The organism is Vibrio rubrogenes, from assembly GCF_059641415.1.
Window position 1 is genome coordinate 1 of the sequence record NZ_JCARSY010000004.1, and the last position, 57,671, is coordinate 57,671.

The 57,671-nt window shown below is 45.5% G+C and carries 45 protein-coding genes and 6 tRNA genes (1 of these 51 running past the window's edge); 30 read left to right on the forward strand and 21 right to left on the reverse strand.

The genetic code is table 11. From position 1 onward, the window contains the following. Window positions 1-51: 51 nt before the first annotated feature. Window positions 52-142: transfer RNA gene (locus AC55NX_RS04490), tRNA-Ser, on the forward strand. Window positions 143-426: 284 nt separating this feature from the next. Further along, window positions 427-1,965, forward strand: coding sequence for a phospholipase D family protein (locus AC55NX_RS04495; RefSeq protein WP_496994656.1), 1,539 nt, complete (start codon window positions 427-429; stop codon window positions 1,963-1,965). Window positions 1,966-2,298: 333 nt separating this feature from the next. Here AC55NX_RS04495 and ilvY read toward each other — a convergent pair whose 3' ends face one another. After that, entirely contained in the window at window positions 2,299-3,195 is an 897-nt protein-coding gene (ilvY, locus tag AC55NX_RS04500; protein ID WP_496994657.1) for an HTH-type transcriptional activator IlvY, read from the reverse strand. 138 nt (window positions 3,196-3,333) lie between these two features. Here ilvY and ilvC point away from each other — a divergent pair, with 138 nt between their 5' ends. Continuing rightward, window positions 3,334-4,818: a ketol-acid reductoisomerase gene (ilvC, locus tag AC55NX_RS04505; RefSeq protein WP_059119529.1), complete on the forward strand. Its 1,485-nt coding sequence runs from the start codon at window positions 3,334-3,336 to the stop codon at window positions 4,816-4,818. A 151-nt stretch (window positions 4,819-4,969) separates the two neighbouring features. On the opposite strand, the gene ubiK is transcribed toward ilvC, so the two are convergent. From ubiK to AC55NX_RS04520, 3 genes are all read right to left on the reverse strand, one after another. Continuing rightward, a complete protein-coding gene (gene ubiK / locus AC55NX_RS04510) occupies window positions 4,970-5,227 on the reverse strand; it encodes a ubiquinone biosynthesis accessory factor UbiK (protein ID WP_072962903.1) in 258 nt (85 codons plus the stop codon). A 130-nt stretch (window positions 5,228-5,357) separates the two neighbouring features. Then, window positions 5,358-8,471 carry a multidrug efflux RND transporter permease subunit gene (locus tag AC55NX_RS04515; protein ID WP_496994658.1) on the reverse strand — a complete coding sequence of 1,038 codons (3,114 nt, stop codon included), beginning with the start codon at window positions 8,469-8,471 and terminating at the stop codon, window positions 5,358-5,360. Window positions 8,472-8,482: 11 nt separating this feature from the next. Next, on the reverse strand, window positions 8,483-9,601 hold the full coding sequence (locus AC55NX_RS04520; RefSeq protein WP_496994659.1) for an efflux RND transporter periplasmic adaptor subunit: 1,119 nt from the start codon (window positions 9,599-9,601) through the stop codon (window positions 8,483-8,485). Window positions 9,602-9,926: 325 nt separating this feature from the next. Between AC55NX_RS04520 and rep the strand changes: the two genes are divergently transcribed. The 12 genes from rep (at window position 9,927) to AC55NX_RS04580 (ending at window position 21,416) form a co-directional block, all read left to right on the forward strand. Further along, window positions 9,927-11,948, forward strand: coding sequence for a DNA helicase Rep (gene rep, locus AC55NX_RS04525; RefSeq protein WP_496994660.1), 2,022 nt, complete (start codon window positions 9,927-9,929; stop codon window positions 11,946-11,948). Between the two features lie 200 nt (window positions 11,949-12,148). Further along, window positions 12,149-12,225: transfer RNA gene (locus tag AC55NX_RS04530), tRNA-Arg, on the forward strand. Between the two features lie 32 nt (window positions 12,226-12,257). After that, window positions 12,258-12,333, forward strand: a tRNA-His gene (locus tag AC55NX_RS04535). Between the two features lie 117 nt (window positions 12,334-12,450). Then, window positions 12,451-12,527, forward strand: a tRNA-Pro gene (locus AC55NX_RS04540). Between the two features lie 11 nt (window positions 12,528-12,538). Next, a tRNA-His gene (locus AC55NX_RS04545) sits at window positions 12,539-12,614 on the forward strand. 8 nt (window positions 12,615-12,622) lie between these two features. Next, window positions 12,623-12,699: transfer RNA gene (locus AC55NX_RS04550), tRNA-Pro, on the forward strand. Between the two features lie 888 nt (window positions 12,700-13,587). After that, entirely contained in the window at window positions 13,588-15,306 is a 1,719-nt protein-coding gene (locus AC55NX_RS04555; RefSeq protein WP_496994661.1) for a dipeptide ABC transporter ATP-binding protein, read from the forward strand. 65 nt (window positions 15,307-15,371) lie between these two features. Then, window positions 15,372-16,928, forward strand: a complete 1,557-nt coding sequence (locus AC55NX_RS04560; RefSeq protein ID WP_496994662.1) for an ABC transporter substrate-binding protein — start codon at window positions 15,372-15,374, stop codon at window positions 16,926-16,928. Window positions 16,929-17,099: 171 nt separating this feature from the next. Further along, the gene (locus AC55NX_RS04565) at window positions 17,100-18,077 is read left to right on the forward strand and encodes an ABC transporter permease (RefSeq protein ID WP_496994663.1); all 978 of its coding nucleotides are present in this window, start codon (window positions 17,100-17,102) and stop codon (window positions 18,075-18,077) included. A gap of 2 nt (window positions 18,078-18,079) precedes the next feature. Next, on the forward strand, window positions 18,080-19,018 hold the full coding sequence (locus AC55NX_RS04570; protein WP_496994793.1) for an ABC transporter permease: 939 nt from the start codon (window positions 18,080-18,082) through the stop codon (window positions 19,016-19,018). Window positions 19,019-19,183: 165 nt separating this feature from the next. Beyond that, complete coding sequence (locus AC55NX_RS04575) at window positions 19,184-20,170, forward strand: SPOR domain-containing protein (RefSeq protein ID WP_496994794.1); 987 nt, start codon at window positions 19,184-19,186, stop codon at window positions 20,168-20,170. A 160-nt stretch (window positions 20,171-20,330) separates the two neighbouring features. Beyond that, the gene (locus AC55NX_RS04580) at window positions 20,331-21,416 is read left to right on the forward strand and encodes an ABC transporter substrate-binding protein (RefSeq protein ID WP_496994664.1); all 1,086 of its coding nucleotides are present in this window, start codon (window positions 20,331-20,333) and stop codon (window positions 21,414-21,416) included. A 96-nt stretch (window positions 21,417-21,512) separates the two neighbouring features. Here AC55NX_RS04580 and yjfF read toward each other — a convergent pair whose 3' ends face one another. The 4 genes from yjfF to ytfQ form a co-directional block, all read right to left on the reverse strand. Then, window positions 21,513-22,511, reverse strand: coding sequence for a galactofuranose ABC transporter, permease protein YjfF (gene yjfF / locus AC55NX_RS04585; protein WP_496994665.1), 999 nt, complete (start codon window positions 22,509-22,511; stop codon window positions 21,513-21,515). Continuing rightward, a complete protein-coding gene (ytfT, locus tag AC55NX_RS04590) occupies window positions 22,498-23,523 on the reverse strand; it encodes a galactofuranose ABC transporter, ATP-binding protein YtfT (RefSeq protein WP_496994666.1) in 1,026 nt (341 codons plus the stop codon). Before ytfT ends, yjfF begins: the two co-directional genes overlap by 14 nt. 8 nt (window positions 23,524-23,531) lie before the next feature. Then, window positions 23,532-25,037 carry a galactofuranose ABC transporter, ATP-binding protein YtfR gene (ytfR, locus tag AC55NX_RS04595; protein WP_496994667.1) on the reverse strand — a complete coding sequence of 502 codons (1,506 nt, stop codon included), beginning with the start codon at window positions 25,035-25,037 and terminating at the stop codon, window positions 23,532-23,534. Window positions 25,038-25,133: 96 nt separating this feature from the next. Next, on the reverse strand, window positions 25,134-26,093 hold the full coding sequence (gene ytfQ / locus AC55NX_RS04600) for a galactofuranose ABC transporter, galactofuranose-binding protein YtfQ (RefSeq protein WP_496994668.1): 960 nt from the start codon (window positions 26,091-26,093) through the stop codon (window positions 25,134-25,136). A gap of 564 nt (window positions 26,094-26,657) precedes the next feature. On the opposite strand from ytfQ, the gene AC55NX_RS04605 reads away from it, so the two are divergent. Beyond that, window positions 26,658-28,667: a methyl-accepting chemotaxis protein gene (locus AC55NX_RS04605; protein ID WP_496994669.1), complete on the forward strand. Its 2,010-nt coding sequence runs from the start codon at window positions 26,658-26,660 to the stop codon at window positions 28,665-28,667. A gap of 72 nt (window positions 28,668-28,739) precedes the next feature. Here the strand turns inward: AC55NX_RS04605 and AC55NX_RS04610 are convergent, their stop codons facing one another. From AC55NX_RS04610 to AC55NX_RS04620, 3 genes are all read right to left on the reverse strand, one after another. Then, window positions 28,740-29,480, reverse strand: coding sequence for a 5'-nucleotidase, lipoprotein e(P4) family (locus AC55NX_RS04610; RefSeq protein ID WP_496994670.1), 741 nt, complete (start codon window positions 29,478-29,480; stop codon window positions 28,740-28,742). A 312-nt stretch (window positions 29,481-29,792) separates the two neighbouring features. Then, window positions 29,793-31,145: a glutathione-disulfide reductase gene (gene gorA / locus AC55NX_RS04615; protein ID WP_496994671.1), complete on the reverse strand. Its 1,353-nt coding sequence runs from the start codon at window positions 31,143-31,145 to the stop codon at window positions 29,793-29,795. Between the two features lie 49 nt (window positions 31,146-31,194). After that, a complete protein-coding gene (locus AC55NX_RS04620) occupies window positions 31,195-32,034 on the reverse strand; it encodes a 23S rRNA (adenine(2030)-N(6))-methyltransferase RlmJ (RefSeq protein WP_077336137.1) in 840 nt (279 codons plus the stop codon). 206 nt (window positions 32,035-32,240) lie between these two features. Here AC55NX_RS04620 and prlC point away from each other — a divergent pair, with 206 nt between their 5' ends. The 5 genes from prlC (at window position 32,241) to AC55NX_RS04645 (ending at window position 37,896) form a co-directional block, all read left to right on the forward strand. Further along, window positions 32,241-34,283 (forward strand): oligopeptidase A, encoded by a 2,043-nt coding sequence (gene prlC, locus AC55NX_RS04625; protein ID WP_496994672.1) that lies wholly within the window; start codon window positions 32,241-32,243, stop codon window positions 34,281-34,283. Between the two features lie 246 nt (window positions 34,284-34,529). Beyond that, window positions 34,530-36,704 carry a DNA helicase II gene (uvrD, locus tag AC55NX_RS04630; RefSeq protein ID WP_496994673.1) on the forward strand — a complete coding sequence of 725 codons (2,175 nt, stop codon included), beginning with the start codon at window positions 34,530-34,532 and terminating at the stop codon, window positions 36,702-36,704. Between the two features lie 24 nt (window positions 36,705-36,728). Further along, window positions 36,729-37,031, forward strand: a complete 303-nt coding sequence (locus AC55NX_RS04635) for a TfoX/Sxy family protein (RefSeq protein WP_496994674.1) — start codon at window positions 36,729-36,731, stop codon at window positions 37,029-37,031. A gap of 89 nt (window positions 37,032-37,120) precedes the next feature. Next, window positions 37,121-37,438 carry a N(4)-acetylcytidine aminohydrolase gene (yqfB, locus tag AC55NX_RS04640; RefSeq protein WP_496994675.1) on the forward strand — a complete coding sequence of 106 codons (318 nt, stop codon included), beginning with the start codon at window positions 37,121-37,123 and terminating at the stop codon, window positions 37,436-37,438. Between the two features lie 245 nt (window positions 37,439-37,683). Beyond that, entirely contained in the window at window positions 37,684-37,896 is a 213-nt protein-coding gene (locus AC55NX_RS04645; protein WP_496994676.1) for a hypothetical protein, read from the forward strand. 562 nt (window positions 37,897-38,458) lie between these two features. Here the strand turns inward: AC55NX_RS04645 and ggt are convergent. Further along, window positions 38,459-40,225, reverse strand: coding sequence for a gamma-glutamyltransferase (gene ggt / locus AC55NX_RS04650; RefSeq protein WP_496994795.1), 1,767 nt, complete (start codon window positions 40,223-40,225; stop codon window positions 38,459-38,461). Window positions 40,226-40,447: 222 nt separating this feature from the next. Further along, the gene (rarD, locus tag AC55NX_RS04655) at window positions 40,448-41,356 is read right to left on the reverse strand and encodes an EamA family transporter RarD (protein WP_496994677.1); all 909 of its coding nucleotides are present in this window, start codon (window positions 41,354-41,356) and stop codon (window positions 40,448-40,450) included. 219 nt (window positions 41,357-41,575) lie between these two features. Between rarD and recQ the strand changes: the two genes are divergently transcribed. Both recQ and AC55NX_RS04665 read left to right on the forward strand, forming a co-directional pair. After that, a complete protein-coding gene (gene recQ / locus AC55NX_RS04660) occupies window positions 41,576-43,414 on the forward strand; it encodes an ATP-dependent DNA helicase RecQ (RefSeq protein WP_496994678.1) in 1,839 nt (612 codons plus the stop codon). Further along, window positions 43,407-43,709 carry a DUF3630 family protein gene (locus AC55NX_RS04665; protein WP_496994679.1) on the forward strand — a complete coding sequence of 101 codons (303 nt, stop codon included), beginning with the start codon at window positions 43,407-43,409 and terminating at the stop codon, window positions 43,707-43,709. The genes recQ and AC55NX_RS04665 overlap by 8 nt, the downstream gene beginning before the upstream one ends. Window positions 43,710-43,765: 56 nt before the next feature. Here the strand turns inward: AC55NX_RS04665 and AC55NX_RS04670 are convergent, their stop codons facing one another. Continuing rightward, window positions 43,766-44,854 (reverse strand): hypothetical protein, encoded by a 1,089-nt coding sequence (locus tag AC55NX_RS04670; protein WP_496994680.1) that lies wholly within the window; start codon window positions 44,852-44,854, stop codon window positions 43,766-43,768. A 577-nt stretch (window positions 44,855-45,431) separates the two neighbouring features. On the opposite strand from AC55NX_RS04670, the gene AC55NX_RS04675 reads away from it, so the two are divergent. Beyond that, complete coding sequence (locus AC55NX_RS04675) at window positions 45,432-46,571, forward strand: hypothetical protein (protein WP_496994681.1); 1,140 nt, start codon at window positions 45,432-45,434, stop codon at window positions 46,569-46,571. 184 nt (window positions 46,572-46,755) lie between these two features. Here AC55NX_RS04675 and AC55NX_RS04680 read toward each other — a convergent pair whose 3' ends face one another. Continuing rightward, entirely contained in the window at window positions 46,756-48,072 is a 1,317-nt protein-coding gene (locus AC55NX_RS04680) for a PTS sugar transporter subunit IIC (protein ID WP_496994682.1), read from the reverse strand. 406 nt (window positions 48,073-48,478) lie between these two features. Between AC55NX_RS04680 and AC55NX_RS04685 the strand changes: the two genes are divergently transcribed. The 6 genes from AC55NX_RS04685 to AC55NX_RS04710 all read left to right on the forward strand — a co-directional run bounded on the left by AC55NX_RS04685 (window position 48,479) and on the right by AC55NX_RS04710 (window position 54,018). Further along, window positions 48,479-48,793 (forward strand): PTS sugar transporter subunit IIB, encoded by a 315-nt coding sequence (locus AC55NX_RS04685; protein ID WP_077336160.1) that lies wholly within the window; start codon window positions 48,479-48,481, stop codon window positions 48,791-48,793. Window positions 48,794-48,818: 25 nt separating this feature from the next. After that, window positions 48,819-50,147 (forward strand): PTS sugar transporter subunit IIC, encoded by a 1,329-nt coding sequence (locus AC55NX_RS04690; protein WP_496994683.1) that lies wholly within the window; start codon window positions 48,819-48,821, stop codon window positions 50,145-50,147. Between the two features lie 72 nt (window positions 50,148-50,219). Then, window positions 50,220-51,605: a glycoside hydrolase family 1 protein gene (locus tag AC55NX_RS04695; protein ID WP_496994684.1), complete on the forward strand. Its 1,386-nt coding sequence runs from the start codon at window positions 50,220-50,222 to the stop codon at window positions 51,603-51,605. Window positions 51,606-51,642: 37 nt separating this feature from the next. After that, window positions 51,643-51,951, forward strand: a complete 309-nt coding sequence (locus tag AC55NX_RS04700; RefSeq protein WP_496994685.1) for a PTS lactose/cellobiose transporter subunit IIA — start codon at window positions 51,643-51,645, stop codon at window positions 51,949-51,951. Between the two features lie 178 nt (window positions 51,952-52,129). Further along, on the forward strand, window positions 52,130-53,089 hold the full coding sequence (locus AC55NX_RS04705) for a LacI family DNA-binding transcriptional regulator (protein ID WP_496994686.1): 960 nt from the start codon (window positions 52,130-52,132) through the stop codon (window positions 53,087-53,089). A 440-nt stretch (window positions 53,090-53,529) separates the two neighbouring features. Continuing rightward, a complete protein-coding gene (locus AC55NX_RS04710) occupies window positions 53,530-54,018 on the forward strand; it encodes a hypothetical protein (protein ID WP_496994687.1) in 489 nt (162 codons plus the stop codon). 61 nt (window positions 54,019-54,079) lie between these two features. Here the strand turns inward: AC55NX_RS04710 and AC55NX_RS04715 are convergent, their stop codons facing one another. From AC55NX_RS04715 to AC55NX_RS04740, 6 genes are all read right to left on the reverse strand, one after another. After that, a complete protein-coding gene (locus AC55NX_RS04715; RefSeq protein ID WP_496994688.1) occupies window positions 54,080-54,469 on the reverse strand; it encodes an NUDIX hydrolase in 390 nt (129 codons plus the stop codon). A 139-nt stretch (window positions 54,470-54,608) separates the two neighbouring features. Further along, window positions 54,609-55,196, reverse strand: coding sequence for an LOG family protein (locus AC55NX_RS04720; RefSeq protein WP_496994689.1), 588 nt, complete (start codon window positions 55,194-55,196; stop codon window positions 54,609-54,611). A gap of 111 nt (window positions 55,197-55,307) precedes the next feature. After that, window positions 55,308-55,760, reverse strand: coding sequence for a DMT family transporter (locus AC55NX_RS04725; RefSeq protein WP_496994690.1), 453 nt, complete (start codon window positions 55,758-55,760; stop codon window positions 55,308-55,310). Window positions 55,761-55,912: 152 nt separating this feature from the next. Continuing rightward, on the reverse strand, window positions 55,913-56,560 hold the full coding sequence (pyrE, locus tag AC55NX_RS04730; RefSeq protein WP_496994691.1) for an orotate phosphoribosyltransferase: 648 nt from the start codon (window positions 56,558-56,560) through the stop codon (window positions 55,913-55,915). After that, complete coding sequence (locus AC55NX_RS04735; protein WP_496994692.1) at window positions 56,541-57,596, reverse strand: quinone-dependent dihydroorotate dehydrogenase; 1,056 nt, start codon at window positions 57,594-57,596, stop codon at window positions 56,541-56,543. Before AC55NX_RS04735 ends, pyrE begins: the two co-directional genes overlap by 20 nt. Next, window positions 57,586-57,671 carry the 3' end of a pyridoxal-phosphate dependent enzyme gene (locus AC55NX_RS04740; RefSeq protein WP_496994693.1) on the reverse strand. 946 nt of this gene lie beyond the right edge of the window, so only the last 86 of its 1,032 coding nucleotides appear in the window; the start codon falls outside the window, past its right edge; it ends in the stop codon at window positions 57,586-57,588. Before AC55NX_RS04740 ends, AC55NX_RS04735 begins: the two co-directional genes overlap by 11 nt.

Genomic DNA, 57,671 nt, shown 5'->3' on the forward strand with positions numbered 1-57,671 from the left:
AATTTAGCTAAAAATAGAATAATTAGATCTGTTTTTAGTCACAAAATTTGTGGAGAGATGGCTGAGTGGTTGAAAGCACCGGTCTTGAAAACCGGCGTACGTTAATAGCGTACCTAGGGTTCAAATCCCTATCTCTCCGCCACTTTTTAAAAAGAGCTGTTGTTATCAACAGCTCTTTTTTTATGTCCAAAAATCACTGATTCATATCAGTTAAACTTTTCCACCTATTCAACCCTCTCTTCGCATATCAGATTATTCAAAGTTTTGTGCGGCTATATCTTCGATATATTCATCTTAATAAAAAATCTATTATGAGATCGATTTGGCGGTATTATGCTTCACGCTAAGCGTAGCAGTGACATTGTGTGACCAATCGAGTATGTTATTCAACTCCGTTGCCAGCATATTTTCTTATCGTACTTATTTATGTTAAAAAGAATCAGCATCAATACTGTTTTATATTCTATCTTTCTCTTTATTGTTGGTTGCTCGTCTGCACCAGACAGTGTGCCATTATCCGATCATGACTATTGTGCTGTACCGCTGAATCGTCCAACTCAAACCTTATCTCAGTTTACTGCACCTTTTGCATCAGAAATGCAGCATAAGACCGGAGTCTATGTGTTGGAACAAGGGACGGAAGCGATGATGTCCCGCGCATGGCTGTCTGAACGTGCGGAAAAATCTATTGATGTACAATATTTTATATTTTCAATCGATAATGTTGGTCTGATTGCTACCGATTATTTGGTGCGTGCTGCTGAGCGCGGTGTCAAAGTTCGAGTGTTGGTTGATGATATTATGCTGGAAGCTCGGGGAGATGAGCTTTTAATGCTGGCTGCCCACAAGAATATCGAGATTAAAATTTATAATCCGAATGCGAATGTCGGCAAGAATATTCTCCAAAAGCTTACATCGCTTGTGACTGATTTCCATGGTCTTAATCAGAGAATGCATAACAAGGTATTTCTGGTTGATCAACAAATCGCAATTACCGGTGGACGCAATATTGCCGATGAATATTTTGGGTTCGATCATGACTATAATTTCAGGGACAGAGATGTTTTTCTCGCAGGTAAAGCCGTCCATTCAGTACAGGCATCTTTTGAACAGTATTGGCAAAGTAAGCTCAGTGTTTCCGTCGAAGATCTGATGGGGAGTCAACCATATCCGGAGAACCCAAATTTTTCTCGGTTACATTCTTATGCGTGTAATCCTGAGAATTTTAACCCAGAGATTAGAAAAGAGATCGAAGAAGTACCAGAGACCTTTAATCACCTTATGGATAAAGGTAAATTTTTATTTATCGATCATGTTGAATATATTGCTGATATTCCCGGCAAGAATGATCGGAAGCACTTTCTCGGTGGTGGGAGTATTACCAAAGATAAGTTGGTTGAACTTGCGGAAAAAGCGAGGGATAGCATCGTGATTCAAACACCATATTTGATCACGACCAAAAGAGACAGGGCTTTTCTACGTCAATTGATTAATAAAGGGGTCAAAATAAAAATTCTCACCAATAGTCTGGCATCCAATGATAATCTGGAGGCTTTTAGTGGTTATCAAAGAAATAGAGAGGCACTACTGGATACTGGTATAGAAGTTTATGAGTTCAGACCTGATGCTAAAATTAGGCAAAGGGTGATGTCGGAGCATATGTATAAACGATTACCATCTATACCGATATTTGGCCTCCATGCTAAGACAATGACAATTGATGATAATATTACCGTGATTGGGACTTATAATTTTGATCCTCGCAGTGCAAATTTGAATACTGAAAGTATGACGATTATTTACTCTCCTGATATTACAAGAGATGTGCAAGCTTCTATGTTAAAAGAAATGGAAGCAGAGAATGCATGGCAAGTGACTAAAGATTTTAACCCTGATGGAAAGGTTCGTTTATCGAAGCAGATTGGGGTGAAACTACGGAGAATTGTGCCGAAAAATATACTTTAGCACTTTGAGACTGAAATCATCAGAGCAATGTTTAAGCTATTTATTAAATGAATGGTGTTGTATATTTATTATCTTAATGATCAATATTTTCTTAAGGACGTCATGTAATAAAATATTAACTTGAATTCATATGGATTTTTATGCTCTGAAATTCATTAAATCGATGGTGTTTTAACGAGATATATATAAGAAGGTGAATTGAATATTTACTATGAAGAATATTTTGTAAATATATAGGTATAAAAACACGGTGTCAGTATCTTTTGCGGATTCACAATATCCTACCCTATGTCTTGGCCTCGACTATTTTACAGCCTAACCAACGGTTCTGAATTAAGTCACAATACTTCTTTTGGCTGTGACAACCTGCCATAAGGCTTTTACCAGCGGTTGCTCTAATTGGGACTGACGGCAGCAGACCCCCAATTGGAACGGTGGTATCAACTGACTCTCCGGCAAGCGCTGCACCTTTTCTCGGGCTGGGCTGTTATTGATGACAACATCAGGTGCAATCCCGATTCCGTATCCGAGCGCAACCATACTCACTATTGCTTCGTGACCGGCACTTTGAGCATAGATATTGGGTTTGATTCCCATTTCCTTAAACCAAGTATTGGCCCTTTCTCTTGCCGTCCCTGATTCCGGGACGATGAATGGAATCGTTGACCAGTCAATCGGGTCGGCACGAAGAGCCTGCTCGAAGCTGCTGACACCGACAGGGGCAATGACTGACAGCGGTATCTCACTGATCGATTCAAATACAATGCGGTTAGGCAGTTGTTCAGGCAAAGCTGAGATGGCTAGATCGGCTTCGTTGTTCAGGACCTTGTCGATTGCCTGAGCAGGATCACCCGTTAATAGTTTGAATTCAATAAACGGGTGTTGAGAGCGAAAATCAGCCAGTAGTTCCGGAAGGTGGCTATAGCTAGCCGTTACCGAACAAAACAGGCGGATTTCACCTTTCAGCGTTTGGTTACTCTCATGCAGTTCCGCCTGAAACTGCTGCCACTCACTGATGATTTTCAAGGCGATCGGCAGAAGTCGAAGGCCTGTTGACGTCACTTCTACTCGGCGGTTATCGCGGATAAAGAGGTGTTGTCCGATTTCATCTTCAAACTTTTGAATTTGACGGCTTAATGCGGATGGACTCATGTGCATTGCCGCTGCAGTTTTACTAAAGTTTTTACTGTCACAGAGATGGACAAAAAGTTCTAATATTCTGATATTCATATTGTTGTCTAATGTGTTGCATTTTTTGCAATACTTAGTTGTGAATATATCACTTTCGGCAACAGAATGTCTGATTTAATATGTGGATATTCGGTGCCTGCTACCGACATGATGGATCAATAACGAAGGAGCCCCTACATGGCTAACTATTTCAATACACTGAACTTACGTCAGCAACTGGATCAACTTGGCCGTTGCCGTTTTATGGACCGTGAAGAATTTGCCAATGAAGCAGATTACCTCAAAGGTAAGAAAGTTGTGATCGTTGGCTGTGGTGCACAAGGTTTAAACCAAGGCCTGAACATGCGTGATTCTGGTCTGGATGTTGCCTATGCATTACGTCAGGCGGCGATCGATGAGCAACGTCAATCCTATAAGAATGCGAAAGACAATGGTTTTGAAGTGGGTAGCTACGAGCAACTGATTCCTCAAGCGGATCTGGTGGTTAACTTGACGCCTGATAAACAGCATACCAATGTTGTTGAAACCATTATGCCTCTCATGAAAGAAGGTGCAGCGTTGGGCTATTCACATGGTTTCAATATCGTTGAGGAAGGGATGCAAATCCGTAAAGATTTGACGGTTGTTATGGTTGCACCGAAGTGCCCGGGAACTGAAGTTCGTGAAGAGTATAAGCGTGGTTTCGGTGTACCGACACTTATTGCTGTACACCCAGAAAATGATCCACAAGGAGATGGTCTGGAAATCGCGAAAGCATGGGCCGCTGCAACTGGTGGACATCGTGCGGGCTGTCTGGAGTCTTCTTTTGTTGCTGAAGTCAAATCAGACCTGATGGGTGAACAAACGATTCTGTGCGGCATGTTGCAAGCCGGCTCTATCGTGTGCTATGAAAAAATGGTTGCCGAAGGTATCGATGCCGGCTACGCAGGAAAACTGCTGCAATACGGTTGGGAAACTATTACGGAAGCCCTGAAGTTCGGTGGCATCACGCATATGATGGATCGTCTATCGAATCCTGCGAAAATCAAAGCATTTGAGTTGTCTGAAGATCTTAAAGACTTACTGCGTCCTCTGTATAACAAACATATGGACGACATCATTGTCGGTGAATTTTCTAGCACGATGATGGCTGACTGGGCAAATGATGACGCAAATCTGCTGAACTGGCGTAAAGAAACAGGTGAAACGGCATTTGAGAACTACCCTGAATCAGATGTGAAAATCACTGAGCAAGAATATTTTGACCACGGCATCCTGATGATCGCGATGGTTCGTGCTGGGGTTGAGCTGGCATTTGAAGCGATGACTGCTTCCGGGATCATTGATGAGTCAGCTTATTACGAGTCTCTACATGAGCTACCACTGATTGCCAATACCATTGCTCGCAAGCGTCTGTATGAAATGAATGTTGTTATCTCTGATACAGCAGAATACGGAAACTACCTGTTTGCCAATGTTGCGACTCCGCTACTCCGTGAAAAATTCATGCCTTCAGTGAGTACGGATGTGATTGGTAAAGGCTTAGGCGAAACGTCTAATCAGGTTGATAACGCTTATCTGATTGAGGTGAACAGCGTAATTCGTAATCATCCGGTCGAGTATATCGGTGAAGAGTTGCGTGGTTATATGAAAGACATGAAGCGTATTGCCGTTGGTGGTTAATCGGATGCTGTTGTCACTACTTTAGGTGACGATCACTGAACTGGTTATGTTATAAAAAGGCCTGAATCATTCGATTCAGGCCTTTTGCTTTTGAATGACATGAGATGTCGTCATCAAGCTTGCAGGACATGACAAGCGGCTCTCACTTCAGTTATTGATCTTGCTTGGACAATTTATCTTCCAACTCAGTAACCTTTGCTTCCAGTTGCGTCAACTTTTCACGGGTACGAAGTAACACTTGTGTCTGAACATCAAATTCTTCACGACTGACAACATCCAGCTTATTCAATTGACCCTGAATGACCTGACGAACTTTTTGTTCAACATCAGCACCAAGGTCTTTGACTGGTTGCGGCATGGCATCATGAATCTGTTTTGCGACTTGCTCTAGCTTTTTGGGATCAAACATATAGGGTAAAACTCCTCTTCTGTTACCTGTTATTCTATGTAATTCAGGCAAGAAAGTCGTTATGAAAGTCGACAAAAAAGGCCACAAACTGTGGCCTTTCACTTATCCGAATATCAAACACACCTTACGTCTATGAAGCCGTATGGGTTGGTGCTTCATTGGTTGATTGCTTTTCTTCATCGTCTTCCACAAAAACCGGTAGTGGTTTGTGTTTCTCTGCCAAGTAACTGTAGATGACAGGAAGTACAAACAGCGTAAACAATGTTCCGATCGCAAGACCAGCAACAATCACAATACCGATACTGAATCGCTGTTTGGCACCGGCACCGGTGGCATACATTAATGGAATCAGACCGGCAATCATTGCGGCTGTTGTCATCAGGATTGGACGCAGACGAATCTTAGCTGCTTCCATGACGGCTTCAATCCGATCTTTATTGAATTTCAATTGTACCTCTTTGGCAACCTCACAAATCAAGATGCCATGCTTGGTTATCAAACCAATCAACGTAATCAACCCGACCTGAGAATAAATATTGAGAGAAGTGAAACCAAAGAATCCACCCCATGCCAATGCGACCAAAGCCCCACAAATCGCGAGTGGTACAGATACCATGATGACGATTGGATCTCTGACGGATTCAAACTGAATAGCCAGAACCAAGAAGATAATCGCCAAAGCGAGAGCAAAGGTCGTATAGAGTGTGCTCCCTTCGGTAATAAACTGACGAGATTCACCCATGTAGTCGCGGGTGTATCCGGTCGGTAGCGTCTTATCGACTTCATGATTCAACCACTCAAGTGCGCTTCCCATGGTCACTCCGGGGGTTGGTACGGCACTGATGGTTGCTGAGTTCAGCTGGTCAAAGTGAGGTAATGCCCGAGGTTCTGAAACCACATCAATCTTAATCAGACTACGTAAGGGAATTGCATCTCCATTTGCGGCCAGTACATAGTAATTGTTCATCGACTCAGGGTTGAGTCGATACTTACGCTCGACTTGCGGAATGACTTCATAGGAACGTCCATAGAGATCAACGCGATTGACATACCCGTCAGCCATCATCGTTGCCAGTGTCGTCCCAATATCCTGCATTGTCACTCCATAAGCACCCGCTTTGTCTTTATCAATGCTGATCTTCATCGTTGCAGAATCGAAGTTCAGATCCAGTGTTGAGTAGACAAACAAGGGGCTCTGTTGAACTTTGCTCAGAATGTCTGAAGCCAGAGTAAACAGGTTTTCGAAGCTGTTTGGTGTTTTCAGAACTAACTGAATCGGTAGACCTGAACCGGCACCCGGCAGTTCTGGCATCTCGAAAGCCGAAACAGACATGCTCGGAACTTCTTTAAGAAGTCCTTGTAGTCGTTTTTGTATTTCAGACTGACTCGCTTCCCGCTGACTCCAAGGCACCATGACCGAGAAACCCAGAGACTGGTTTGATTTCGGCACACCAGTAAATTCCAGATTTAAGTTAACTTCAGGTTGCTTCATCAAAATATCATTGACGTGCTCCATGGTTCTCTGTATGTAGTCAAGGTTAGCGTTTGACTGGCCATTGGCAATAAACATCACCACCCCTTTATCTTCAGCCGGAGCCAGTTCGGTCGGAATAAATTTGAACAGCACCGGAAGGCTGGCAAGAATGATTAAGGCAAAAGCAATCACAACGGGGCGGTGCATCATGACAGCAGATAGCATCTTCTCGTAGCGATTGGTGATACGCTCCAAGACTGAGTGAACCCGACTTTCAAATCCGCTGGGGGTGTCGTGTGCGACAAGCATCTTTGAACACATCATCGGTGAAAGCGTCAGTGCGATAATCCCTGAAACGATTACCGAACCTGCCAGAGATAATGCAAACTCTTTAAAGAGGGAGCCTGTAATCCCTTGTGTCAGTGCGATTGGTGCGTATACCGCTGCCAGAGTGAGCGTCATGGCAATGACCGGTAATGCAATTTCTCGGGTTCCGATAATCGCAGCTCTAAACGGTGTCTCACCCAGCTTAATGTGACGGTCAACGTTTTCAAGAACAACGATCGCATCATCAACAACCAAGCCGATTGCAAGTACCATGGCAAGCAGCGTCATTAAGTTCCAAGAAAACCCGAAAGCCTGCATCACCAGAGAAACCCCTATCAGAGACAGAGGTATCGTGATGATTGGAATCACGACAGCGCGGAAAGAACCGAGGAAAAGGGTAATTACCACCAAGACGATTAGAATGGCTTCTCCGATGGTTTTGATAACCTCGTCAATCGACTCGTTGATTGCTTCTGTCGAGTCGTAGAGTAGCGTCATCTTGATATTGCTCGGCATATTCTTTTCGATGCGCGGCATAATCGCTCTGACATCACGTGCAATATCAATCGGGTTGGCGCTGGGGGCAGCATTAATCGCGGCAACAATGGCTTCTTTTCCGTTTGCGGTTGCCCGATAGGCATCATGGCTTTTTGCCAGCGAGACTTTGGCAATGTCTCCCAAGCGGATAATTTGACCACCATTCGACTTGATGACCAGCCGTTCTAACTCTGTGGTCGTAGAAACCTGTGTATCGGCATCACCATTATAAAGGACAAACTCCCCTGTCGATTGCCCCGTCGCGGATTGATAGTTATTCGCGCCCAGAACACTCATGATTTGCGATGCAGACAGTTTCAGTGCGGCCATTTTATTGGGATCTAACCAAATACGCAGGCCATATTTGATCCCACCATAGAGATCAACCTTCGACACACCACTGACTGAGAATAACTGTGGATTGACCACGCGCTCAAGATAGTCGTTGATTTGACTGGAATTCAGTTCATCACTGGAAAAGCCGATATAGAGTACCGCAGTCGTTGAACCGGTTGACATCGTCACACTCGAGTCTTCAGCTTCTTTTGGCAGTTGTGAACGCACCGAGTTGGTTTTTGCCAGAATATCAGCCAATGCCGCATTCGGATCGGTATTGAGCTTCATTTTGATCGTAATTATTGAACCGCCCATTGAGGATTCAGAGGTCATGTAGTCGATATTATCGGCTTGAGCAATGGCCTGCTCTAAGGGTTGGGTGATGAATCCCTGAATCAGATCCGAGCTGGCACCATAGTAGCCAGTCGTCACGGTGATCACGGTGTTCGTCATCTCTGGATACTGTCTGACTTGCAACTTGAATACGGCTTGTAATCCAAGCAAGGCAATCAGCAGACTCAGTGAGATAGCGAGAACCGGACGTTTGATGAAAATATCAGTAAAACGCATGAAACCTCCGGTTAAAGCATGGGAACTTCAGATGATGGTGTCAGTGTATCACTTTCCACCACATGAACTTTTGCGCCATTACTTAAGCGGACCTGACCGGAAGTGACAATAATATCTCCGTCTTTCACACCACTTAATATGTGAGCTACATCTTTTTTGCGCTCTCCCACCTGAATGACATGTTGCTTAACACGCTTTTCACCATCTTTCTCGGTCACAACGTAAACACTGTCACCATAGAGCGTGTAGGCAATGGCCACCTGAGGAATAATCACCTGGTCTTTTTGCACTGGTAGTAGGATATTTGCTTTGGCAAACATTCCGCTGCGTAGCTTGCCGTCGCTATTCGGGATATTGGCTTCTACCTGAACTAATCCACTTTGGGCATTGACCGCAGGCTCAATGGCTTTAATTGTCCCTTTAAACGAGTCATCCGGATAAGCATCGACAGCAATGTTAACGGCCTGACCCACTGAAATTTTAGATAGGTCGGTCTGCGGTATCGTGAAGTGCAGACGCATCACTGAAGTATCTTCCAGACGGACGATATTGGATCCGATATTCAAGTATTGGCCGATATAGATATTGCGGATACCCACCGAACCGGAGAAAGGTGCCGTAATTTCACGTCGGGCAATGGTCGCTTTCAAACTTTCGATATCGGCAGACAGAGAGAAATAAGTTGCTTCAGCTTCATCGAAAGATTCTTGAGACAAAGACCCTTTTGCATACAGGCCTCTGTAGCGCTCATATTTTGCTTTTGCCGCAGGTAAACGGACTTGCGCACTTTTTAAGTTCGCTTTTTCAACAGCTGAATCAAGCGTCATCAGCATTTGTCCTTTTTCGACGGAAGCGCCTGATTCGAATGTGATATCTTTAATCACACCACTGGTTTCAGTGGTGAGTGTCACACCCTGTTTCGGTTCAATAAAACCGATCGCTTCAATAACAGGTGTCCAATCTTGCACTTTAATCTGAGAAACTGTAATCGGAAATGAGGGTTCGGGCATGTTGGCAAAATAGTCATTCATCGCTTTTTGCTTGAACAAATTTATTCCGATAACACTACCTAACAGCACAATGACAATCAGCAGCATCGAGAGTGTCCATAGTAATGTCCGCTTTTTCATTCGATGTTAAACTCCAAGTTTAATGATGAACTAGCCTCAACAAGTTTGTTTCTCTAGTTTATGCAATAAGGTGAATTTCTGATAAAGCTGAATGAACTATCAGAATAATTGGTTCGCTTGATTGCTAACTTTTTGGTATTGAAGCATGAATTAGGCTGCCATTATAGCTTACAGAGTAGCCATATATGCAACACACTTGTGCAGTAAATTATGTAAAAAATCGCATATTAACACGAGTGGTAAATTTATCAGCCGGGCATTATCATGAGGGCGCGTGAATGTCCTCGTAAACCAGTCATCAAGTTCAGAGCAGATGAGATAACGGATGAAGTTAAATCCAAGACAAGATGAAGCCGTCAAATATATATCCGGTCCGTGTTTGGTGCTTGCCGGTGCCGGATCAGGTAAGACCAGAGTGATAACCAATAAAATTGCCTATTTAGTTCAACAGTGTGGCTATAAAGCGCGCAATATTGCTGCGGTGACGTTTACCAATAAAGCGGCCAGAGAAATGAAAGAACGGGTCGCTCAAACGCTAGGGAAAAAAGAATCCCGTGGCCTGATGGTTTCAACTTTTCATACGCTTGGCTTAAATATCATTCGCCGGGAATATAAAGCACTCGGTCTGAAGGCCGGTTTTTCTTTGTTTGATGATCAGGACCAGTTGGCTCTCCTCAAGGCGTTGACGGAAACACAGATCGATGGGGATAAGGATCTATTGCGTCAGTTGCTCAGCACCATCTCCAACTGGAAAAATGACATGCTATCTCCGGCGCAGGCTAAGGCGAGTGCCAGAGGTGAACAGGAACAGCTATTTGCGTTTTGTTATGAGCTGTATCAGAACCAGATGAAGGCCTACAATGCACTGGATTTTGATGACTTGATTCTGATGCCGGTCGGATTACTGAAAAACAATGAGCAAGTCAGGCAGCACTGGCAGTCAAGAATCCGTTATCTGCTGGTGGATGAATATCAGGATACCAATACCAGTCAGTATGAGTTGGTTAAGCTGCTGGTGGGAGAGCGAGGCCGGTTTACGGTTGTAGGGGATGATGACCAATCGATTTATTCATGGCGAGGTGCCAAACCACAAAATCTGGTGTTGTTGGGAGAAGACTATCCGAATTTACGGCTGATTAAGCTGGAGCAGAATTATCGTTCGACCAACCGGATTTTGCATTCGGCCAATATTTTGATTGCCAATAATGCGCACGTATACGACAAGAAACTCTTTTCTGAACTCCCTGACGGCGAAAAACTGAAAGTCATTATGGCCAATAATGATGAGCATGAAGCAGAACGTGTCACCGGTGAAATTATTGCCCACAAATTTATCAATCATGCAGCGTATCGTGACTATGCCATTTTATACCGGGGCAATCATCAATCCCGTTTGATTGAAAAAAGTCTGATGCAGAACCGAGTTCCTTACAAAATCTCAGGGGGGACCTCTTTCTTTGCACGAGCTGAGATCAAAGACATCATGGCGTATCTGCGGGTGTTGGTGAATCCTGATGATGACAATGCTTTTTTGCGCATTGTTAATACACCGCGTCGTGAGATTGGCCCGGTGACGTTAGAGAAACTGGGGAGTTATGCCAACATGCGTGGTAAAAGCCTGTTTGAAGCCAGTTTTGAAATTGGGTTAGAGCAACATCTGACCGGTAAAGGGCTGGAAAATTTAAGGCGTTTTACCCAATGGCTGGTGCGGTTATCGGATCAGGCAGAAAGAGGCGATACCGTTGACGTTGCACGCTCACTGGTACGCGATATTCATTATGAAGACTGGCTGTACGAAACCTCATCAAGCCCCAAAGCGGCTGAAATGAGAATGAAGAACGTTTCTGACCTCTATTCATGGATTGTCGCTGATTTAGAGGGGAACAACCCCGATCAGGAAGAAAAATCGCTCAAAGAGGTGGTTCAGCGCCTGACTTTGCGTGACATGATGGAGCGCGGCGAAGAAAATGATGACAGTGATGCAGTCCAACTGATGACCTTACACGCATCCAAAGGATTGGAATTTCCGTATGTTTATCTGATCGGCACTGAAGAAGGTATTTTGCCTCATCAAACCAGCATTGATGAAGATAACATCGAAGAAGAGCGGCGCCTGATGTATGTCGGTATTACCCGGGCTCAGAAAGAGATGACCTTTATTGTGTGTAAAGAAAGGCGCCAATATGGGGAGCTCATCCGCCCAACGCACAGTCGTTTTTTGGATGAATTACCTTATGATGATGTGACTTGGGAACAGAAGAAAAAAGAGCTTTCACCACAGGAACGAATGGAAAAAGGGCAGGCTCATATTGCTAATTTGCGAGCCATGTTTAAAAAGGATTCTTGACGAATTAAGCGGGAAAAGCAACGATAGGACACGGTACGGTGCAATGCTTTTTCGGCAGCGTCCAACTGTCTGATTCTCGAAGAGATGCTTTTTTCAGTGAGGACTGACGAAAAAGGCGTCAAACGAGAAAAAAAGTTGAAAAAACACTAGACGACAAACCATGATATCCGTATCATTCCCCTCCGCCGATAGGGCATGATGCGCCCGTAGCTCAGCTGGATAGAGCGTTGGCCTCCGGAGCCAAAGGTCGAAGGTTCGAATCCTTTCGGGCGCGCCATTTGCGGAGGAATGATCGGCAACAGACGTATGGTGGCTATAGCTCAGTTGGTAGAGCCCCGGATTGTGATTCCGGTTGTCGCGAGTTCGAGTCTCGTTAGCCACCCCATTTCCTGAGAGCACTTCCCCATTTGGGCTGTTTTTCAGAGAGACAAACGGACTGTTTGCCTTGAGCATATATCTTATGCTGTCGGCAGTGATAGACAATATCAAACAATAAATGTATCGGTGAATAGCGCAGTTTGGTAGCGCATCTGGTTTGGGACCAGAGGGTCGGGGGTTCGAATCCCTCTTCACCGACCACTTTTTCAGTGGTGGCTATAGCTCAGTTGGTAGAGCCCCGGATTGTGATTCCGGTTGTCGCGAGTTCGAGTCTCGTTAGCCACCCCATTTATTCTCGGTGAATAGCGCAGTTTGGTAGCGCATCTGGTTTGGGACCAGAGGGTCGGGGGTTCGAATCCCTCTTCACCGACCACTTTCAGAGCCTCGGCAGATGCCGGGGCTTTTTTGTATCTGCGATATTTCTCGTGTGCTGACCAGCCTCTTTCTGCATCCTATTCCTATTCGGCCATCGCGCAGTTTGGTGGCGCATCGATTCTTTTAAGTATAAGCGGACCAGAGGATGGTTTTGGGGTTCGAATCCCTCTTCACCGACCACTTTCAGAGCCTCGGCAGATGCCGGGGCTTTTTTGTCTCTGTGATATTTCTCGTGCGCCGACCAGCCTCTTTCTGTCGCCTATTCCTATTCGGCCATCGCGCAGTTTGGTGGCGCATCGATTTATGAACGTAAAAAATAGTGCAATTTTATTTCGCATCGATTTTTGAATAGATTCAGTTTCATACTATTATTGATACTGTCAATAGTCAGCCTAGTATAATTGACTAGGTTGTTAGGACATCGAATGTAAAAATTTAGTTAATATGATGACAGTGTTAACAACCAGCGTGAGTGATTATTTTGGTCTAATATATTGTATGTATGTTTTACTCTGGATACTCACAACATCTATCTGGTGTTTTTCAGCATTTTTTTATGTGGTCTTCTTGAGATGTATTTGAAATTTGATTTGGATTTTTATTCCAGATTATTAGTTTTAATTTATATTTTAAACTGATGACGATTACATTTTCATGTGGTATTTTTCTATCCTCTAATATAAGAAAAATGCACAAAAAAAGCATTTTTATTCGATTTTTATCGCGAATTATCCGAGTATAGTGAATTTATATACTATGTTTATTGCTTTTTTTTGAAATTTTTGCACAATGATAAGCTTTGTGAGGAATCAGCAGAATATGCTGATGTGAAAGGATTCAACTCTTTAGGCTCGGCATTCGCTGCGAGTCAGAGGTCATATTTGTCATGTCTCTTTTAGAAGTTAAAAATCTTCAAATCGAATATCCGTCACGGCATGGGGTTCATGCCGCAGTGAAATCCCTTTCTTTTCAGATCGAGCGCGGAGAAATCGTCGGTGTGGTTGGCGAGTCTGGAGCGGGGAAGTCAACTGTCGGTAATGCGGTGATTGATCTGCTCAGCCCGCCGGGTGTTATCGCCGGTGGTGACGTCTATTTAAACGGTGAAAAGATTTCGGGACTGTCACCGGAGCAGATGAGACGTGTGCGGGGATCGAAAATTGGATTTATTTTTCAGGATCCGATGACATCGTTGAATCCGCTCTTTACGGTTGAGCAGCAACTGAAAGAAACGATTCATGCCAACATGAAAGTGACGGATGAAGAAGCCTATCAGCGTGCGCTTTCACTCATGCAGCAAGTTGGTATCCCACAACCTGAGAACCGCTTAAAACAATATCCGCATCAATTTTCCGGTGGAATGCGTCAGCGAGTCGTCATTGCCATCGCCTTAGCCGGTGAACCTGATTTGATTATCGCGGATGAACCGACCACTGCGCTGGATGTTTCGATTCAGGACCAAATCTTGAATCTGATTCGCGACTTATGTGTTCAGAATCAAGTGGGTTGTATGTTGGTCACCCATGATATGGGCGTGGTATCGAATGTGACCGATCAGGTTGCGGTGATGTACCGTGGTGATCTCGTTGAATTTGGGCCGACAGCACAAGTTTTGGGAGCACCGCAGCATCCTTATACCAAGAGCCTGATTTCGGCAGTCCCCCGTTCGGATGTCAAGCTTGAGCGTTTTCCTCTGGTCAGTTATATCGAAGAGGCCAGCGAGATGAAACCGCTGGATATTAAGAACCACTGGCTCGGACAACGGCAGGATCAGCGTGACTACTCCGGTGCCTTATTACGGGTCGAAAATGTTAACTTGCGTTTTGTGACCAAAGATTCGTTTTTTGAAAGTCGGCGTGAGTATGTTCAGGCTTCAAACCATGTGAGTTTTGAGGTGATGGAAGGCGAAACCTTTGGTTTGGTCGGTGAGTCTGGTTCCGGGAAGTCAACCATTGCGCGAATTATTGCCGGTTTGTATGTGCCGAATTCCGGGAAGATTACTTTTGAGGGGATCGACCTCACTGCACTCACTTCAGAAAAAGCACGTCGTCCGCTGCGTCGTCAGATGCAGATGGTGTTTCAAAACCCTTATACTTCAATGAACCCTCGTATGAAGGTCTTTGATATTATTGCCGAACCGATACGTTTTCACCATTTGACGAAAAACGAATCTGAAACGCGACAGATTGTCTATGACTTGTTGGATCACGTTGGTCTTGGACGGATGGCTGGGGTCAAGTATCCACATGAGTTCTCCGGTGGACAGCGCCAGCGTATTTCGATCGCGCGTGCTTTGGCAACGCGCCCTCGGTTATTGATTTGTGATGAACCGACATCCGCGCTGGATGTTTCGGTTCAGGCGCAAATCCTGAATTTGTTAAAAGATTTACAAGCAGAATTGAACTTAACCATGCTCTTTATCAGCCATGATTTACCGGTGATCCGCCAAATGTGTGATCGGGTTGGTGTGATGAAGATGGGAACATTACTCGAAGTTGCACCGACAGAAGCGTTGTTTTCTGCACCGCAACATGAATATAGCCGCCAGTTAATCTCTCTGATGCCGGAATTTACAGGGCTGAAAGAAGATGTTGCGGCGCTGCGTTGATCTCAACCCCAAAAGACAAAAGCAAACACACGAAGGGATGAACTTCCCGCATAAGGAGTTATGCAATGAAAATGATAAAAACTAAACTGGCTGTCGCATTGATGGCTGTCGGACTGAGTTTCTCAGCTGCTGCTGCGGATATTACGATTGCTTATGCAGCTGACCCGGTTTCTATGGACCCACAGGAACAGTTGTCTGAAGCAACCTTACAACTGTCTCATATGGCGTTCGATCCCCTTGTTCGCTATACCCAGTCTAAAGAGTTTGAACCTCGTCTGGCGACAAGTTGGGAACGTATTAATGACACCACCATGCGCTTCCATTTGCGTCACGGCGTCAAATTCCACACTGGCAACCCCTTCTCTGCAGATGATGTGATCTGGACATTCAACCGTCTGAAATCTTCAGACGATTATAAAGGGATCTTTGCTTCAATTGAGAAAGCTGTCAAAGTTGATGATTATACCGTTGATCTGGTGACCACTGGCCCATACCCACTTATTCTGCAAAATGCGACTTATATTTTTGCCATGGATAGTAAGTTTTATTCAGGTAAAACTGAAGACGGTAAAGATAAGTCAGAAATCATCAAGCATGGTAATTCTTTTGCATCAACGCATGAATCCGGTACCGGGCCATTTGTTGTCACCTACCGTGAGCAAGGCGTAAAAGTTGAGTTTGAGCGGTTCAAAGACTATTGGGATAAAGATTCAAAAGGCAACGTTGATCACCTCACATGGGTACCGATCAAAGAAGATGCAACACGTGTTGCAGCATTGCTTTCCGGGGATGTGGATATGATTGCCCCAGTTGCTCCGAATGATCTGGAGCGGATTGATGAAGCAAAAGACATCGATTTGGTCACCATTCCCGGTGAACGGATTATCACATTTCAGATGAATCAGAAAAGCCAGCCAGCCTTTAAAGATAAGCGGGTACGTGAAGCGGTGATTTATGCGGTTAACAATACCGGTATTGTGAAAAAGATCATGAAAGGTTTTGCAACAGCTGCAGCGCAACAGAGCCCAATCGGCTATTTGGGGTATAACTCAGATCTGAAACCACGTTACGACCTGAAAAAAGCCAAAGCACTGATGAAAGATGCCGGCTATGAAAAAGGCTTTAACATCACGATGATTGCACCGAATAACCGCTACGTGAATGATGCAAAAATTGCTCAGGCTGTAGCTTCAATGCTGTCTAAAATCGGTATCAAGGTCGATCTGAAAACCATGCCAAAAGCACAATTCTGGCCTGAGTTTGATAAATGTGCTGCGGATATGCTGATGATCGGCTGGGCCTCAGATACACAAGATTCTGGTAACTTTACAGAATACCTGACCATGACGCGCAATGCTGAAACCGGTAAAGGTCAGTACAACTGCGGTTACTACTCTAACCCAGAAGTGGATCGTCTGGTCGAAGCCTCTAACGTTGAAACCGATTCAGCGAAACGCGCAACCATGCTGAAAGAGGTTGAGGCAAAGCTCTATCAAGATGCTGCATTCGTACCGCTACACTGGCAAAACCTTGCTTGGGGAGCCAAATCTAATGTGGATATCAAACCGGTTGTGAACGCAATGAATTACCCTTACTTGGGTGATTTAGTTGTCAAAGAGTAACAATCTCTGCTGAGCCAGTATGCCTAATAACAATGAGGCATACTGGCTTGTATTTATTTCCTGTTATTACGGTGCTTATTTCATTCAGTCGGATAAGCACCTTTTTCAGACTGAACTCTCGTTAAAGTCATTTGGCTTGTAACGAGGTCACAGATAGCCAAGGGGCAAGATATGTTCTCTTTCCTGATCAAACGTCTGGTTCAGGCGTTTGTCGTTATGTTTGTCATCAGCTTAGTCGCTTTTGCCATTCAGGATAATTTAGGTGATCCACTGCGTGAGCTGGTGGGTCAGTCCGTGTCAGAGGCACAACGCCAGGAACTTCGTGATGAAATGGGGCTCAATGATCCATTTATGGTGAAATATGTCCGATTTATCAAAGCTGCATCGCACGGTGATCTCGGGACGTCGTATTTCTTTAAGCGTCCTGCACTGGATGTCATTCTGGAAAAACTCGTCGCAACGCTGGAACTGGTATTCGGTGCCGCGGCAATTATTATTTGCCTGTCTATTCCTCTTGGTGTTTATTCAGCGATCCATCCGAAAAGCTTTTTTTCCAAGGTCATTATGGCGGCCAGTAGTATTGGTATCTCGATTCCGGTCTTTCTGACTGCAATCATGTTGATGTATATCTTCTCAATTGAACTGGGATGGTTGCCTTCTTACGGTCGGGGCGAAACGGCCAATGTGCTGGGATGGGAATCAGGCTTCTTTACACTTGATGGTTTAGCGCACCTTATTTTACCGTGTATCTCGCTGGCATCGATTATGTTACCACTGTTTATTCGTTTGGTTCGCTCGGAAATGCTGGAAGTTCTGAGTTCAGAATACATTAAGTTTGCCAAGGCAAAAGGATTGGCATTGCGTAAAATCTACTATCGTCATGCTCTGAAAAATACCATGTTACCGGTATTAACGGTTGGCGGGGTACAGCTCGGTACCATGGTCGCTTATACCATCCTGACCGAGACTGTCTTTCAATGGCCGGGGACCGGTTTTCTGTTTCTGGAGGCAATCAACCGAGTCGATACACCATTGATTACTGCCTATGTTATTTTCGTTGGCCTTGTTTTTGTGGTAACCAATACCATTGTCGATCTGCTATATGGATTGATTAACCCGACCGTCAACCTCACCGGAAAAGGAGCGTGATGATGAAACAGGCCGTATCCGCCCCGTCTCTCTGGGAACGTTTTAAAAAATCGGATTTTCTCTACTATTTCTTAAACGACAAAGTCGCGATGTTCAGCTTTGCTGTTTTTCTCACTTTTGTTGTCGTTGCTTTATTATCACCAGTGATTGCGCCGACCAATCCTTATGATCTGACTTCGCTGGATATTATGGATTCAGAAATCCCACCGACATGGATGCCGGACGGGGATAGCCGTTTCCTGCTTGGCACTGATGATCAGGGCCGGGATATCCTCTCAACGATGTTATATGGTTCGAGACTCTCTTTGACCATCGGATTTCTGGCGGTGGCGCTGCAACTGTTTCTCGGTATTGTCATCGGTCTTTCATCCGGGTATTTCGGCGGCCGGATTGATAGCTTCTTGATGCGTTTTGCCGATGTGCAGCTGTCTTTTTCAACCATGATGGTTGCAATTATTGTTTCGGCAATTTTTAAGGCAAGTTTTGGCAGTGAGTTCTATAGCGAATATGCGGTGATCATGCTGGTTGTCATTATCGGCATTGCCGAATGGCCACAATATGCAAGAACGATTCGTGCTTCCGTCCTGGCCGAGAAAAAGAAAGAGTATGTTGAAGCTGCTCGCGTGATGGGATTTAAATCACTGAGAATTATGTTCCGTCACATCCTGCCGAACTGTTTATCTCCTATTTTGGTGATTTCGACGGTTCAAGTTGCCAATGCCATCATGTCTGAAGCGGCACTTTCTTTCCTCGGTCTTGGATTGCCGGTCGATCAACCGTCGCTCGGCTCGTTGATCAGTATTGGTTTCAACTATATTTTCTCCGGTTCATGGTGGATTACTGCATTCCCGGGTATTGTGTTGGTGCTGTTGGTTCTGGTGATTAACCTGCTTGGTGACTGGCTCAGGGATGTTTTTAATCCTAAACTTTACAAAGGATGATGAAGTCGATTGATTTATCGATGAAAATTCTCCTAAACTGAGCCGTATAACTAATAGATACGGCTCTTTTTTTGCATGTTTTTCTGTATCATATTGGAGCAGTGTTGTGATCGATTGATGATTTGACAACTTAAAAAGTAATGAAAGGATTTTGTTGTGAACGTGATGATAAAGGTCACCAAAAATATCCTAATGGGTTTTGCCTTATTTTCTTGTATTTTTTGGGCTCATTGGGTGAACGCACAAGAAGAATTTCTTTGTGATGCGACACAGGCTTCCACACAGGAGCTTCCCACATTAGACAAAAACTGTCCGATCGGTGAAGGTTTATGGGGGAAAAGCCAACCTCGGAGTCAGAACTCAATGTTCTGGATTCAGTGTGGTATTTTTAGTCAGCCGATGCCGTTAGCTGATGCAAAGGTACTTTACCGACAAATCTCTACCGATGTCTGGATGAAACCCGGTACCAATCAGTATCGCTGTTTGATCGGGCCGTATAGTGATATTCGCAAAGCAAGGCAGGAGCTGAAGAAAATTCATCAACTGAAGGGATATCATGAAGCGTTTATCCGAGAAGTTCGTAAACAGCAACAAGGTGCTTCTGCGACGAGAACAGCTACGCCGACTAAAGCATCAGTGGTTCCGCATCGTGTGAGTCAACCTCGTACAACACCATTGCCCGCAAAACCATTACCCGCAAAACCATCGCCTGCAACACCATCGCCCACTGCACAGTCCCAGCCATCTCAAGCGGTACAAACGCCAACCGCACAGGTGTCAAATCAGGCGGCAGCGCCCCGAAGCTCTCCTACAGCAGCCGAAGATGTTGTTATCCGTAAGCAAACCGTCATTGCCGGGGTTAAATATGTGATTCCTTTTCTGGGGGTTAAAGCATCCCAATTCTATATGGAATATGAAATCCCATGGAACCGGTTGAGTTATGAGCAAGCCTATGCAACCTGTCAAAAAATTGGCATGAAGATGGCGACGGAGAGTCAATGGAAACAACTATTGACATCTCAGGTCATGAATCGGGAACAGTGGCCTCTCTACCTACCTTATTGGGGAATGGATAAGAAAGGGATGTTCACCAGCGGCAAAGTCAGTCAGTTGAAAGGTTCATCGCTACTGAATGTTGTTTGTGTGCAATAATATTATCGTTCTCAACTACCCATTACAGCTTTTAGACATCAATGACGATGAACATCAAATAAGATGATATTTCCTATCAAATGATAATGAATATTATTTATTTTTTTACTAATCGGGTAAAATCCAGCTTTTGCTATCCCTGCTTGTAAAGGAATTCATCATGCTTAAAAAGTTCATGACGCTTTTTTTGATTTTATTTGTACCTCAGGCTGTTGCTCAGGTGACGACGGTGACTGACGTATTAGGTCGTCAGGTCACGCTTGATCTGCCAGCCAAACGCGTATTGCTCGGTTTTTATGGCGAAGACTATATGGCCATCGGTACGGAAAAGTCATTTGATCATGTTGTAGGGATGTCAAAGGGGATCTGGGAGCAGTGGCGTCCGGCAAACTGGGCGATGTATGTTGCGCATCGGCCATCACTCAAAACCTTGCCTGATGTGGGTAAAGTGGATACTCAGACATTCTCTGTCGAAAAAGTGATCAGTTTACATCCAGACTTGCTGGTATTGGCTGAGTGGCAGTACAAAGGTTTGGGAAGCGATGTGGATCGTATGGAGCAGGCTGGTATTCCGGTGATTGTGATTGATTACAACGCTCAGACGGTCGAACGACATGTTCAAAGTACACTGATTATTGGCCAAATTACCGGTCAGGAAGCTCGCGCAAAGAAAATTGCGACCGAATACAAAAATATGATTCAGGTGGTGGAAGACCGTCTGGCAAAGGCCAATCTGCCGAAGCCGACAATCTATGCTGAGTTTGGTTTTCCGGGGACAAAAGAATATGGTTACACTTTCGGCAAAAATATGTGGGGTGCGATGGCCGAAGTTGCCGGAGGGGATAACATCTCCAAACCATTTGTCGAATGGTGGGGACATTTGAATCCTGAGCAAGTATTAGCGGCTCAGCCAGATGTTGTGCTGATCACCGGTTATGAATTTGGTGGCGCTGATGATGCCATGTTGATTGGTCAGAATGTTGATCGTGCAACTGCAATAGCCCGCTTAAAAGGCTACAAACACCGTTTAGGTTGGGATAGCCTGCCTGCGGTGAAGAATAACCGGATGATTGGTATCTACCACGGTGCTTCACGCAGCATTATGGATGCCCCGATGACCCAGTTCATCGCCAAAGCGCTGTATCCGGATTTGTTTGCAGATTTGGATCCTGAAACTGAATATCTCAACTTCTACAAGAAATATCTGCCAGTAACACCGACAGGCACTTTTGCCGTCTCTCTCTAATTGATTGGTAAAGAGATTGGTAAAGAGATTTCATTGACAAAGCCGCTGTAAAAAACAGCGGCTTTATCTTTGATGCAGTACGGAAACCACAACTTGCTAAGTGCCTTCCGCAGTTGCGGCCTTCATGGTGTTCACCACTTTATTACGTTCTGAAATCACAATCAGCAATCGCTGCAATCCGATGAAAGCAAACAACAGAATGCCGATGATGATTTTGGTCCACCATGAACTGAGTGTGCCGTCAAAAGTAATATAGGTCTGAATCAGCCCTTGAATCAGTACACCGAACAGCGAGCCGAACACCGTTCCGACGCCACCGGACAGTAACGTTCCCCCGATCACGACCGCCGCAATGGCATCCAGCTCAACGCCGACCGCGGCCAGCGGATAACCGGCAGACGTGTAGATCGCGAACACAATTCCGGCAGTCGTTGCTAATAAGGTGGACAGCATGTAAATACCGATTGTAGTTTGCTTGACGGCAACCCCCATTAATCCTGCGGAAACGGCATTCCCGCCGATGGCATACACATTGTTACCAAAGCGTGTGCGATGAGCGACTAAAATACCGATAATCACCACAGCAAGCATAATCACGGCTAACAAACTCAGACGTCCGCCACCGGCGATTTTCCACATACTGCGGGAAAGCTCCCGGAAAAATGGATGGGTAATCGGCAGTGATTGTTCTGAGATCAGGAAGCTGGTTCCCCGTAAGAAAAACATCCCGGCAAGCGTAATGATGAACGGGGGGATTTTTAAGGTGTGTATCAACCATCCCATTCCGGCACCAAATGCACCGCCCATGATGAGGACAATCACCATGGCTAATTGCGGGGCAACCTGCCAGTCACCAATCATTTTCGCCAGAAAAACACCGGTAAACGCAATCACCGCGCCAACGGATAAATCAATCCCGCCGGAAAGGATGACAAAGGTCATGCCGACCGCGACGATTCCCAAAAAGGCATTGTCCGTCAGAATATTACATATCACCCGAGTCGATGCAAAAGCCGGAAACTCAACCAAGCAGATCAGGTAACCAATGATAAATACCAGAATCGTGATTACGAGTGGCAAATTACGCTTTACCATGCTGGCGTCCTCCTTTCAGCAGTTGCACCACAGCCGGAGATTGCATCACCAGAACCAGTAACACCACAATCGCTTTGACGATTTGATTCCATTGGGGCTGATAGCCGGAGAGCAGAATTCCGGTGTTCACACCTTGAATGATCAGGGCACCAATCAGAGCAATAAAGAGATTAAAACGTCCCCCGGCAAGGGAGGTTCCTCCGATGACCACTGCGAGAATCGCATCCATTTCCAGCCACAAGCCTGCATTGTTGGCATCGGCGCCGCGGATATCCGCGGCGACAATCATGCCGGCAACCGCCGCAGTAATCCCACTGATCATGTAAGTGGATATCACCACCGTTGGCGCATTGATTCCGGCATTTTTAGCTGCCCGGATATTGATCCCGACGGATTCAATAAACAGCCCTAATGCGGTTTTCTGAGTCAGCAGCCAGATCGTGACCGCGACCACAATCGTGATCACGACCGGTGTCGGCAGATAGAGGAAAGAGCCACTGCCGATCCAAGCTAACGTTTCATTATTAAAGGTCACGATTTGCCCTTCGGTAATAAGCTGGGCAATCCCTCGTCCGGCAACCATCAGGATCAGCGTGGCAACGATCGGCTGTATTTTGAAGACCGCGACCAGAAAGCCGTTCCATAAACCGCATAAAGCACCCGCCAGCAATGAGACCAGAATAATTACTGCCACCGGATAGCCCTGAGTTGCCAGACTGGCAAACGTTGCACCGCTGATCGCCATCACCGCACCGACGGATAAATCGATCCCTCCGGTGGCAATTACCAACGTCATGCCAATGGTTAATAGTGCCACGGGGGAGCAACGATTGAGGATATCAATCACGCTGCCGAACAGGCGTCCGTCTTGTATATTGATGGAAAAGAAGTTGTCTGCTGCGAAACTGTTGATCAGGAGCACACAGATAAGTGCAGCGATTTGCGGCGTGCCTTTGGGTAACTTCTGTTTCCAGTCCGAGCTGAAATATGCCCGTAAACTTGATGTATCCATAACACGCCTCACATAGCGATCGCTTGCATTATGTTGGGGACAGACAGATTTTCCGCCGGAATTTCTGCCACTTGTTTTCGATCTCTGAGCACAATCACGCGATCAGCGTAACCAACCAGTTCTTCCAGCTCGGAAGAGATGACCAGCAAGCCCAGTCCATTGGCACACAAGGACTCAATCAGACGAATGATTTCAGCGTGCGCACCGACATCGATTCCCCGGGTTGGCTCATCGAGGATCAGAAACTTCGGTTTGGTTAATAACCATCGGGCGAGGAGGACTTTTTGCTGATTACCGCCCGATAAGAATTCGATCGGTTGCTCCATACTTGGTGTTTTGATTGACAACTGGTTGATAAAACGTTTCGAAGCGGCTTCTTGCTCCGCCCGGGACAGCGGACGGAACCAGCCTCGCTGAGCCTGTAGCGCCAGGATGATATTCTCACGCACGGATGCCGATGCAATAATGCCGTCGGTTTTTCGGTCTTCGGGGCAGAAGCCGAGCCCTAAAGATGAAGCTTGTCGGGCCGAACGAATTTTGATTGGTTTGCTTTTGATATAGCTTTCACCGCTATCGTTGGGCTCTATGCCGAAAATGACTTGCGCGGTTTCAGTCCTGCCTGAGCCAAGCAGGCCGGCTAAACCGACAATTTCACCGGGATAGACTTCAAGATCAAACGGTTCAATGGTGCCTTTTTTACCGAACTGAACAAATTTCGCGATAGGGTTATCACTAAGGCGGGTTTTGCCGACTCTTGCCAGTGCGTTGTCTTCGAGCTCACGACCGAGCATCATTTTGATTAACTCAATACGCGGTAGTTTGGCCGTCTCCTCGGAACCAACCAATTCTCCATTTCTGAGTATCGTGATGCGATCACTCACCGCGTAGACCTGATCTAAAAAGTGGGTAATAAAGACCAGACTGATCCCTTGGTCGCGCAAATCACGCATGATGCCGTACAGCATTTCCACTTCATTACTGTCCAGACTGGCGGTCGGCTCGTCGAGAATCAGAATTTTTGCAGAAAGTGACACGGCTCTCGCGATGGCAATCACTTGCTGAATCGCGACAGAAAAATGATTGAGCGGTTGAGTGACATCGATATTGAGGTTGTATTGCCTGACAATCTCCCTCGCCTTGGTCTGCATCGTTTTGCGATCAACGAAACCAAATTTTTTGGGTTCGTGACCAATAAACAGGTTATCCATAATGGACATATTCGGCAGCAGATTGACCTCTTGATAAACGGTACCGATTCCCAACGCTTGCGCATCAGCGGTACTTTGCGGATTGATGGGGTTTCCATCTAACAGAATGTCACCGCTGTCACGCTGATAAACCCCAGTCAACGACTTAATTAATGTGGACTTTCCTGCACCGTTTTCGCCAAGCAATGCCATGATTTCACCCTTTCTCAGAATAAAATCAACATTATTCAGGGCTCGTACTCCGGGAAAATATTTGCAAATTCCTTTGGCATGTAAAACGATGTCATTATTATTTTCCAATGACATAATCACTCCAATTCTGGCTGACTTTCATCCCGCCTCACCTTGTAGTTTGGCGGGATAATTCAGAATTAATGACCATCCGGTCTTATTACCTTCAGGTTAATAACCCATGTTTTTTTTCAGCTCCAGTTGTGCTGGCGCATCGGCAGGTTCAAAGAATTTAGATTCAGTTTGAATATGTTTAGGAGGAATTGTTCCGTCTTTTTTATAGGCGATGAGCGCGTCAAATGCAGGGCCAGCCATATTCGGTGTCAGTTCGACAGAGGCGTTTGCTTCACCGGCCATCATGGCTTTGAAAATATCAGGTACACCGTCGATAGATACAATCAAGATATCACTGCCCGGTTTCAGACCCGCTTCCTTAATCGCTTGAATTGCACCGATTGCCATATCATCGTTATGCGCATAGACCGCACAAATATTTTTTCCGTTGGCTTCTGCTTTGATAAAACTTTCCATAACTTCTTTGCCTTTACTGCGAGTGAAGTCACCAGATTGAGTACGGATAATATTTACATTAGACGCTTTGCCAATCGCGTTGGCGAACCCTTCTTTACGGTCTAAAGCCACACTGGCACCGACGGTGCCTTGTAATTCAACCACATTACATTTTTTGCCATTGACTTTATCGATCAGCCAGTTACCGGCAACTTCACCTTCATGAACGCTGTCGGCAGCGACAGATGTCATATACAAGGAGTCATCATCGACAGTAATGCCCCGGTCTAACAAAAATACGGGGATATCATAGTCACGCGCTTCTTCTAGTACCGGTTCCCAGCCAGTCTGGACGACAGGAGCAATAAAAATTGCATCGACACCTTGCGCAATAAAAGAACGGACGGCTTTGATTTGGTTTTCTTGCTTTTGCTGGGCATCAGAAATCTTCAGAGTAATCCCTCGTTTTTCTGCTTCCGTTTTTGCCACACTGGTCTCAGCTGCACGCCAGCCAGATTCAGAACCGATTTGTGAAAAGCCAACAGTGAGTGTTTTTGCCAATAAACTTCCTGATAGCAAGATGCTACCGATCGCTGTGGCGATTGCTATTTGTTTTAACATAGGATTCCCTTTTAGTTTCACGTTACTTTTGTTGTTGTAATCAAAATAGTTATGGGACCAGTCAAGGTGCCACAATTATAGTAATGAGCAATAATTGAGCGATGCGAGAGCTTAATCACAAATAGATTTCGGTAGCATAATTGTCCATGTATACAGCATCCAATGGGCTATATCGGATGAATCGATCACGCTAAATGTGGAATTCTCAGAGAGATTGACTGAAACCCTTCATTAGATCGGGTTCATATTTTGTGTGCTTTAGTCGAGATATGGATACTGCGGATACCAGAGTCAAAGCTGTGAATTACGGGCGTGTGAGCAATGTTCAAACCAAATTGTCGTCAACTCGGATCCACACGCATAGCATCCCATATATTTTATTCTTCTATCGGGTTTCAATGATTCAAACTATCTCATATTTATGTGAAGTCGTCAGGGGATAAAGCTGAACTCAAACCCATGCAATTGCATATCAGTAGTAAGTAACCTATACGTTATTTATTGGTGGTATAGATACTTGGTTACATAGATACGTTCGCCCCGTACGATGCTTAAGGATAACAGATGCAGCCGATAAAATTACTCGTGACTTGGATGGAAAATGTCTCGTTAAAGCGAATATTACAAATGTTAACGTTGTTCTTCGTGATTGTGATTACAGGCTTGGTCTCTTATACCGTTATCGCGCTCAACCTGCAAAAAAATGATAGCTTAGTCATCAATATTGCGGGGCGTGAGCGAATGCTTTCGCAAAAAATTACCAAGGAGTTTTTTTTAGCGTTACAACAGGCGACCCTGACCAATAAAGCTCCTGATTTATCCAAAATTAATGCGACCCAAAAGCTTTTTGAAGTCTCGTTAGAGGCGCTGAATAAAGGTGGTCAAACCTACTTGGATTTGACCATGCAACAACCGGTGACTCTCCCGCCAGCGTCAGAAAAAGCATCTCAACAGCTCAATAAAGTGATGGCCTTGTGGCGTGAACAGCAACAGATGATGGCCAATATCTCCGGTGCCGATGCTCAACCTGAAGTACTGCAAAAAATTAATGAGCAAAGTTTAGCAATCCTTCAAAACATGAATATTGCGGTTTCTCTGTTTGCTGAGGAATCAGACCAGAAGATCTTAGCTATGGAGCGTAACCAAGTCATTGCTGCAATATTGGCGATTCTGCTGTCAATCATCGTGGTTACGCTGGTTGCCAGAAGTGTTCTGAGAACGGTTAATCAAGCGCTGGAGACCACTGATCGGATATCGTCCGGAAATCTAGTGAGTGATGGTAATCAAGTCTTTGGCAAAAATGAGCTTGGATCACTGTTGAAGAATATCGAACAAATGAGAGCATCTTTGCATCATGTGATTAATTTGGTGAAACGTAACAGTCGTCAGATGGCACATTCTGCCCAGCAAGTGGCGGATGTTTCTACGGAGATATCCAGTGGCAGCAAAGCGCAACGCGAAAACTCATCTGAAGTCAGCACAGCAATCAACTCGTTGCTGGAAACCTCTCAGATTGTCAGTGACACCATCGAACGCACCTCCCAAATCTCACAAGACACCTTGACGATCGCACAAGAAGGTATTGTTTATGTCAATGAAAGTATTGAGGAATTGAAAAAAGCGGTGGTGTCGGTCAATAACGCATCTGAGCAGATGGAAGCGCTGAAAAACTTTACCGCCCAGATTAATGAAATCACAGAATCGATTCATAACATTGCAGAACAAACCAATTTGTTAGCCTTAAATGCGGCCATCGAAGCCGCCCGGGCAGGAGAGCAGGGACGAGGATTTGCCGTTGTTGCCGATGAAGTGAGAAACCTTGCGGGAAGAACATCCAGTTCCAGCAAGGATATTTCAGACTTGATCAGCCAGTTAACTGAAAAGGTTGAAAGTTCAGTGGTTTCTATGCAGTCGGTGGTTTCAGCCGTGTACCAATCACAACAAACATCAGAGAAAACGGTAGAGGCATTCACCTCGATGTCTGATGGTATCGGTGATACCACTACAAGTACCGAGACCATCCATCAGTATAATCAGCAGCAAACCAAAAACTTGAATTATTTGGATGATAAACTCAAAGACCTGTTTGTGGTATTAACGGAAAGCTCTGATAAAGCCGGGACGACCTCGATGGTGGCGGGTGACTTGTACGATATCTCTGAACAGTTAGATCAACAAATCAACGGCTTCAAAACCCATGTCAGTGATGCTGTAGCCAAAGCACAAGGTGAGCAGCGCAACTCTCCGCGGGCGGGTAATAAACTGCGGGTGAAATTATTACAAGGTCAACGGACTATCGAAGGGATTACCAGTGATATTAGTATGGATGGGATTAAGATTCGCACAACATCGGCATTAAATGGCAAAGAGATCGTGACACTTCAGTTCCATTTACCTGAGCAACTAAAACATTCCGGCCCGAATCCACTGATTGTCAAAGCCAACATTGTTCATACCAAGCAGCAACAGGAGAACTATGACTATGGCTTGAAATTCACGGGACTCTCTGAGGCGCAGCACTCGGCGCTCAAATTGATCTTTAAGCACTTCAACGAGTCTTATCGTTATCAGTAAGCAGTAACATTCAGATCTGAAACGATATAGGTGCCTCTGACTATTCTGTCAGAGGCGTAATCGCAAGGGATACTATTTCTCGCTCCAAGAGTTTAACGATGCTTTTTTCCAGGCTCCGTAACTTGCATTCGGCAAAACAAACCAATCGACGCCTAGGTGGGCTTTATTCTTCTCAACTAAATTTCGGTTATAGTCGGTATCCTGTTTGTTTTTAAATTCGGCAGCAAAATCTGGCAAACTGTCACCCAGTAACATGACAATCTTGTGCCGGGCAGCGACTGACTGACGACGTTGCTCCTTGGTTTTTCCATAAAGCAGCACATGACTTTCCTCAGCTTGTGGGATTCCTAATGCTTTCAGGGTCTCGATGGTATAAGACTTGTTTTCATTAAAACGGTCAGACACATAGTAAATATTCAGTCCCAGTTTGTTTGCCTGATCAATAAAGGCTTTGGCGCCCGGGATCAGCGTCGGATGGCCTTTGATCTCCCAGTCTGACCAAGTATCCCAAGTGGTGTAATCGACACAGTTTTCCATATCACGTACCAGCAAAGGGGTATTATCAAGAACAGTCTCATCGAGATCGAGCACGACAGCCAGTTCTTGGGGCTTTTGGTCGCTCTGCTTTAAGATGGTATGCAGACGTTCCGTCGCTAAATGATAGGTTTGCAGCTGAATCGCTTTGATTTCAGCAGACTGTTGTTGGTAGCGTAACGCCATTTCATAACTTTTCGGCTGACAGATGTCGTCACTGGCCCAAGATAAACCTGATACAGTCATCAGTGCCACTGATAATATCGCATTGGTTTTCACTGTTTTTCCTTTTGATGTCTAATTATTTTTAACGCCTAACAGCCAATATTTTATGCACGGGTTCTGCTTGTAAGTCAAATTCATTATTTAAATTGATTAAAAATCATTAATTTAAATTGATTGAATAAATAAAATTGCATCACTTCATATTTTCGTAATAATTAGTGGTCATTATGATCGGTTACCCTCCGGTCGGAGGTGCGCGTGATATCAGGGATGAGTGAATGAGTCAGCCATACGAAACTAGCCCACCGGCACATGATGCACCGGTGGGCTAGTTGCTGATTTAAAGTATGTTCTGTCGGTGATGATCTACATAGTAACGAACTCTTCCGAGCCGGTCGGGTGAATGGCCACAACCGCATCGAAGTCGGCTTTGGTTGCGCCCATCTTCATCGCCACAGCGAAGCCTTGAATCATTTCATCGACCGTAAAGCCAATCCCGTGCAGGCCGACCACTTTTTCATCCGGACCGACGCAGACCAGTTTCATCCGGCATGGCTGACGGTGTTGGGTGACAGCGGTATACATCGCAGTAAAACTCGATTGATAGACTTTGACGTTGTCTTCGCCAAACTTAGCAATTGCTTCGGGCTCAGTCAGGCCGATGGTGCCGATTGGCGGGTGACTGAAGACCACGGTCGGAACCAGATTGTAGTCCATTTTTGCATCGTGCTTGTGGTTGAACAGCCGCTCAGACAATTGACGTCCGGCCTTCACTGCAACAGGCGTGAGCTCGATGCCACCTGCCATGATATCACCGACACAATAGATACCCTCAACATTGGTTTGCTGGTACTCATCGACTTTGATGTAACCTTTCTCATCTGTTGCGACGCCGGTGGCCGCCAAATTGATCGCATCGGTTGCCGGGTGACGACCAATCGCCCAGATGACTTGGTCAACATTTTGCTGTTTCCCGTTTTCCAGATGTAGCGTCAGGCTGCCGTCTGCTTCTTTGACAATGGATTGCGGCACGGAGTGCGTATGAAGTGTCGGACCTTCTGCGGCCATCACTTCCATCAGGGTTTCAATCACCATCGGGTCAAAGCTGCGCAGCGGTGATTCCTTACGGCAGAACAGATGAGTCTCTGTGCCTAAGGCATTCAGTACACCGGCAATCTCAACCGCAATGTAACCGGCTCCGATGACGGCCACACGCTTGGGCTGTGCCTGTAAATCAAAAAATCCATCAGAATCGATACCGTATTCTGCTCCCGGAATGGCAGGGATCGACGGACGACCACCGACGGCAATCAGGATATGATCTGCGGTGTAATGCTCACCATTGACTTCGACGGTCTTCGCATCGACAAATTTGGCGAACCCGCGAATTACTTCGACTTTGTTGTTGCCCAGAACACGGTTATAAGACTGGTGGATCCGACCGATATAAGCCTGACGGCTTTCCACCAGTTTTGACCAGTCAAAACCGTTGAGTTGAGCATCGAAACCGTAATCTTTAGCGTACAGATGAATGGCTTCCGCTATCTGAGCGCCATGCCACATGACTTTTTTCGGCACGCAGCCGACGTTGACACAAGTGCCGCCTAAATCTTTGGCTTCAATCAGCGCGACTTTCGCGCCATATCTTGCTGCACGGTTAGCTGATGCGATACCGCCACTGCCGCCGCCGATACAGATATAATCAAAATGTGTTGCCATTACTTTCTCCGTTATTCTAAGTCTGTCTATGTCTGGGGTCGTCACGAACTTATTCAGGGACAACCCACTGGAGTGTTGTGTGTCCGGTTTCCGGTGCGATAACCGATTGCAGATACGGTAAAATCTCTTGCATCTGAGTTTCCAGTGTCCAAGGGGGATTAATCACAATCATGCCGGATGCGGTCATGCCCCTTTCGTTGTTGTCTGGTGCAACCCCCAGCTCGATTTGTAGTATTTTACGAATTCCCAACGATTCTAATCCTGCCAGCATATCATCTATATTGGCTCGGTAAACCACCGGATACCAAATCGCATAGATGCCGGTGGCCCAACGTTTATAGCTCTGGGCAATCGCCTTGACGACGTCTTGATATTCATGCGCCAGTTCGTAGGGCGGATCAATCAGCACCAGTCCGCGACGCTCTTTGGGCGGCAGGCTGGCCTTGAGACAACGGAAACCATCATCTTTATAAATACTGACCTGTGAATCACGCGCAAACTCTTGTTGGAGCAGCGGATAATCACTGGGATGAAGTTCGGTAAGCACCATGCGATCCTGTGCTCTTAAATGCGCCTTGGCGACCCGGGGTGAGCCGGGATAGTAGCGTAGTGTCTCTGACGCGTTGAGCGTTTGAATCGCTGCCAGATAGTTTTCCAAAGCCTGAGGCAGGTGTGACTGCTGCCAGATTCGGCCAATACCTTGTTTGTATTCACCGGTTTTTTCTGACCATTCGTGCGTTAAATCATACCGCCCGGCACCCGAATGGGTGTCGTGGTAGACGAAAGGTTTCTCTTTCTTTTGCAGCGCAGTCAGAATCAGACTCTGTACCGTATGTTTAAGGACATCGGCATGATTGCCTGCATGGAAACTGTGGCGGTAACTTAACAAAGTGTGCTCCCCGAACCGAATATGGATGAATACAGAATTACCGAGATTATACGTGAAGATAAGATCGTTGTGATGATCTGTTGCTATTGAAAATCGTAGAATCTACCTATATTTACTATTTGTAATGTCTATTGGCTTTCAGATGCCGTTTCAGCGAGAATCATCTGTCTGTGTGCCTGATGCTTTCAAAATAAAAGGAATCGTTTATGTCGAACCCACTGCTCACCTTTACGGACTTGCCGCCGTTTTCTCAGATTCAACCTGAACATATCAAACCGGCGATCGAACAGGCGATTGCCAACTGTCGGACTAAAATCGAGGCGGTGCTTGAAGGCAATACTCAGCCGAGCTGGGAAAACCTGATTGCCCCGATTGAAGAGGTTGATGATCACTTAAGCCGGATCTGGTCACCGATCAGCCATATGAATTCGGTGGTGAACAGTGAAGCATTGCGGGAAGCGTACGAAAGTTGTCTGCCACTATTGTCTGAATACGGCACATGGGTCGGACAGCATAAGGGGCTGTTTGAGGCGTATCAGAAAATTCGTGCCAGCGAAGCGTATCAGTCTTTATCTCAGGCTCAGCAAAAAACGATTCGTGATGCATTAAGAGATTTTGAACTGTCTGGTATCGGTCTGCCGCTGGCTGAGCAAAAACGCTATGGCGAAATCAGCAAACGGATGTCTGAATTAGGCTCCAAGTTCTCCAACAATGTGCTTGATGCCACTATGGGCTGGACCAAACATATCACCGATGAAAGCGAATTGTCCGGTCTGCCGGAGAGTGCTTTGGCAGCGGCAAAAGCGGCCGCTGAAGAAAAAGGGAAAGACGGATATCTGCTGACGCTGGAAATGCCATCTTACCTGCCGGTGATGACCTATTGTGACAATCAGGCTCTGCGTCAGGAAATGTATGAAGCCTACGTCACCCGCGCCTCGGATCGCGGCCCGAATGCTGGCAAGTGGGATAACAGCGATATCATTGCCGAGCAGCTTAAACTTCGCCATGAAATTGCCAAAATGCTTGGATTTAATTCTTTCAGTGAAAAGTCACTGGCAACCAAAATGGCTGAGTCTCCGGAACAGGTACTGACGTTCCTCAATGATTTGGCCAAACGGGCTAAACCGCAGGGTGAAAAAGAAGTACAGCAACTGCGTGATTTCGCGAAAGAGAACTTCGGTATCGAGCAACTGGAACTGTGGGATATTGCGTATTTCAGTGAAAAGCAGAAACAGCATTTGTTCCAGATTTCGGATGAAGAACTGCGCCCCTATTTCCCTGAGTCCAAAGTTGTCAGCGGATTATTTGAAGTGCTCAACCGCGTCTTTGGTATGAGCGTACAGGAGCGTGAAGGGGTCGATACTTGGCATGAGTCGGTCCGTTTCTTTGACATCTTCGATCAGAATCAGCAGCTGCGCGGCAGTTTCTATCTTGACCTGTATGCCCGTGAACACAAACGGGGTGGTGCATGGATGGATGATTGCCGGGGACGTCGGGTGACATCATCCGGTGAATTACAGTCTCCGGTCGCTTACCTGACTTGTAACTTCAACAGACCGGTTGGTGGCAAACCCGCGCTGTTTACCCACGATGAGGTCGTCACGCTGTTCCACGAATTCGGTCACGGTATCCACCATATGCTGACGCTGGTTGATGTCGGTGCCGTCTCTGGGATCAACGGTGTACCGTGGGATGCGGTCGAATTACCCAGTCAGTTTCTGGAAAACTGGTGTTGGGAAGAGGAAGCCCTTGCGTTTATTTCCGGTCATTACGAAACCGGCGAACCGTTACCCAAAGCAATGCTGGAGAAAATGCTGGCCGCGAAAAACTTCCAGTCTGCAATGTTTATCCTGCGTCAGCTTGAGTTCGGGCTGTTCGATTTCACCCTGCACACCAACTATGATCCGGAGGTCGGCCCGCGCGTCCTAGAGACGTTAGCCGAAGTGAAAGCAAAAGTTGCGGTGTTGCCAAGTCTGGAGTGGAACCGTTTCTCGCACAGCTTCAGTCATATTTTTGCCGGGGGTTACAGTGCAGGTTATTACAGCTATCTCTGGGCGGAATTGCTCTCGTCCGATGCGTTCTCCCGTTTTGAAGAAGAAGGGATTTTCAATCCGGAAACCGGACAGCGTTTTCTGAATAACATTCTGGAAATGGGTGGTAGTGAAGAGCCGATGGAGTTGTTCAAACGCTTCCGAGGCCGTGAGCCACAGATTGATGCACTGCTGCGTCATTGTGGCATTGCCGCTTAAATCTTCATTTTTATACCTTGATGTAAAAAAGCCCTGTGACATGTCACAGGGCTTTTTTTATCAGCTCTAAACCACCGCTTGTGTGATTAAATGAATCAAATGTGACGTCTGTATGATGTATTGATGCGAATGTCAGTACCGAAAGAAACCGATGTGATAGTACAAAGATCACAAAGACAGGCGAGCATTTGATGGCCATTTATGGTTATAATCGTCACCCATGTATAAATAGCCAGTGATGTCACCATGATGGATCCCTCTCTCTTAATCGACGGTTTAAATGATAAACAGCGGGAAGCTGTTGCAGCCCCTTTGCAGAATTTGCTGGTACTGGCCGGTGCTGGGAGTGGTAAAACCCGGGTATTGGTCCACCGAATTGCCTGGCTGATGACCGTTGAACAAGCTTCACCGTTTTCGATTATGTCTGTGACATTCACCAATAAGGCTGCTGCCGAGATGCGCGGCCGGATTGAAGCACTGATGATGGGCAGTGCTTCGGGGATGTGGAACGGGACTTTCCACGGCATCTGCCACCGTATCTTGCGCGCCCATTATCTTGACGCCAAATTACCGGAAGATTTTCAGATTATTGATTCTGAAGACCAGCTGCGTTTAATGCGCCGACTGGTCAAAGCGCAGAATCTGGATGAAAAACAGTGGCCGGCTCGTCAGGTTTGCTGGTGGATTAACGGTAAGAAAGATGAAGGGATTCGGCCACAGCATATCGATACCTATCATGATCCGGTGACTACGACTTATCTGCGGTTATATCAGGCCTATCAGGAAGCTTGTGACCGTGCCGGCTTGGTGGATTTCGCGGAAATCCTGCTCAGAACGCAGGAGTTATTGCGAGAGAATCAGTTTATCCGCGAACATTATCAGGCTCGCTTTAAACATATTCTGGTGGATGAGTTTCAGGATACCAACAATATCCAGTACGCCTGGCTACGGCTGATGGCTGGCCCCGATTGTCATGTGATGATTGTCGGTGACGATGATCAGTCTATTTATGGCTGGCGGGGTGCCAAGGTTGAAAATATTGAGAAGTTTGCTCAGGAATTTCCTGCGGTAAACACGATCCGGCTCGAACAGAACTACCGTTCCACCCAGACCATTCTGGAAGCGGCGAATACGCTGATCGCCAATAACACCGAACGGATGGGAAAAAACCTGTGGACGGAAGGGCAGAAGGGCGAATCCATTTCGGTGTACTCAGCTTATAACGAGCTGGATGAAGCCCGTTTTGTGGTGAACAAGATTAAAGTATGGCAGGACGAAGGCGGCGCATTGCAGGATACCGCCTTGCTCTACCGGAACAACGCTCAGTCACGGGTGTTGGAAGAGGCCTTGATTCAGGCCGGTCTGCCCTATCGGATCTACGGTGGGATGCGATTCTTCGAACGACAAGAAATTAAAGATGCATTGTGCTATTTACGGCTGATGTCAAACCGCAATGATGATGCTGCGTTTGAGCGTGTGGTCAATACGCCGACACGCGGACTGGGCGATAAAACGCTGGAAACTGTGCGTTTTGCTGCCCGTGAGCGTGGCTGTACCATGTGGCAGGCGTGTGTTCAGCTACTGGAAGAAAAAGTGCTGGTGGGTCGTGCCGGTGGTGCGATGAGCCGCTTTGTCGAACTCATCAATGCGCTGGAAGACGACACATTTGAAATGCCACTGCATCGTCAGGCTGACCATGTGATTAAAGCCTCTGGTTTGTACGCAATGTATGAACAAGAGAAAGGGGAAAAGTCGAAAGCCCGCTTGGAAAACTTGGAAGAGTTGGTGACTGCGACTCGTCAATTTGAGAAGCCGGAAGAAGCCGAAGAAATGACCATGCTGACGGCATTTCTGACCCATGCTGCACTGGAATCCGGAGAAGGACAGGCCGATGAATTTGATGATGCCGTGCAGCTGATGACGCTGCACAGTGCCAAAGGTCTGGAGTTTCCTCTGGTGTTTATGGTCGGTGTCGAAGAAGGGATGTTTCCGAGTCTGATGTCGGCAGAAGAAGCCGGCAGGCTGGAAGAAGAGCGTCGTCTGTGCTACGTCGGTATGACCCGGGCGATGAAAAAACTCTACATTACTTATGCGGAAATGCGGCGCCTGTATGGGCAGGATAAATATCACAAACCGTCTCGTTTTATTCGCGAACTGCCGGAAGGATGCCTCGATGAAGTGCGAATGAAAGCGCAAGTCAGCCGCCCGACCAGTACCGGGCGATTTAGCCAGAAAGTGGTCAAAGAAAGCTTCAACGAAACTGGCTTTAGTCTGGGGAGCCGGGTCAAACACCCGAAATTCGGCGAAGGCACTATTATTAACTTTGAAGGTGCAGGGCCACAGAGTCGTGTTCAGGTGGCGTTTAATGGTGAAGGGATCAAATGGCTGGTGACGGCCTACGCGAAGCTGGAAGCTTTATAGCTTTTTGCATGAGGGATAACAGTGATGCAACGTCTGCGTGATCTGCCAGGTTTAGGGCCTAAATCCGAACAGATGCTAATGGATGCAGGGATTGAATCCGTCGCTCGTTTGCGCGAGTTGGGAGCGGTCATAGCATATATTCACATTCGTCGGCATGGGCAGGTCAAACCAAGTCTTAATCTGCTTTATGCGTTGGTCGGTGCGCTGGAAGGCGAACACTGGCTGACGATTGCGAAACAACAAAAGGCAGATTTGATCATGCAGTTGGAAGGTTTTGACCAGCTGGAAAAATTATTTGCCGCTGAAGGTGAGTCACTTAATTTATAAGGCGTTATTTATAAGACGTTATTTATAAGACATTGCCTTCTGAAATTTGCATGAGATGACGGCTTAGTATTTTTTAATAATGGTTGTATATGAATCCAATTCCAACCCAAATAACGTTTTTTGAGTTTCTGACCCCTTTTGTGGCTGCGGGACTGAAAACGATCACCATTAGAGATCGAGCCGAAAGTCATTATGTGGTCGGCTCCCAAGTCGAGGTGTTCACTCTGGAGACTCATCAAAAGGTGTGTGATATTGAAATTATTGCTGTTGAGCCGCTTCGGTTTGATGAGATCAACCAATTCCACGCCCGGCAGGAACATCTGCCATTACCGCAACTGAAAACCTTGATTCGAGACGTCTACCCCGAGACAGATGAACTGTTTGTGATTACATTTAAGCGATTGTAATTTTAGGGAATATTTAATTTTATCCTCAGCATTAGCCGCACAGCGTGCCTAAGTCGATTATTTTTTATCCTTTTTCTCTCTTGGAAGTAATTTGTTTTGACCCCATATTCAGAAACGGAGGGTGTCGAAGCGGTTTGCCACGCCCGGAGAACCGATACCGGCGCAAAGCAGAACAAGCTTTGATACCCAAAAAATGATTCAGTGCTCTTCGTGAGCTTATTGTTGGTCATCGTGAGGTAAATGCTATGCATCGTTGCTCATCAATCAAGTTTTCAATCGCTGAGTCCGGATATCTACAAGGAATGCATACGACGCATCACTGGCCGGCAGCAATGACTTTCCCTCATTTCCCGGGAGGAAAAGTATTCTCTATTGATAATCAGTTACCCAAGCCACCACAGCGGGTGATATTTACTATCGATCTGTCGCAACTTTTGAGAGAGCGGGTTTTACATTAGCGCGGTTAGATTGACTGTCAGAGACGCATAAGAAAAACCCCGGGAGCAATTGCCCACCGGGGTTCTGTTCTTTACTTGCAGCTATCCTGCTACGATAAGTGCGTCCTGCATCTAATCCATGATCAGTCTGCTGAATCCTTCAGCCGATCCTTCCATCGCCTTCCTAGCGGTGTCCTCGACGTCCTCGTCTGCTAACCATCCTGTTAGCACGGTCATCCCTGAACGGTTCCCGACATCATCCTGATGTGCTTCACCCTTCCCGGGTGTGTCCATCGTCATCCCTGTTCGTGACCATCCTGTCAACGAATCAATTCCTTTCGATGTCCTTATGCCAACTCCCTGCTGACAAGTTATATATTACGTTTCTGTACGTATTCGGCAATCTTATGGGGCCACAGAATTCGGATGAGTAGCTGATTGATAACTGTACATTTTGTTATTATTCAATAAGTTATAATTATTCATGTGAAAATGTCGTCAGTCTGAATCTCTATTGGCTCACTCATTTGTAAGAGATCTCTTACAATCGAGCGAGTCAATTAGCTATGCTACTGGTTACATTTTATTCTCCGATCGCGATCCCTTCTCGCCGTGGATCGGCAGCCCCTTCCAGACCGTCTTTCGTGAGGCGAATTGCATGAAGTCCGGAGTTCAGATCGCGAACATTCACGTCATAGCCCATCTTTTCCAGTGCTGGTTTGAGTTGTTCTGCACGGGTGCCCTGTTCAAGATCAACGGGGCCGAAGCGATCAACAATATGGGGCATGTTTAAAGCTTGTTGGATATCTTGTCCCCAAGTCAGATGTGCGATCAGTGCCTGAGCGACGTAGCCGATAATGCGGCTGCCACCGGGAGAACCAATCGCCAGATAAGGCTGACCATCTTTTAGCACAATCGTTGGTGCCATTGAGGAACGAGGGCGCTTACCCGGTTCGACGCGGTTTGCGACGGGGGCATCTCCGTCATGGGATTTGAACGAGAAATCCGTGAGCTCATTGTTGAGCAAAAATCCCCGCACCATCAGGCGTGAACCGAACCCATTTTCAATGGTGGTTGTTATCGATACGACATTCCCTTCCCGGTCAACAATATTAAAATGACTGGTACAGGGGAGTTCAATGGCCTGATCCGTGCCGAGTCGCATGGCGTGTTGCCACGGTGGGCTTCCGGCTGAAACATCGGTGAGTGCTTTACCCGGCTGAATGAGTTGCGCACGCAGGGCAAGATAGTCTGGATCCACCAATCCCTGAGTTGGCATCGGCACAAAGTCTTCATCTGCCATGAACTTCCCGCGGTCAGCAAAGGCTAAGCGTGAAGCATCAGCGAGCACCTGCCATGATCTCTCACTATCGGGCCCCCACTTCTTCAGATCAAAGTGTTGCGCCATGGAGAGAATTTGTCCGACGGTGAGTGCCCCTGAACTGGGTGGCCCCATGCCGCAGACATCATATCCCTGATAGCCGGCACAAACGGGCTGGCGCTCTTTAATGGTATAATTGTTAAAGTCTGTTTGTGACAAAACCCCGGGATTACCGGGTGCATTGCGAACGGTTTTCACGATATCTTTGGCGATGTCTCCGCGATAGAACGCATCAGCACCACCGTTGGCGATCAGCGTTAATGTTTGGGCGTATTGCGGATTTTTGAGCAGCGTACCGGCGGGTTTAGGATTCCCTTGAGCGTCAAAAAAGTAATCGCGCGTTCCTGAATACCGGCTCAGGCGCTGGGTATCATCGGCAATTTGTTTGGCGAGACGCTGACTAATGCGAAACCCTTGCTGCGCCTGTTCAATGGCTGGGGCAAAGAGTTTTTTCCAAGGTAGCTTGCCATATTTTTGATGGGTTTCCCAAAGCAGTTTTACAGTGCCGGGAGTGCCGACAGAACGGCCACCGACAACCGCATCGTAAAATTGGAGTGGCTGTCCTTGCTCATCCAAAAACAGTTCAGGCGTGGCCTGCACAGGCGCTGTTTCTCTGGCATCAAACGTCGTGAGATGCTGTTTTTTCTGATCCCAATACACCATGAATGCTCCCCCGCCGATACCTGACGATTGAGGCTCGACTAAACCGAGCATCAGCTGTACCGCGACCATCGCATCGATGGCATTACCGCCCTGGCGAAGGATATCTGCGCCTGCTTTGGCTGCGAGTGGGTTTGCCGCTGTAACCATCCACTGTTTGGCGTGAGTCAGTGTTTTGACATCATGACCGGTGTTGATTTCTGGTGCGATAGAATCAGCTACTTGTGCTGCGTGAATGTTTAGGGTGGTGAACAACCCTGAGAGTATGAGTAATGTTTTTATTTTCACCGGGAAACCTCCATGTTGCATTAACATTTATGCAACACCTAGAATGACATCTCATGTCTCATAAATCCAGAGGCTTAATATGATTTGTATGAGGTGACTCGCTTTTGCATCACCCGGCTCAAAAACATCATCACAGTGATGTCACTGACGTGAATGCGTGATAACCGATCATCAGACCGAGGACGGAGAAAATAACACCGCATAGCCCGTCGATTTTCTGCTTCCGTCCCAAATAATTATTAATTATTTTTCTATCACAACGACAGGGCGTTTGCGATGATGACGGATACCATCATAGCTGAAGAGTATTAAGGCTCCCCAGATGAATAAGAATGTTGTCGCTTTATCGGGACTAAATGATTCGCCATAAAAAATGGTGGCCAGAATAAACATCATGCTCGGGCCGATATATTGAAAGAAACCGAGGGTTGAAAGTTTCATGCGGGTCGCCGCACCGGCAAAACAGAGCAACGGTAGTGTCGTGACCACACCGGCCATTGCGAGTAACCCATTGAGCTGGAGTGAATTCTCGGTCAGATGACTGGTCGCTGAGTTGGCAAAACCAAACAAATATATCAACGCTACCGGGACCAAAATCAATGTTTCAATGAACAAACCGTTCAATGCACTAACCATCACTTTTTTGCGCAGTAGCCCGTAAATCCCGAAGCTACCGGCAAGTGCAATGGCAATGACAGGGATCGAGCCGAATAGCACGAGTTGAATCACCACGCCAATGGTGGCAAGTGTAACTGCTATCCATTGTAGTATTCGTAGTCGCTCATTGAGAAATACCATACCCAAGATCACATTGAGTAATGGATTGATGTAATAGCCAAGACTGGCATCGAGCAGGTGATGATTATTAATCGCCCAGATAAAAATCAGCCAGTTACCGCCAATCAACACCGATGTGGCAATCAGATAATAAATTTTGCGTCGGTCTGACAGGAGATTGCGGATCATCGGCCATTGTTTGCCGAAATGTAGTAACACAGCCAACAGCAAAAAAGACCAGAGTATCCGGTGACAGATAATTTCGACCGGATTGATGTGTTCGAGCATTTTGAAATAAACGGGTGCAATGCCCCACATTAGGTAAGCGGCCAGAGCAAAGAGCACTCCTTGTCGCGCTTGCTGTTCATCGTTCATAGTTGTTCCACTAAAGTTATTGTATTCTTAATAAAACATGATGATATTGTGATCAGAAAAGCAGTATACACCACGCAAGTGAATCACATGTATTGATTTGTTCCGCTCGTTTTCGCGAGAAGGGTCGTATAATTTATGGTTTTATTCCGTATCTAACCCCACTACAATAGCTGCTGAGCATGACCATTCTTCTGCGAAACCCATCATATTGAGTATTTCATGACCGCTGCATTGATTGCCGAACAAGACGACCACGCTTCAACCACTCCAGAATCCGTACTGCATACCATCTTTGGTTATCAGACGTTTCGGCTGGGTCAAAAGGATGTGATTGATGCGGTACTGGCCGGGCAGGATAGTCTGGTTATTATGCCGACCGGGGGCGGAAAATCACTGTGTTACCAAATTCCGGCGATCATGCTTGATGGTATTACGCTGGTGATTTCTCCGTTGATCTCGCTGATGAAGGATCAGGTGGATCAATTGGTTGCCAATGGGGTTGCTGCGGCCTGTATTAATTCGAGTATGAGTAAAGAGGCGCTGATCGAGACTTATCAACGGATGAATGCCGGTACGCTGAAGTTGGTGTATGTCTCACCGGAGCGGGTGTTAATGGCCGATTTTATCGAACGGCTACGCCAGATGCAGGTAGCGATGATTGCGGTGGATGAAGCACATTGTATTTCCCAGTGGGGACACGATTTCCGTCCGGAATATGCTGCGTTGGGGCAATTGAAACAGGCCTTTCCTCAAGTACCGGTCATCGCTCTGACGGCAACTGCCGATGAATCGACGCGACAGGACATTCAAAACCGGCTGCATTTAAATACTCCCCATATCTATCTTGGTAGTTTTGATCGGCCGAATATTCGTTACGCGCTGCTGGAAAAACATAAACCGGTCTCTCAAGTGATCCGCTTTTTAGGGACCCAGCAAGGCCAATGCGGCATTATTTATTGTGGCAGCCGGAAAAAGGTTGAAATGCTGACTGAAAAATTGTGTCAGAACCATTTTCGGGCTGCGGGATATCATGCCGGTATGGATGTCGATGAACGAAATTATGTTCAGGAAGCATTTCAGCGCGATGATGTCCAGATTGTCGTCGCGACCGTAGCGTTCGGCATGGGGATCAATAAGTCGAATGTCCGCTTTGTCATGCACTTTGATATCCCTCGAAATATCGAATCTTATTATCAGGAAACCGGCCGCGCGGGGCGAGATGGCTTACCGGCAGAAGCTGTGATGCTCTATGATCCGGCTGACATGAGCTGGTTACGTCGCATTTTGGATGAAAAAGTCGATGGTCCGCAAAAACAAGTTGAAAGTCATAAGCTTAATGCCATGAGTGCTTTTGCCGAGGCGCAAACTTGCCGTCGTCAGGTGCTGCTCAATTATTTCGGTGAATATCGTGAGAAGCCTTGTGGCAACTGTGATATTTGTCTGGATCCCCCCAAGATGTTCGATGCGACCAAAGAAGCTCAGAAAGCCTTGTCTTGCGTTTATCGGGTGAAGCAAAATTTCGGGATTGGCTACGTGGTGGAAGTGCTGCGTGGGATGCAGAATGTACGGATTCGTGAAAATAGTCATGATCAGTTAAGTACCTACGGCATTGGCCGGGAACACAGCCATGACTATTGGGTCAGTATTTTCCGTCAGTTGATTCATAAAGGGTTGTTACAACAGAATATTACCCGGAATTCGACCTTGCAGTTGACCGAAGAAGCACGGCCGTTGCTGCGGGGAGAAGTTGCTCTGGAACTGGCGGTTCCACGTTTGGATACCGCAGTGAAAGCATCCAAAGCGGAGAAGCTGAGCAGCAAAACCTATGATCGGCAGCTGTTTGCCAAGCTGCGCAAACTCAGAAAATCAATTGCGGATGAAGAAGAGATTCCACCTTATGTTGTGTTCAGTGATGCAACGTTGATCGACATGGCCGATATTTTACCGACATCGTATGGTGAGATGTTAGCGGTGAGTGGCGTCGGACAAAGAAAACTGGAAAAATATGCCGATCCGTTTTTGGATTTGATTCAGGAGCATTTGACTTATCATGGCTGAGTTTTCCCTGCGCGAGTATTTGGTGGATTCCGGTGTGATCGTACTGGAGACACAAAACTTCGATTTCGATTCATTTCCTCGTTTAGGTGCCCGACTGATTGAATTGCTGCCCGCGTCGATTATCGAGAAACAGTGTGACGCCGATATCCACACTTGGTTGATTGATTTTGAAGGAACACGACTTTTTCTAAAAGCGGAACACTATGCCGGTGTCTTATGGCTTGAAACTCTCAATTCAACAGAGGATCGGGAAATCACTGATTTTCTTGCCCGGATGTTGACCAAAGGGCTGTGAGTCTCATTCATTCCACGATCCGCTATCAATTTGGACGCTATTTATCCCAATTCAATTCACAGGGCATCATCGGTTTCGTAGATATTATCCTGCGGATCTTTGGTATCGCCACCCGAAACTTGTTGTAAATGATTGGTGGTTGTCATCCAGCGTCTGACTTGTGCGTTGCTTGCCGAGGCAGAGATACCCGGTAGATTATTATCTATCACGGCAGGTGTCGGATAAATAATCGACCAGAGATACAGCCAGATAGCCGCATTATGCTTTTCAGATCGCTGTGTTTGATTGAAGAACTGAGTCAGCTGTTCTACAAAAGCGACGGCGTTATGCAACGCACGGTTTTCATCTCCGACAAACAGTGTCGATGTGACTGCTGAAGTCCGATAGGAGTCGATGGCGATACCTTTGAGTTTCAGACGACTGACCACTTCCCGGGCTGCTTCACCGACCCAGCGGCCATTCAGGTAATCTTTGCTGTAGTTGGAATAGAACGCATCCAGTAGTGACACGCGTTGCGGCACCAGATTGTTGGCAATTTGGCCCTGGTCAGCCAGTGTTGCTAGTTGGTCGGCAAGCCGGAGGGCGACCTGATTACCTAAACTGTGTCCGGCAAGACGAATATCATTGCCCCGATATCCCTGCATAGCATTGAGATATTGTTGTAGCAATAACTCGGTGACATTCTGTGTCGGGCCAGTATGGTAGTTTCCGCGACTGTCACGCCAACGCATTTTTTTAGGACCATTGGCTGACCAGATTTTCGCTTCAGCATCTTTGACCTCGGATTCATCCGCAAACTGATCCCAATACAACATGGCAACATTGTAACCTTCGGCACGCCAGAGGTTGGCGAAATCGATATCAGGCGTTCCCCCTCCATTTTCCCAGTAGACTGTCCGGTTTTGTTCGATGATATGATTGGATTGCCAGCCGTGAATCAGAATCAGTGTCGGTCTGGATGGATCATAATAGGTACTGCCATTTTGTGTATTTTGATCTCCTTTCTGGTATTGGTCATCGGCGCCAAACCAGTACAACCCGTAACTCAGTTGATCAAAATATTGTCTCGGAAAGACTCCCGTTTTAGCAATAGCACTGAAAGACAGACATACACTAGCAAAGTAGATGAAATATTTTTTAATCATAATTTATCCATAGCTCTAAAAATTAAGTAACTTGAGCAAATGCTCAAATGGATAAAAACGGCTTTATGTTCAAGTGTCTATAAAAATCATGTCTACTTTCTATACAATATGTCTGTTTTCCATACCGACTCACATTTATCAATTCTATTGCATATAGTTATAACGATAACAACCACTCGATAATTGATTCTGCATCCTCCTCATTCGTTCGAATCCATCAGATTGCCAGCACTTTTCTGAGATGAAAGAGTGACATTCATAACAATATTGGAAACCGGTTTCCAATATTTGCCATGAATGTAAAAAATCGTGCTGAACACCACAATCTATTGTTGTTTATGGAATTAGACTGGCTTTGAACAATAACTGAGCTCTCGAAAAAATGCGGTGATTCTTGAAATAAAGTCGTTGTCGATGGTTGTTTCCATATTTTGAAACGTTGCCAAATCTATCAGCGATTATGAGAACTGAGCGTGATGAACCTTTGGTTTCAACGGGTCATGGTTTCAATTTCGGGAGGATGGTCTGAAACGGTAGATAAAATAAAGACGAGAAAACTATGGACAGGAAAAAACAGATGGGACTGAAGATACTCCCAGTGATGCTGGCAGCCTGCTGGTCAGCCAGTTCAGTTGCTGCCGCAGTGGATAAAGCAGCGCTGGACACTCAAATCCAACAACTCGAACAATTGCATCAGCAATATCAGAGTGAACTACAAAAGCTGAAACAAGAAAGAATGGATTACGAAGAGTCGGTGGACAGTGACTCGATTGCCTCTCTGAAAGCGATGATGGATCGGGTACATATTTTTGGTTTCTTCAGAGCCAAATACGATCACGATGATCGTGAGTCGATTGGTTCCGGTGCCAATAATAAGCATTTCTATATGGATTTAGAAGGCAAGATGAAAGTCTCGGAAGACTGGAGTGCGAACTTCCAGATTGAGACCCGCAAAGGCTATACCGTCACGCAATCATGGCGTAACGGGGATAACGGCAGTAGTGATCAGGATGGGACATTACAGCGGATTTGGGTTGAAGGACGTCCCGGTGGTGTTGGTGTGACATTGGGAACGAAATGGTGGGGCTACGGATTTCAGGCGGTGCCGTTTGGTCATGCGGCCGACGGGGTTCAGCTTGATTATGATGTCTTGCCGGGATGGAATGCTAAAGCATTTTGGCTGAGACCGAGACAGGGTGATCTGGTGACAATGCCGAACGGTTCTGATACTTCGATTGCTGGTGCGAACCTGACAGGTAGCTTGACCGATGATTTGCAGACCAGTCTGACCTTCGCGACCAACGACAACAAAAATGACGATCAGAAAATGGATCGGATGGGAGCATTTGAACTGCAATACCGTCTGACTGATGACATTCTACTTCGTGGTGCGTTTGCGATGACGAATGCTGAACATCATAACACCAGCCAAGAGTATCGAATCGATTATAAAGATACTGACTTAGCACAAGTGGGGTCATACGGGCTGTATTTCCGCTATATCGATTTTAGAAGATATGGGGACTATTCCCATGATGATGAATGGGGTTCATTACCCAGTGATGCCAAAGGCGGCATTCTTGGGGTGAAATACGTGTTATTTAAAAATGTTGTCTGGGAAAACTTCTACTCAGTTCAAGAACGGTTCCGTTCCGGCGGTAGTGACGCGGGTGCCTATCGACATCTATTCCGTACTCAGATTGATTTCCATTTCTAAGGAGGGCAAACAATCGGTTGTTTTGTTTTTGTTCAATACATAAAGCTGTTTCACCACAACAGCGCCATAAATAGAAGTTAATAAGAAAAAAGCATGTTATTAGAAAACCGGCGGTTCAGGGGGAGAACCGTCGGTCTTTCTTACTCAGGGCATTGCGAGCAGTGGCATCGGGAAATTAGATGAACTAATGCTTTTGGGCTGCAATTTGTTCTTGCTGCGCGAGGATAATTTTTTCGTGTGCGCGAAAAAAGGGTAGATATAAACAATAGGCATTAAAGATCGCAAACAACACCATTAATACATTGACAATACTGCCATTTGCGGCCCATGTGGCACCGAGTGGGGCGGGAACGGTCCAGGGAAGCATCATGACGATTCGGTCCATTACCCCGATTGAAGTCAGATACCAGGCGATGGTGGCATTAAAGATCGGGACAAAAATGAAAGGGAGAATAAATACTGGATTCATGATGATCGGAAAGCCGAACAAAATCGGCTCGTTAATATTAAAAATGGCCGGTAACAAGGCAACTTTACCGACCGATTTCATATGGTTGGATCGGCTCTTCAGCGCAAGATATACCAGCGGTAATGTTGAACCAACCCCACCAATCAGGAGGAAAAAATCCCAGAATGACGCAGTATAAATATGAGGTGGAATTTGTGCACCCGTTTCAATTGCTGCCTGATTGGCGAGTAGATTGGTCATCCAGAAAGGATTCATGATACTGGTGATAATGATCGAACCGTGGATTCCGACAAACCACAAGAGCTGACAAACCAGAATCGAAATAATCACCGCTGCCAGACTGTCGGAGGCAAGAATGAGTGGCTTGAACAGTGTTTCAATCAGATGGGGGAAATTAACCCCGGCATAATGATTTAGAATGATATTAAATAACGATAATGTCAGGAAGACGACCAAGATTGGTATGAGTAATTTAAACCCTTGTGCAGTAATCAGTGGCACATCATCAGGCATATGGATATACCACCCTTTTTTGATAAACAGGTTGATGACTTCCACGGCATAGATACCAGCAACGAGCGCTGTAAAAATGCCGCCGCCACCCAAATAGTAGAGTTCTTGGTTGTTGAGTGTTGAAAATCCGGACAGCATCAAAAAAGAGAGACAACCCGTTAATCCGGATAAGCGTTCCGGCAGGCGGTACTGTTTTGCCAGACTGGCGGAGACTCCAAATGAGACAATCAAAGCAACCAGCCCCAGCGTGATTTGGTACATGGGGAGAATCACAGGTTGTAAACTGCGACTGAACAACTCCCACCATAGTGCGATTGATGAAGCTTCCCCCATCGATAAGGTTGAGGTCAGTGGAAAAATCAGTGGTACTAGAATGCAACCGATAAAGACAAAAGGCATTGAGATCTGAAAACCATCACGTAACGCGATTAGATGAGGGCTTTGGCTTAACTTCCTTGCATACGGTGAAAAGTAATGATCAAGTGTATCCGCGAACAGTCTGGTAACGGAGTGATTCATGGTAATCCTTGTCCTTGATGAATGGTTTTGGAAACCGATTATCCAACCTGCTATTTTTCCATAAACTGCTATTGATAAATAAAGATTAGATCACACCTTCATATGGTGATATCACCTCTTATTTCGGCAAAATCAGTGCCTTTCTTTCAATCTTCATGACCGTGAATCGATGAATTTGTTTGATGGATCATAGAATCATGCTCGCTTGTGACCGTTTTAATGATCAAATTCACATTCCCACGGATTGCACTTGGAAACCGGTTTCCAAGTGCAATCCGTGGGCGCATACTCTCAGTGTCTAAATAGATAATCGCCGAGACAAATCAATAAGTATCTAAATGAATCAATGCTTAAGCGAAAGCATCGCTGAGGCAAAAGTATCGAAACGAAGTAAGGAGTATCGGTTATGAAAAAGATCATGCTGTGTTGCTCAGCTGGAATGTCAACCTCGTTGCTGGTGAAGAAAATGGAAGCCGCAGCAAAAGAGCGTGGCATTGATGTAGAGATAAAGGCATATGGTACCTCTGAGTTCAGTGATCAGGTTGGTAACTATCAAGTGGTTCTGCTGGGCCCTCAGGTCAAGTACATGCAACAAGACCTACAAAAGAAAGCCGATAAATACGGTATCAGAGTCGAGCCTATCAATATGATGGATTATGGGATGCAAAATGGAGATAAAGTGCTTGATTTTGCAATAGAACTGATAGGCGAGTGCGTTTGAGAAAAACCAAGAACAGGACATCAAAATGAGTACTCTATACGACCATGTGGTCAATGCAATCGAACAAAAACTAACACCACTAGCAGTCAAAGTTGGTCAACAGAAATATCTCACCTCGATCAGGGACGGTTTTATTGCGGCACTGCCGTTCATGATTGTCGGATCATTTATGCTAGTGTTTATCTTTCCACCTTTTCCCGCAGATACGACTTGGGGTTTTGCCCGGGCATGGCTGGACTTTTCCTCCGAATATCGCGAACAACTCATGTTACCCTTCAACCTGAGCATGGGGATCATGACCGTGTTTATATCGGTCGGAATTGGCTCCAGTCTGGCTAAGCATCATGAGCTTGATCCGATGACAACCGGTCTGCTGGCACTCATGGCATTCCTGCTGGTTGCTGCACCACTTAAAGATGGCTCAATATCGATGCAGTACCTGTCAGGACAGGGGATCTTCACCGCAATCCTGACTGCGATTTATGCGACCGAAGCTTACGCCTTCCTGAAACGTCACCATGTGACGATTAAACTCCCGCCCGAAGTTCCAACCGGGGTTTCGCGCTCGTTTGAAATCCTCATTCCAGTTTTATTCATCATTTTGACATTGTACCCACTCAACTTATTGATTGAAGCACAAACCGGGATGATTCTACCGAAAGCGATTATGACATTACTTCAGCCATTAGTGTCTGCTTCTGACTCATTAGCTGCGGTATTGCTTGCTGTGTTTATTTGTCAGCTCCTTTGGTTTGCCGGGATTCACGGGGCATTAATCGTCACAGGGATCATGAATCCGTTCTGGATGACCAATCTGTCTGAAAACCAGTTAGCGATGACTGCCGGTGAAGCACTACCTCATATTTTCTTGCAAGGTTTCTGGGATCACTACTTGCTGATTGGTGGGGTGGGTTCAACCTTACCACTGGCGTTTTTACTGTTGAGATCAAAAGCCGTTCACCTGAGAACGATCGGGAAAATGGGCATTGTTCCCGGCTTCTTTAATATCAATGAACCGATTCTGTTCGGGGCACCGATCATCATGAATCCGGTATTTTTCCTGCCATTTATACTGGTTCCGATGATTAATGCTGTGTTGGCGTGGTTTGCTGTTGACTTTGGTCTCGTTGCAAAAGTGGTCTCGCTGACGCCATGGACAACACCGGGCCCAATCGGGGCGTCATGGGCCGCCAACTGGGCAGTTAGTCCGGTGATTCTTTCTCTGCTGTGTATGTGTTCTGCGGCGCTGATGTATCTGCCATTCCTGAAAGCTTATGAGAAACAGCTGTTAGACAAAGAAGCGGCAGAAGCGAAGCAGAAAGAAGCCGAGCATCCACAAGGTGTTACCGTTTAATCATTTGGTGAAACATAACCCCAAATAAGAGATAGTGCGGGCAGAGAAACTGCCCGCTAATGGAGAACGAAAATGAAGTATCAATTCCCGCAGCATTTCTATTGGGGAAGTGCTGCCTCAGCGACACAGACGGAAGGGGCGGCCTTTTCTGGCGGAAAAGGGGAAAATATCTGGGATCACTGGTACAAATCTGAACCGAATCGCTTTCATCAAGGTGTTTCTGCGACAGATGCGTCAACGTTTTATGAGCATTTCCGTTCAGATATTCAGTTGATGAAAGATATCAAGCATAACAGTTTCCGGACCTCAATTTCATGGGCTCGTCTGATCCCGGAGGGGACTGGTGACGTCAATCCTGAAGCGGTTGATTTTTACAATCAAGTGATCGATACACTGATTGAACAAGGGATCGAGCCGTTTATCTGTCTGTTCCATTTCGATATGCCGATGAAGATGCAGGCTCTGGGTGGCTTTGAAAATCGTCGCGTGTTACAGGCGTATGCCGATTATGCCGAAACTTGTTTCCGCCTGTTTGGTGATCGGGTCAAGCACTGGTTTACGTTTAATGAACCGATTGTGCCGGTTGAAGGTGGCTACTTGTACGATTTCCATTATCCGAACGTATTGGATTTTCGTCGTGCCGCAACCGTTGCATACCATACCGTATTGGCTCATGCGATGGCAGTGAGCAAGTATCGCGAACTGAAGCTGAACGGCCAGATCGGGATTGTGCTCAATCTGACACCGTCCTATCCACGCTCGCAGCATCAGGCCGATCTGGAAGCCGCCAATATTTGTGATCTGATGTTTAACCGAAGCTTCCTCGACCCGGCGATTCGGGGAGAATATCCGCAGCAACTCGTTGCCTTACTCAAGCAGTATGGACAACTGCCTGATATCCATGACGGAGATCGTGAGCTGATTGCCAAAGGTAAAATCGATCTACTGGGGATTAACTACTATCAGCCAAGGCGAGTGAAGGCCCGTTTGAGTGCTGTAAACCCGAATGCGCCTTTTGTACCGGAATGGTTTTTTGAGCCTTATGAAATGCCCGGCCGGAAAATGAACCCACATCGGGGTTGGGAGATTTATGAAAAAGGCATTTATGACATCCTGACGAATCTACGGCAACACTACGGTAATATTCCTTGCTATATCTCAGAAAACGGCATGGGTGTCGAAGGAGAGGAAAAATTCCTCAAAGATGGACAGATTCAGGACGACTATCGCATTGACTTCATTCGTGAGCACCTGAAATGGATACATCGTGCAATTGAAGAAGGTTCTGCGTGCCTCGGGTATCATCTCTGGACCTTTATCGATAATTGGTCTTGGTGCAACGCTTATAAGAATCGTTATGGTTTTTACCGGCTGGATCTGGCAACACAACAACGCAGCCTGAAAAAAAGCGGTGAATGGTTCGCTCAAGTTTCTGAAGGAAATGGGTTTGATGATTGAAGTGCGTATGCAGGCGCGCGGTGAATAGGAGCTGAGAATGGATCTAGAAGAACAAGTGATGGGAATTATTGTCAATGCCGGACAGTCCCGGAGTCTCTGTTATGAAGCACTGCGCAGTGCCAAAAATGGAGATTTTGATCAGGCAGATACGCTATTACATCAGGCGAGTGAGTTTGCCAGTCTTGCACATCGTGTTCAGACGCAACTGATTGAAGCAGATGAAGGCGAAGGGAAAACACCGATGACGCTGATCATGGTTCATGCACAAGACCATTTAATGACATCGATGCTTGCCAAGGAACTGGTGGTTGAATTGATCGACGTATATCGGCGGATTGCACAGTGAATGATTGGCCTTGATTCAGGTAGTACGTTCAATCCGGTGATTTAATCACCGGATTGTTCGCGTTAATATTGTGCAGTCCTCTTGTCAAATATGTCTTCAAAGGTAAAATGAAAACAGACGGGAACCGTTTTCCATTCTCGATGTTCCCTTTGATTGACCTTGGTTAAATAGGATTGTCATGGTTACTATCACTGATGTCTCTCGGTTGGCAAATGTCTCAAAAGCGACGGTTTCTCGCGTGATGAGCGGTAGCCGGGGAGTGAAACAAGAAAGCCGCGAAGCCGTGCTCAGAGCGGCGGAAGAGCTCAACTATCGCCCCAATATCATGGCGCAGAGCCTTGCGACTCAGAAATCTGATTACATCGGTGTCGTTTTGACGAGTTCGGATACCGGTCAGGTGTCAACTTTTCTGCCATTGCTGTGCAGCGCACTCAAGCAAAGAGATAAACGGATGTTGGTCAGTTTTGCCGACACACCGGATGAGTATCGCCGGGTGATGGAATCGTGGGGGCATGGACAGTGTGATGCCATTATCACCTTCGGTGGTGATATTCCCGCTTCTGCCCTCGACAAGACAATTGCGGTTGATAGTTATGTGCATGATAACTGCCGCTCTATCAGTTACGATTACCGTTTTGCCTGTGAGAGTGCCTGTCGCTATCTTTCCAGTCAGGGGAACGCATCAGTCGCGATTTTGCTCGATGGTCAGAACTATGCATCTCAACAAGTGCTTGAGGGTTACAAAATCGCCATGCAAAACATGTCGATTCCGATCAACCGACAACTGATTGTCAGCGCCGATGAAAGTGCGGAGCTGGCGATGATGAATCTTTTGAACAGTTATTCATCCTTCACGTCACTGATAGTGATGAAAGACAGCCATGCCGCAGTCGCAATGAAACTGCTTCAGGATTTTAATCTGTCTACCCCGCAAGATGTGTCGATTTTGTCACTGGAAGATTCGTCACTGGCCAAGCAATTAACTCCGGCACTGACGTGTATCAGTTATCCGTCTGAGCGATTGGTTGCTGTACTGATGAAAGAGCTCGATAACTTCCTCGATCGCCATCCGTCGGAGAATAAATCAAGCATTCAGGGTAATCTGGTTGTGCGAGATTCGGTGGTGAATCGCAACTGATATATACTTGTCCATATAGATAATATTTCCCATATCGTCACAGACTGAAGCTGATTTTAAACAGGTTGTGGTTTAGGGGCATTTTTAAATATTATAATATCATTGATATTTATAATGTTATCTTTCCGATCAATTCATATATTTAAACTATCAATCATATTCATTGTCTTTTCAAATTGTGACTCATGATCTTCATAGAGGGTGATAGGATTATCGTTTTATCAATAAGAATTACCTATTTCTAGACTGATCTATATGAATTAGAATTATCTTATTGACTTTACAAGATAAAATTAATAGTTATAAACATCCTTTTTCATATTGTGATGCCTTTTCATTTTGATCTCGTCTGACATTACTCATGAATCAATCTAATTGCCACAGTCAGAGTGATTATCTGATGGGGTAGACTGAATATATAAAAACTGATGAATGTGACTTTGATAGAGAGTAAGGTTCAATCTTACCAAGCCGTAAACCCCACAACCGTTCGTATCGAGCTGGAGAGTACACAGACGGTGGTTCTGAGACTGTCAGAATCTTGGGTATTGAATCAGGGGGACTCGATTGCGCTTGCTGGGTTTCAGGAGCCGAAAAGCAACGTGTTTTTAGGGTATGGTTATATCAATCTGTCGCAACATGTTAAATCAATTGCGCGCAGTAACGGGCTGCCTTTTCTCCTCTTTGGTACACTGTTGATCATCATCACTCTGGGTATCATCACTTTTCTCTTTTCGGGAAGTGGTGTTATCCGTTTTTATGATCTCTTGCTGACTCTTCCTCTCTTGATCGTATTACTGTTTTCTGGCTTCTTTATTTGGATTGGCGTCAAAGCCAAGCAAAAAGAGCGGGCTGTGAAGAAAGTGCTGGATCAAGTAAAAATCAATGGGCAAGACTTAAACCCAAGATTCAACTACCCGCTTCCCTGAGAGGCCGAGGTTTAAACCGGAAACTATATGGTGGTCCAATTTAGTTGACTACTATGGGCTCTCATACCTGCTGTTCTAAAGCGTAACTCAACGCTTTTTGTGCCGCAGGAGCACAGTTGTGGATTTGGGAAAGTTCAAACCATTCCGCAGTTTCTATTTCTGAACTTGGTGCAATATCACCTCTAAAATCTGCGATATAGCAATACATTGTCAATTGTGTATTTTCCAGGCCATATGCGATATCCGTAATAGAAAACTGATATTGGATAGAATCTGGGAGGAGTTCGATATTTAACTCCTCTCGGATTTCACGTTGTAACCCTTCTTCATATGTTTCACCGACTTCCAATTTTCCACCGGGAATAAAGAACTTATCTTTACCTTTAGATTTTACACAAAGTAGCTGATTTCCCTTTCGGTAAAGCCACCCGACACTGATAAGCTGATTCATTGAGGGCTCCTTATCCATAGCATGTATCATTTATAATTAGGTCATATAAAAATGCTTAACGGCATCACTTAAGAAAATATCTCCAATAGCATAATGCTCAGGCTCACTTATATTATAAATTATTAGCTGCCAACTGCATTTACTGTATAGACTCTGGAGTACAGTTTTTTTGCCATTTAGGTACAGGTGGAGTATATGATGCTATTTTCTCAAGTAGATCTTTGGCATTATCCGATACAATAAGCATATTTGCATATTCTTCCTTCATAAATCCTGAAGTAATCATCTTCTCAAAGAAAGTCAGTAATTCATTAAAGTAACCATTTATATTTAAAAATCCACAAGGCTTAGAGTGCAAGCCTAGCTGAGCCCAAGTCCATGCCTCAAAAATTTCTTCTAATGTTCCGGTACCGCCAGGTAAAGCAATAAAAGCATCTGCATGTTTTGCCATCAATGCTTTTCGGGCATGCATGTCACTGACAACAAATAACTCGTCAATATTTGGGTGTGCTAATTCATGGTCAACCAAAGACTGGGGCATAACGCCAATAACATGAACAGCTGAAGAGATTGCTTCATCAGCCAATGTTCCCATGAGACCAACTTTCCCACCTCCATAAACTAAATCAGTGTTTCTTTTAGCCATTTCCCGAGCTAGTATTTTTGTTTCTTCCATAAATTCGGATCTAACTCCATTACTAGATCCACAAAAAACAGCAATACGCATTTTTTTACCTTTGAAAAAATTTCATTAAAATAATATCTTGTCGACTAACTATATAAAAACAAGCCATCGACAATGCTACGAATTCACATAAAAAGGATAACAAAAATTTCATTATCGATTGCTGAAGTTAACACATAATGCACCTCCCAAAACCAAGCCAACCCCCAACAAACGAATAGGAGAAATGTCCCGAATAGGTAATCCAAGAAAACCATATTTATCCAAAATTAAGGATGTAATAATTTGTCCCAATATAACTAACGAAATCATCGCTGCAATACCTATCCGTGGAGCAAGAAACGTCGTACCGAATACAAAGAATGCCCCAAGAGCTCCTCCTAGAAATTGCCAGCCATTGCTATGTTGCAACTGATTTAATTGTGCAAAACGTTCACCTGATATTGCGCATAAACATAAAAGGCATACACTGCCGACAACAAAGGAAATCATGGAAGCAAGCATAGTACTGCCACCTATGAGATTCTTCAGTTGATTATTAATAGCTGACTGCATCGAAATAGCTGCGCCAACACTGATAGCAACGAGTATATAGGCTGAATTCATATTCTCTCCTTTTAAGTCTCTTTGACCTGATATTTTCGATGAATTAAGCTATATCTATAAATGAAAATGATACAAATCGACGGTTATCACGTATCATTTAGACATAAATTTCATCTAGACGTAATAGTCTGTTTTTGATCATCTCAATTTCACTATACTCCGTACTCCTTCAGGTAAGTCTGTATAGCTTCAACATTCGGCTGCAAATTCGGCTGAGTTATCAAATACGCTAGAATGTGCTGGATATTTGTAATCGAAAAAATGTTTATCCCTAAACGCTCTTCAGCATCCTGTATAGCAGATTTATTACTATCGAACGAACGTTCATGGCGATCAAGTGCAACAAGGTAGGACTTAACTTGCCCTCCATTTTCGATGACTAGTTGTACACTATCATCAATAGTAATGCCGGAAGTGATAACATCGTCAATGATTACCACATGAGCCTTCTGTAATTGAGAGCCGACTAACAATCCACCATCCCCATACAATTTCACTTCTTTTCTATTGAATGAGAATTGAACATCACATGCAAAATCACGTTGTAATGACAAAGCAGTCGCAACACCTAAAGGGATACCTTTATAAGCGGGACCAAAAATCACATCCGGTCTTAATTTGTTCTCATATAAAAAACGAGCATAATAGTGTGCTGTTTCGTTCAGTAGCCGAGCACTAGATAATTGACCAAAGTTGAAAAAGTATGGACTTACCCTGCCAGATTTTAACTTAAACTTACCAAACTTAATCACTTTGCTATCAATGAGAAATTCTGCAAATTCACTTTGAATATCTGGCATAATACGATCCTATTGCTTGTTCTATTATAGTATAGCCATCACGTTGCATACATTGTTCCATTTCTGTCAACATACGAGAAATAATATCTGGGCCTTCATATACAAAAGAGGTGTAGATTTGACATAGACTCGCGCCCATACAGATGCGTTCATAGGCTTCCACACCACTATTGATACCCCCTGATGCAATAATTGTTTTATCACGGCCGACAATCGAGTAAACCCTCATCAGCATATCTCGCGATCTTTTCTGTAAAGGTTTACCTGATAACCCCCCTGATTGTCTATTTGTAGGTGATAGTGACAAATTATCCCGATTAATTGTCGTATTGCTGACAATTATTCCATCAATGATTGATCCGGCTAAATAATATAGCAATTCAGATTCTTCTGATGGCGCGATATCTGGTGAGAGCTTAATGAATATGGGGCAATCGTTAGCATTTTCGACTCTAAGTGCATCAAGATTTTTTAATAAAGGTTCTATTGTTTCTGCCTGCTGTAAATCTCTCAGCCCCGGGGTGTTAGGTGATGATAGATTAATTGTCAGATAATTAGCATAAGGTATTAGTGTTTCTGCTACCTGCAAGAAATCATCCAGATAATTCACTGTATCCTTATTTTTTCCCAGATTAATTCCAAGAATTAGATTATCGCGCCGATTTTCTAACATACGTTTAGCATATTTCATACCCTTTGAATTAAAACCATATCGATTGATAATCGCTTGATGCTCCTTAATACGGAACAAACGGGGACGAGGATTACCAAGTTGTGCTTTTGGGGTAATAGAACCGACTTCCACAAAGCTGAATCCTAAATGCCCTAAAGCATCGTAGGCTTCTGCATCCTTATCAAACCCGGCCGCCAAACCAATTGGATGAGCAAATTTTTTCTTCCAAAGGGTTTGACTTAGTCCCGATGGTATTTCTATAGATTGCTCTGGGGCAAAATAGCGTAACCCCCATATAGAAAGATGATGCGCAATTTCTGGAGGAAGCATATGCATACATTTCGTATAAAATTTAAACTTCATCGTGAATTATCATCCCTTCATAAAACTTGCTTGCGCTGGATGCAATCCGCATTTCCAACTGCTCTTTTGATAAGA

Excerpts from the sequence above, each read along its gene's own strand:
- AC55NX_RS04565 (WP_496994663.1), top strand. The coding sequence starts at position 17,100 with ATGTTCTCTTTCCTGATCAAACGTCTGGTTCAGGCGTTTGTCGTTATG.
- ilvY (WP_496994657.1), bottom strand. The coding sequence starts at position 3,195 with ATGAATATCAGAATATTAGAACTTTTTGTCCATCTCTGTGACAGTAAA.
- AC55NX_RS04695 (WP_496994684.1), top strand. The coding sequence starts at position 50,220 with ATGAAGTATCAATTCCCGCAGCATTTCTATTGGGGAAGTGCTGCCTCA.
- AC55NX_RS04575 (WP_496994794.1), top strand. The coding sequence starts at position 19,184 with ATGATAAAGGTCACCAAAAATATCCTAATGGGTTTTGCCTTATTTTCT.
- AC55NX_RS04605 (WP_496994669.1), top strand. The coding sequence starts at position 26,658 with ATGCAGCCGATAAAATTACTCGTGACTTGGATGGAAAATGTCTCGTTA.
- AC55NX_RS04705 (WP_496994686.1), top strand. The coding sequence starts at position 52,130 with ATGGTTACTATCACTGATGTCTCTCGGTTGGCAAATGTCTCAAAAGCG.
- yjfF (WP_496994665.1), bottom strand. The coding sequence starts at position 22,511 with ATGGTAAAGCGTAATTTGCCACTCGTAATCACGATTCTGGTATTTATC.
- AC55NX_RS04580 (WP_496994664.1), top strand. The coding sequence starts at position 20,331 with ATGCTTAAAAAGTTCATGACGCTTTTTTTGATTTTATTTGTACCTCAG.
- yqfB (WP_496994675.1), top strand. The coding sequence starts at position 37,121 with ATGAATCCAATTCCAACCCAAATAACGTTTTTTGAGTTTCTGACCCCT.
- uvrD (WP_496994673.1), top strand. The coding sequence starts at position 34,530 with ATGATGGATCCCTCTCTCTTAATCGACGGTTTAAATGATAAACAGCGG.
- AC55NX_RS04715 (WP_496994688.1), bottom strand. The coding sequence starts at position 54,469 with ATGAATCAGCTTATCAGTGTCGGGTGGCTTTACCGAAAGGGAAATCAG.
- rarD (WP_496994677.1), bottom strand. The coding sequence starts at position 41,356 with ATGAACGATGAACAGCAAGCGCGACAAGGAGTGCTCTTTGCTCTGGCC.
- AC55NX_RS04685 (WP_077336160.1), top strand. The coding sequence starts at position 48,479 with ATGAAAAAGATCATGCTGTGTTGCTCAGCTGGAATGTCAACCTCGTTG.
- AC55NX_RS04700 (WP_496994685.1), top strand. The coding sequence starts at position 51,643 with ATGGATCTAGAAGAACAAGTGATGGGAATTATTGTCAATGCCGGACAG.
- prlC (WP_496994672.1), top strand. The coding sequence starts at position 32,241 with ATGTCGAACCCACTGCTCACCTTTACGGACTTGCCGCCGTTTTCTCAG.
- AC55NX_RS04720 (WP_496994689.1), bottom strand. The coding sequence starts at position 55,196 with ATGCGTATTGCTGTTTTTTGTGGATCTAGTAATGGAGTTAGATCCGAA.
- AC55NX_RS04515 (WP_496994658.1), bottom strand. The coding sequence starts at position 8,471 with ATGCGTTTTACTGATATTTTCATCAAACGTCCGGTTCTCGCTATCTCA.
- AC55NX_RS04670 (WP_496994680.1), bottom strand. The coding sequence starts at position 44,854 with ATGATTAAAAAATATTTCATCTACTTTGCTAGTGTATGTCTGTCTTTC.
- ytfQ (WP_496994668.1), bottom strand. The coding sequence starts at position 26,093 with ATGTTAAAACAAATAGCAATCGCCACAGCGATCGGTAGCATCTTGCTA.
- ytfR (WP_496994667.1), bottom strand. The coding sequence starts at position 25,037 with ATGTCATTGGAAAATAATAATGACATCGTTTTACATGCCAAAGGAATT.
- ytfT (WP_496994666.1), bottom strand. The coding sequence starts at position 23,523 with ATGGATACATCAAGTTTACGGGCATATTTCAGCTCGGACTGGAAACAG.
- AC55NX_RS04635 (WP_496994674.1), top strand. The coding sequence starts at position 36,729 with ATGCAACGTCTGCGTGATCTGCCAGGTTTAGGGCCTAAATCCGAACAG.
- AC55NX_RS04495 (WP_496994656.1), top strand. The coding sequence starts at position 427 with ATGTTAAAAAGAATCAGCATCAATACTGTTTTATATTCTATCTTTCTC.
- AC55NX_RS04725 (WP_496994690.1), bottom strand. The coding sequence starts at position 55,760 with ATGAATTCAGCCTATATACTCGTTGCTATCAGTGTTGGCGCAGCTATT.
- AC55NX_RS04555 (WP_496994661.1), top strand. The coding sequence starts at position 13,588 with ATGTCTCTTTTAGAAGTTAAAAATCTTCAAATCGAATATCCGTCACGG.
- rep (WP_496994660.1), top strand. The coding sequence starts at position 9,927 with ATGAAGTTAAATCCAAGACAAGATGAAGCCGTCAAATATATATCCGGT.
- ilvC (WP_059119529.1), top strand. The coding sequence starts at position 3,334 with ATGGCTAACTATTTCAATACACTGAACTTACGTCAGCAACTGGATCAA.
- AC55NX_RS04645 (WP_496994676.1), top strand. The coding sequence starts at position 37,684 with ATGCATCGTTGCTCATCAATCAAGTTTTCAATCGCTGAGTCCGGATAT.
- AC55NX_RS04570 (WP_496994793.1), top strand. The coding sequence starts at position 18,080 with ATGAAACAGGCCGTATCCGCCCCGTCTCTCTGGGAACGTTTTAAAAAA.
- gorA (WP_496994671.1), bottom strand. The coding sequence starts at position 31,145 with ATGGCAACACATTTTGATTATATCTGTATCGGCGGCGGCAGTGGCGGT.
- AC55NX_RS04520 (WP_496994659.1), bottom strand. The coding sequence starts at position 9,601 with ATGAAAAAGCGGACATTACTATGGACACTCTCGATGCTGCTGATTGTC.
- recQ (WP_496994678.1), top strand. The coding sequence starts at position 41,576 with ATGACCGCTGCATTGATTGCCGAACAAGACGACCACGCTTCAACCACT.
- ubiK (WP_072962903.1), bottom strand. The coding sequence starts at position 5,227 with ATGTTTGATCCCAAAAAGCTAGAGCAAGTCGCAAAACAGATTCATGAT.
- AC55NX_RS04690 (WP_496994683.1), top strand. The coding sequence starts at position 48,819 with ATGAGTACTCTATACGACCATGTGGTCAATGCAATCGAACAAAAACTA.
- AC55NX_RS04560 (WP_496994662.1), top strand. The coding sequence starts at position 15,372 with ATGAAAATGATAAAAACTAAACTGGCTGTCGCATTGATGGCTGTCGGA.
- AC55NX_RS04665 (WP_496994679.1), top strand. The coding sequence starts at position 43,407 with ATGGCTGAGTTTTCCCTGCGCGAGTATTTGGTGGATTCCGGTGTGATC.
- pyrE (WP_496994691.1), bottom strand. The coding sequence starts at position 56,560 with ATGCCAGATATTCAAAGTGAATTTGCAGAATTTCTCATTGATAGCAAA.
- AC55NX_RS04680 (WP_496994682.1), bottom strand. The coding sequence starts at position 48,072 with ATGAATCACTCCGTTACCAGACTGTTCGCGGATACACTTGATCATTAC.
- AC55NX_RS04675 (WP_496994681.1), top strand. The coding sequence starts at position 45,432 with ATGGGACTGAAGATACTCCCAGTGATGCTGGCAGCCTGCTGGTCAGCC.
- ggt (WP_496994795.1), bottom strand. The coding sequence starts at position 40,225 with ATGCAACATGGAGGTTTCCCGGTGAAAATAAAAACATTACTCATACTC.
- AC55NX_RS04735 (WP_496994692.1), bottom strand. The coding sequence starts at position 57,596 with ATGAAGTTTAAATTTTATACGAAATGTATGCATATGCTTCCTCCAGAA.